Origin of the sequence: Streptomyces sp. NPDC096205 (genome assembly GCF_044763135.1) — a bacterium.
In the GTDB taxonomy this organism is placed as follows: Bacteria; Actinomycetota; Actinomycetes; order Streptomycetales; family Streptomycetaceae; genus Streptomyces.
On record NZ_JBIWFS010000011.1, the window covers coordinates 90,773 to 147,096 of the forward strand.

Genomic DNA, 56,324 nt, shown 5'->3' on the forward strand with positions numbered 1-56,324 from the left:
CGGCCCGCCCCTAACCCCCCACCCCCGCCGGGTCTCGCCCCCCCCCCGGGCGGGGGGGCGCCCCCCCCCCCCCCCCGGGGGGGGGCGGCGGGGGGGGGGGCCCCGGGGGCCCGGTGGGGTTTCGGCACGCTCAGCGTGCCGGGTCGCGCTCCCAGAGATAGAAGCGCTGTGCCATGGCGTCCTTCGGGGAGCGCCAGGTCTCGGGGTCGTACGCGCTGACGTACGCCGAGAGTTGCTCGCTGACGAGCCGGAACTCCGGATGCCCGGTCACCTTGGCGATGGCGGGGCCGGGGTCCTGCTCCGATTCGATGAGGTGGAGATACACATCACCGAACTGGAAGAGGCTGCGCCGGGAGACGCCCACGAGGTGCGGCAGCTCCCCGCGGTCGGACTCCGCGAAGATCTTCGCGATGTCGGGGGCGGAGCCCGGGGTCATCCGGGCCACGATCAGGGCTTGGTGCATGGGCACTGTCCTCCGTACGGCTCAGTCGGTCAGGCCCGGTGCGGTGCCCTGCTCGGCGGCCGCCTTCTCCACGCGGTCCCGGATGAGGGCCATCTGCACCTTGGAATTGCGGTTGATGTTGTCCGTCATCCAGTCGTCGTCGACCGGTGCCTCGGGCTTCATCTCGAAGTCCTGCGTCCACACCATCCGGGTGCCCTGCGGCGTCTCCTCGTAGGTCCACTGGATGTTCATGTAAGCGAAGGGACCGGTCTCGACCCGGTGCGCGTTGACCGTGAGGTTGTCGCGGTCGGTCTCCCTTTCCGAGACCCAGCTCCACACGGTGCCGTTCTCGTCCGGGTGCATGGTCAGCCGGAACCGGGTCCGGTTCCCCTCCCGGGACAGGATCTCCAGGGAGGCGTACTCGCTGAACAGCTGCGGCCAGCTCTCCAGGTCGTTGGTCATGTCCCACACCAGGTCGACGGGTGCGGCGATGGTGATCTCGTTCTGGGTGTGTCCCGCCATGTCAGGCTCCTGCCGGAAGTGCGCTGTTGACCTGGTCCAGGAACTGCCGGGGCGTCTTGGAGCGCTCCGCGTCCGGCGGCATGGGCGCCCCGTAGCGGTTCTCCAGCTCCCCTACGATGCCCAGCAGGCCGAGCGAGTCGACGCCGAAGGTGTCGAAGCCGGTGTCGAGGCTCTGCTGGAGCTCCTCGGAAGGCACGGTGACGCCGGCGGCCTTCTTCATCAGCTCGGCCAGCTCTTCGACGGTGATGCGGTCACTCATAGGTTTCCTCTCCTTTGCTGTGTCAGCGGCGCCGCAGCAGCAGCGCCGAGTTCGACCCCATGAGTCCGCGGCTGAGGACCAGCGCGGTGCCCAGCTCGGCGGGGCGCGCCCGGCCCGTCACGAGGTCGAGGTCGTGGCAGATGTCGAAGACATGGGGTGTGGGCGGGATCAGGCCCTCCTCCATGGCGAGGACCGCGGCCGCGGTGTCCAGTACGGGCGCGGCACCGTAGCCGCGGCCGATGCCCGTCTTGGGTGCGGTGACGGGCACGCGGGTGCCGTGCACGCCGAGGGCGTCGGCGATCGCCAGTGCCTCGGCCCGGTCCGCCTCGGGCACGCCCAGGGCGTCCGCGAAGACCACGTCGACCTCCTCGGGCGCGCAGTCCGCCTCCTCCAGAGCCACCCGGATGGCCTGGGCGAGCCCCTCGCGGGAGTCCGCCCAGCGGGAGGCGCCGGTGAAGGTGGCCGCGTGTCCGGCGACGACGGCCCGGACCGGGACACCTCGCTCGCGCGCGGTGGTCTCGTCCTCGACGACCAGCATGGCGCCGCCCTCCGCGGGCACGAACCCGCAGGCGGCAGAGGTGAAGGGACGGTAGGCCCGCTGCGGGTCCTCGACGGTGCTCAGCTCCTGGTAACCGAGCTGGCAGACCATCGAGTACGGGGCGAGCGGCGCCTCCGTCGAACCGGCCAGCACCACGTCCGTGCCGCGCCGCACCTCCCGCGCCGCGTGGGCGAGGGCGTCCAGGCCGCCGGCCTCGTCGGAGGCGACCACCCCGCACGGCCCCTTGAAGCCGCGGCGGATGGAGATCTGGCCGGTGCTGGCGGCGTAGAACCAGGCGATGGACTGGTACGGCCCGACGAAGCGGCTGCCCTTGCTCCACAGCTGCTGGAGCTCTCGCTGACCGAACTCGCCGCCGCCGGACGCGGCCGCGGTGACCACGCCCACCGAGTACGGCGCGGCCTCGCTGTCGCTGCGGCCGAGACGGGCGTCCTCGAGAGCGAGGTCCGCCGCGGCCATCGCGAAGTGCGTGAACCGGTCGGTCTGGACGAGGAACCGCTCCTCGATCGCCGCCGCCGCGTCGAAATCCGGGACCTGTCCGGCCACCCGCAGCGGCAGGTGCTCGCATCCCTCGCGGGTGACCGGGCCCAAGGCGTTGATGCCTTCCTTGGTGGCCTTCCAGAACGTCTCGGTGTCCGTTCCGTTGGGCGCGACGGCACCGATGCCGGTGACGACCGCGCGCCTGGGTTGCGGTGCGCTCATGGTGCTCCCTCCCTCCCCCGGGTCAGAACCACCGCGGACTGGAACCCGCCGAACCCGCTGCCCACGGAGAGCACGCTGCTCAGCTTCCGCTCGCGGGCGTCCCGCGGGACGTAGTCCAGGTCGCACTCGGGGTCCGGGGTCTCGTAGTTCGCGGTGGGGGGTACGACTTGGTGGGCCAGGGCCAGCACACAGGCCACCAGCTCGATCGACCCGATCGCGCCGAGGGAGTGGCCCACCATGGATTTGATGGAACTCATCGGCGTGGCGTAGGCGTGCTCGCCCAACGCCCGCTTCACGGCAGCGGTTTCGTGCCGGTCGTTCTGCTGGGTGCCCGAGCCGTGGGCGTTGACGTAGCCGATCGCGGTGGGGTCAAGCCGGGCGTGGTCCAGGGCGTACTCGATCGCCCGGGCCATCTCCAGGCCCTCCCGGGTCAGCCCCGTCATGTGGTAGGCGTTGCCGAACGTGGCGTACCCGGTGAGCTCGCAGTACACATGCGCCCCGCGGGCCCGTGCGTGTTCGAGTTCCTCCAGGACGAGCACCGCGCCGCCCTCGCCCATGACGAACCCGTCGCGGTCGGCGTCGAAGGGACGCGAGGCGTGGGCCGGGTCGTCGTTGTTCGGGGACGTGGCCTTGATCGCGTCGAAGCAGGCCATGGTGATCGGTGAGATCGGCGAGTCCGACGCTCCCGCTATGCAGACATCGGCCCGGCCCTCCTCGATCGTGTGGAAGGCGTATCCGACGGCGTCGAGCCCGGAGGTGCAGCCGGTGGAGACGGTCTGCACCGGCCCGCGTGCCTCGAAACGTTCGGCCACCGTGGCGGCGAGCGTGCTCGGGGTGAACGCCCGGTGCAGATGCGGCTCCGACCGCGCGGGGTCCACGTCCCAGCGCTCACCGCGGTGGCTGACCAGGACGTAGTCGTGCTCCAGCCGGGTGGTGCCGCCGACGGCGGTGCCCAGGCTGACCCCGATCCGCCAGGGGTTCTCCCGTGCGAGGTCGAGGCCGGAGTCACGGACCGCTTCCGCGCCGGCCACCAGCGCGAACTGGATGTACCGGTCGCAGCGTGCGATCAGCTCCGGTTCGAGCCCGTGGGCCTCCGGGTCGAAGTCGCATTCGGCGGCGATCCGCGACCGCAGGCCGGCCGGGTCGAAGAAGGTGATGCCCCGCGTCGCCGTACGCCCGTCCGAGAGAAGCTGCCAGAACGCCGGTGCACCGATGCCGCCCGGGGCGACGACGCCTATGCCGGTGACCGCGACGCGCCTGGTCATGGATGCACTTCTCGTCGGCCGGCAGCCAGGTCCGCGGCGACCACGACGGCGTCGTTGTCCTCGGTGTCGACGTGGCCGAGCGGCGGCTCGGGAGCCAGCGGGCCCAGATGGAAGACGATGCGGGCCTCGACGTTGCCGACGTTGCGGAAACGGTGCCGCACATAGGCGGGGATCATGAGCGCCTGCTCGGGCCGCAGCGGGTGGGGTTCGCCGTCCAGGTCCACCTCCAGCTGCCCGCACACGACGTAGATGAACTCCTCGGAGTACGGGTGGTAGTGCTCTCCGATGCGGTCGCCGGGCGCCACGGTGGCCACACCCATGAAGCCGCTGGTGGAGCCGACGGTGGCCGGGGTGAGCATGGCGCGCAGATCACCGCCGCGCCGGGTGTTGGGCTCGATGTCGCTGATGTCCACGAGCCTGACAGTGGGTTTGATCACGACGTTCCTCCGATCATGTGCGGGCGACTCGGGCCGGTCGCCGCGGCCCTGGCATCGGTGCATCAGGCCGCGGGCGCGCGGCGGTCGGTGATGAGGTCCATGCGGGTGAGGGTGAGAAGGCGGGCGAAGTCGCCTTCCTGGAGTGCGGCGCGCTTCTTGAGGGAGGAGGCGTCCGCGCCGAGCGCGTCGGTGTCGAGAAGTTCGAGCAGTTCGGCCGTCCGGGTGTGGTCCCCGAGACCGAGCATCCGGGCGGGGTCGGCGCCGAGTCCGGCACGCAGGTCGATCAGCCGGACCACGACGTCGTCGCGCTGGAAGATCGTGCTGCGCAGCACGGGGTTGTCCGGGCCGTCCGCCGCCGCGTCCTGCTGGGCGAGCAACTCGGCGAGCCGCATCCCGCGGCCCTCCAGGGCCGGGTAGTACAGCGCCACCCGTTCGGTGTCCGCGCCTTCCTGGCCGGCCGTCACATGATGGACGGCGGGCAGGGCCGCCCGGGTGAAGAAGACCCGCGCGGACTCCTGGTCGTCGAGGTCCCGGTCCTGCTCCAGATACGGGTTGATGGCCTCCTCGACGGCCCGTACCTCGGGCTGCCGGGCCACGTGGCGCAGCGCGGCGAGCAGGTCGCCCCGTACCTCGATGGCCCGCACGACCCGGTTGCCGTGCATGAACAGGGAGGTGCGGCACAGCCGGGTGGTGTCGTCGACCCGCGGCTCGGGCGAGGCGTAGTCGGCGAGGATCTTCGCGACGGTCTCCTCGCTGCCCGGCTTGACGGTGAAGGTGAGCGCGTGGCGGATCACGCCGTCACCGATACGGGGAGCCGTCTGGAGCCGGCGGGCCCCGGAGGCGGCCTCCGCCGCCGGTCCGCCGGTCTCGCGGACGACGTGGAAGCGAAGCGACCTGGTGTCGCGGACACAGCTGTGCAGGGGCTGCACCATCCGTACGTGCTCCTCGCTGTTGACCCAGGTGAGGAACGGCGGGGCACTCTCCCATTCGCTGGTGATGAGCCATTGGGAGGGGTTCTCGATGGACTGGCACAGCTGGTCGCTGACATGTCCGGGAACGGAGGCGACCTGGTTGCACAGCTGCTCGTACGCCTCCAGGAACTGCTGCTGAGCTCCTTCGTGGACGTCGACCAGCAGCACGACACGGAGTCGCGAGCCGTCGAACACGGACTGGGAGATCCGCTGCGACATCTGTCGCATCCGTGATGCGACAGCACGTTCGGACGTAGTGGTCATCCGGGTACATCTCCTTCGCGGGGGGCACAGGCGAACGCCGCCGCGGAATAGCGACGACAGCGTTTCTCGATCCTGTGCCCGGCCCCAGGAGAGCGCGACTTGGGGGCACTGCGCGGGTGAGGCGCAGGTACCTGACGGCGGCACAGTCACCTCAGGTGGGCGAAGACCACCAGGTTGTCCGTGTAGTCCCGGACGGCATGGTCGTAATCACCCGCACAGGTGATGAGCCGCACCTCCGCCTGGGCGCTGTCGCCGTAGACCCGCTCGTCGGGGAAGTCGTCCTTGTCGAAGGTCTCCACGTCGTCGACCTCGAAGGTCGCCCTGCGCCCGTCGGCCCGGTCCACGTGGAAGATGTCGCCCTTCTCGAGCTCTCCGAGGTTCACGAACACGGCCGCGGAGGTCGTGGTGTCGACATGCCCGGCGATGATCGCGGTGCCCGTTTCCCCGGGTGAGGCGCCCTCGGCGTGCCAGCCGACGAGGTTGGTGTCCCCGGCGGGCGGCGGTTCGAGCTGCCCCGAGGGGCCGATGGACAGCTCGGTGAAGGGGGCGTCGACCGAGATCTTCGGGATGAGCAGGCGCAGCGGCCTGGACCGGGGCAGATGCTTGGAGGCGGGCTGCCCCGCGGGGGGAGCCGACACGACCGACCGGGTGGCGGGCGGCGGGCCGGCGTTGTGGGACGGCTCGTCGTTGCCGCCCATCAGGCTCATGGCCAGCACCGTGCAGGCCACGGCCGACATCACCCAGGCGTTGGTACGCGCTCCCGGCTGCGCCGGAGGCGTGTCGCCGTCGGTGGGCGAAGAGGGAGGAACTGCCATCGGGATACCACCTCACCTGGGCACGGCAGCGGAGCTGAGGATCAGCGGGGGCGCCGGGCCGCCACGCGCGGCACACGCGCGGCGGCCGCAGCGACCTATCGCATCCGGCATGGTCAGGCCACGCTTCCGGCCGGCTTCCTCCGCCGCGCCGCGTACAGACCAGCGCCGGCGAGGGCGACCACGGCCAGGCCGCCCGCGGTCACCGTCGGGTCGGCCAGCGCGCCGCCTCCGGTGTGCATGCCGCCGCGGGGCTTCTCGTGGTCACCGCTCCAGGAGTTCTCGTCCTGCTTGCCGCTCCAGCTCTCCTCCTGGTTGGCGCTCCCGCTCTCCTCCTGCTTGCCGCTCCAGGAGCTGTCCTTCTCTCGGCCGTCCTGGGCGGGCTTCACCGCGGCCAGCGCGCCGCCACCGGTGTGCATGCCGCCGTGCGGCGAGTCCTCCCAGCTGTCCTTGCCGTGCTCCTTGCCCTGCTCCTCGCCGTACTCCTTGCCCTGCTCCTTGCTGTACGAGGTGTCGTCGTGGTCACTCCCGGCCGCGTAGGCACCGGGCGCGCCGAGTGCGAGGACGGCCGAGGCCGCCGCGGTGACCAGCAGGGTGCGTGCAGAACGCATCTGACTTCCTTTCCGCCGGAGGCGGGGGCAGCTGACACTGCATCAGCTGAGGTGGACCCCGCCTCGACGTGATCCACCGTCAGCCGGTATCGCTGTCCCCGCCAGTCGAGGCGATCACCTGGGTGACGCCCCGTCGGCTGCCCGGGTACGGGCGTCAGGTCCTGGCCAAGACCTTGGTCAGGGCGTCGCGCAGCGCGGAGGCGGCATCCGGGGCCGGCTCCGCGCAGCGCCAGGCGACGAACCCGTCGGGGCGGACGAGCACCGCGCCACCTGGCCCGATGCCGTGGCAGGCCGCCCAGTCCGCGTCGCCCTCGGGCGTCAGCTCGGCGTCGTCCCCGGTGCCGACCCGGTAGGAGATCAGCGGCAGGGACATCTCGTCGGCGAGGCGGACGGCGCTCGCGTGCCAGCCGCTCGGGTCGCCGGCGTCGCTGAGCAGGACGAGCGAGGTCTCGTAGAGGTCGAGCGTGGAGACCCGTTCCCCGCGGTGCCGCAGCCACAAGTGCGGGGCGCGGCTGCCGGGTTGGCCGGTCAGGTCGAGGCGCTCCGGGACGACGGGGGTCGCGGGATCGGCGTCCACGACGGCGCCCTGCGGGTAGCGGTAGCCGAGGGCCACGTTGAGGATGCCGCGCTGCGGTCCACCGCCACCGCCACCGCCACCTGCGCCGGGCGGCGGGGCGAAGCCCGGGTGGCTGTGCTCGACCGACCGGGTGGCGGCCCGGGCGCTGGTCGCCTCCGCGACCGGGCGGCGCTCGGTGTCGTAGCTGTCCAGCAGTTCCTCACCGGCCCAGCCGCCCAGCACCGCGGCCAGCTTCCAGGCGAGGTTGTGGGCGTCCTGGATACCGGTGTTGGAGCCGAAGGCGCCGGTCGGTGACATCTCGTGGGCCGAGTCGCCTGCCAGCAGGACGCGGCCCGACCGGTAGCTCTCGGCGACACGCTGCGCGGCGTGCCAGGACGCCCGGCCGGTGATCTGGACGTCCAGGTCCGGGTCCCCGACGGCGCGGCGGATGTGCGCGATGCACCGCTCGTCGGTGAACTCCTCCAGCGTTTCGCCGCGTTCGGGGTGCCAGGGGGCGTGGAAGACCCAGTTCTCGCGGTTGTCCACCGGCAGCAGCGCGCCGTCGGCGTCCTCGCCGGTCAGGTAGCAGACGATGAAGCGGCGCTCCCCCACCACGTCGGCGAGCCGGCGCGAGCGGAAGGTGATGCTGACGTTGTGGAACAGGTCGCCGGGGCCGCTCTGCCCGATGCCGAGCTGTTCGCGCACGGGGCTGCGGGGGCCGTCGGCCGCGACCAGGTAGTCGGCGCGGATGGTGGTGTGCTCGCCGGTCTCCCGGCTCTTGACCAACGCCGTGACACCGTCGGGGTCGCTGTCGAAGGACAGCAGTTCGGTGTTGTAGCGCAGGTCGCCGCCCAGCCGCGTCGCGTGGTCGAGGAGGACCGGTTCCAGGTCATTCTGGCTGCACAGGCACCAGGAGCTGGGGCTGAAGCGGGCCAGTCCGCCGCCGGGGTCGATCTCCCTGAACAGCCACTCCCCCGCGTCACCGACGAGGGTGGGGGTCTGCAGGATGCCGTGGTTGTCGGCGAGTGTGGCGGCGGCGTCGCGGATCGCCTGCTCGACGCCGGCCACCCGGAACAGTTCCATCGTACGGACGTTGTTGCCGCGGCCACGCGGGTGGATGGAGGTCGCGGCGTGGCGCTCCACCAGGGTGTGGCGTACTCCCAGGCGGCCCAGGAACAGTGAGGTCGACAGGCCGACCAAAGAGCCGCCCACGATGAGAACCGGGACCTGATGGGTCGTATGGTCGGTTGGATGGGCTCGTCGGGTCATCGCTCGCCTCCAGCGCGTCGAGTAGCGGATTCCGGCCGTTTACGGCCGAACCTCATCCATGCCCCCGCACCGTCCGCTCGGGCGGTGGCTTCACCCGCTTAACCCGTCTGATTCGCCGTGTCGGCCGCACGGCGGCACGGTCTCGCGGCTTGCCTTGCCGTCGTTCTTGCCGTCGCTCCAGCTCAGCCTTCGCCCCGTCGCAGCCACTCGTCGAGGAGGGCGGCTTCGGCCCTGCTGAGGGCGGGCAGTTCGGGCAGGAGGGTGCGGAAGGCCGCGACCACGGCCGCCGGGTCCCGGGTGGGGACAGCGGGCTCGTCCACGAGGATGGCGCGAGCGACCGCGTCGAAGGCGGCGTCGGCCAGGTGCGGGTCGCTCTGCTCGGGTGGCAGGGTCAGCAGGGTGTGGACGGTTCCGACCCCCGCCGAGCGGATGAGGTTGACGGCACGTTCCTCGCTGACCCGCAGCCGCCCGGCGGCGGCGATCCTGTGCACCCGCTCGGCGAGGATTCGCACGCCCTGGACCTGTGCCGGGGTGTCCCGTGCGCGGGCCGGGTCGAGCAACAGGCCATAGACGTACGGGTTGGCCAGGCCGAAGCTGATCTGCATGTTCCATCCGGCGCGCAGGTCCTCCACCGGGTCGCCCGAGGGGGCGGTGGTCTGCTTGCCTGCGACATGCTCGGCGAAGACGTGCTCCGCGGCGGCGTCCAGCAGGTCGTCCTTGTCCTGGAAGAGGCGGTAGAGGGCAGGGGGCTGCAGCCCGGCCTCGTGGGCCACGCGGCGTGTCGTCACCGCGGCCGGCCCCTGGTCGCGCAGCAGGTCGGCCGCGACCTTCACGATGCGGTCCCGGGTGCTGTCTCGCCGCTGCGTGTTCCGTGCCATGGAGACGATGGTATCGCCCTGCCGTGACAGCTGATGATATCGCTGTTATCGACGCTACATCGGCCGCGTGACCTGCCTGAACGTACTGGTCAGCCACGCCTGCCTCTTGAGCAAAGGCATCGTGCCGCATCCATCGGAAGTATCAGTGATAACGTGATTACCGTTCCACTGGAAACACACCGCCGATGGGGAGTCACCATGCTGATCGTCACGGGAGCCACCGGCCGCCTCGGTGCGCTGATCGTCGACCGCCTGTTGAAACGGATACCCGCCGAGAGGATCGGCGTCAGTGTGCGCGACGTGAGCAGTGCCGCCGGCCTCGCCGAACGGGGCGTCCGGGTCCGGGCGGGAGACTTCACCGAGCCCGGCAGTCTGAAGCACGCCTTCGAGGGTGCCGAGCGGGTTCTCGTCGTCTCCGCGGCCATCCGGGGCGGCGGCGCGTCGGCCGCCAACAACGCTGCCGTGGACGCGGCGCGGGAAGCGGGTGCCCAGCGCATCGTGTACACCAGCCACCAGGCCGCCTCTCCCACGTCACTCTTCCCGCCACAGCGGGTCCACGCGGCCACCGAGGAGCACCTTGAGCAGCAGGGCGTTCCCTACACCGCCCTGCGCAACGGCTTCTACGCCTCCACCTTGAGCCACTACATCGGCTCGGCGCTGGAGACGGGCATGCTCGCCGTGCCGCACGACGGCCCGGTGTCCTGGACGGCCCACGAGGACCTGGCGGAAGCGGCGGCCGTCGCTCTGACCGAAGAAGGGGCACTCGAGGGGGTCACACCACCGCTGACAGCCCGCCGCACGCTGGACTTCGCCGACGTCGCGGACATCGTCAGCCGCATCACCGGCCGGACCGTCACCCGAGTCGTCATGGACGACGACGAGTGGACTGCCGCAGCCGTCGCCGGCGGCATGCCGCGCCCGGCCGCGGAGTTCACCTTGACGATGTTCGCCGCCTCGCGCCGTGGCGAGTTCAACGTCACCGACCCCACGCTGGAGGCCGCCATCGGGCGCCCCGCGAAGACCGTCCACGAGGTGCTGGAGGCCGTCGTACGCTCCCGGTGAGCCGGCCCACTCTCAACGAGCCGCCGAGCTGACGTGGGTCAGGGGCTGGTGCGGGGGAGGCTCGCCGGCGGGGTCGCGCCGCTGGTCATGGTGAAGCCGAAGGTCGTGGAGGCGCCTGCGCCGAGGCTTTCGAACGCAGCCCAGTCGTGACCCGGCCCGGCGTGCACCTGCGGGCGGGCGCACGCCGGCGGGGGTCAGCCGGTGGGCAGGCCCAGTCCGTAGTAGGTGATGTCGTAACCGTCGACGTACGACGCCTCGCCGCCGACGATCAGGTCGGTCGGGTCGTTCACGCCCGCCGCCCTGGCTGTGGCCACGAGCAGCTCGGCGAGTTGGCTGCCCTTGGGGTCGCCGGGGCCGCCGGCGTCCACGCGCCACACCGGGTCGTCGTCGCTCCAGATCGACGCCGTCTGCGGGTGCTGGGCGACCGTGCCCCAGCCGAGGGCGGCGGGGTCGAAGTCGTCCGGGGCGAAGCAGCCGATCGACAGCCGGTCGCTGCAGGTCACGTCGAAGAGGAGCGGAGCGCCACGGTCGTTGCGGCCGTAGAACGGCATGCCGATCGATATCCCGAGGGCCGTGGTCTCGGCGGGCAGTGCGCCCAGGAAGTCCGCCAGCGACCGGGTGACGGTCTCCCAGCTGCGGGCGGTCCAGCGGCCGGGGAAGCCGAGTCCGGCATTGGCCCGGTCGCGATTACTGCCGAAGAAGCCGCTGATCGAGTTCTCTTCACCGACGCCCTGACGCCAGAACCAGTTCTCCGCCGGGTCGGTGGGCTGCAGCACCAGCTCCGGCCCCGCCTTTCCCGCGCGGAGTTCCAGGGTGTCCGGCCTGCCGCGCCAGCGCAGGAAGGGTGCTCCCCACAGCGGGCCGCTGTCGTAGAAGGGGCCCAGGTCGCCGTGGGAACCCATGACGGACGGTTTGCCCAGCGCGGCGGTGAGTTCGCGTCGGGCCTCGGCGAAGGCGGCGGCTTGCGCGGCGGCGTCCGGTGCGGCCGTCCCTACGGGGACCGCGAGTTCCACGTACGACTCGCCGCTCACGTAGCGCTCCTCGAACCGGCCGACCGGACGCAGGCGGGCGTTGCCCGTCGAGCGGCCGGTGACCAGTTCGGGATGGGTCGGTGTGCCCTCCCAGGCCCAACCGAGCTGTTCCGCAAGGGACTTCACGCCGTCCGGCGTCCAGCCTCCGCTGTCCGCGGCGACAAGTCGTCGGGCGAGATCCGCGACAGGTTCGACAGGTTCCATTTCGTTGCTTCCCCGTTGTTCGCTCACGCGATCATCGTGCCGCACGGCGTCCCAGCCGCTTCGGGCGGGGTACGTGGCCTGCGGCGGACCACGTCATCGCTCGGAGCGGGCCGGTGGAAAGCCGGGTTCCTCATGCGCCGGCGTCGTCGCCGTGGTGGCGGTGACGGCCCCGATGAGGACGGCCGTCACCGCGAACACCACGCGGGTGAGGGTACGTACGCGAAACTCGCCGGCGGCACGGACCGACCGGGGGTGGGCGAGCGTGGCGACGGACACGTCCTTGACGCGCATTCTGAGCGCATGACGAGCGGCGTCATTGCCGGTGTCGGTGTCGGTGTCGGTGTCGGTGTCGGCGGAAGCCTCCGGCAGGTACCGGACGATGCCGGCACGGGCGTGCCGCAGTCTGCTGTCCGTGGCGGCGACGGTGGCCTCCGTCTCCGCGGCGACCTCCTCCACGCTCAGTTCCAGACCGTCGCGCAGCAACGCCGCTCGGCGCTGCCAGGGCGGAAGTTCCAGGAACGCCCGCAGTACGGGGTCCGCGGGCTGCGGTGCGGGGCGCAGGCGCCGTAGCCGGTGCCAGGGCGAGAGCGCGTAGTCGTGGGTCTGTGCCCGTACCCATCCTTCGGGGTCGGGATCGCGTACGACGTCGGGCCAGCGTTCCCAGGCCCGGTGGAAGGCCTGCTCGGTGGACTCGAAGGCGAGCCGGCGGCATCCGGTCAGGACGTAGGCCTGCTGGACGAGGGCGGGTGCAGCGGAGGTGTACAGCGCGTCGAAGGCCGACTGTGCCGAGGTTTCGGCCGGTTGACTGAAGGAGTGGCGGTGCAGGATGCGGTGCTCCAGGTGTGAGTTCGGGCGGTGGGTGCCGCTGCTGAGCGGCGCCTGTCGCTTCGAGCGGTCGAGGCCCCGGCTCTCCCGGGTCAGAGGTCGGCGAGGAAGGCGGCGAACAGGGCGGCGCTGCGGGCCATGCGGTACTTCCAGACGGCCGGGTCGTTGTCGGCGACCTCGCCCCAGAGGCGGGCGTTGGCCGCTGCGAAAGCCGCCTTCGAGCCGGCGTCGGCGTGCTTCCACGAGGGGAAGGTGTCGGCGATCGCGTCGGCCTCGCGAGGGGTGTGGCCCGCGGACAGCAGGCGCAGGCTCAGGATCGCGGGATCGATCCACGCCGCGCCGCGCGTGGGCCAGGCCCAGTCCACCAGGTGGGCCCGGTCGCCGACGAGGACGTTGTCCGGCGCGAGGTCCGTGTGCAGCAGCGCGTCACCGGCGAAGAGGTGGGCCGCGCCGGGCGGTGCGTACGGGCCCCAGCGCTGCTGGGCCGGCAGGGCGCGGGCACTGTCGTCCACGGTGAGGCACTGGATCTCGTCCACGGCGGCCCGCACCAGGTGCAGGTCGGGGGAACCGGGACGGTAATCGGCATGACGGCCGGCGAGATACTGATAGCCGAGAAGCACCCAACCTCGTTCCTGAACCTGCCAGATGAGGCGCGGGCACGCCTGCGGCAGATACTGGTTGATCTCTGCCTCGCGCCGGAGACTTCCGGCTTGGGCGTGGCCTTCATGGAGGCCCTTGACGAAGACCATGCCGCGTTCGGTGTCCAGGCAGGCGGCGACGTTGCAGTTGCTGCCTCCCCTGACCGTACGGGCGGAGTGGATCAGCCCCGTACGGTCGCGCACCGCCTGCTGCACGGGCAGAGGGAGCGAGAGAAAGGGACGGCGGGCGAGAGGCATGTCGGACTTCTCCGTGTTCCTGATCTTGTAGTGACGGGACCGCGGTCGACCGAGGGGCACGGAGAAGCACACGGCGCCGTTACCGGCCATGCCCCGGAACGCCCAGGCGCGTCAGCGCCCCTGCGAAGTCCGTCATGCCTTGGAGCGCTGCGGCGCATGCGCCCCTTTGCGGGTGCGGTGCTTGGAGGAGACCTGCCCGACGAGTTCCCAGAAGCACACCAGAGCGGTGACCGGCGGGATGCCGAGGGTCACGTAGGCCAGCACCGAGCGGGTCGAGTGGCTGACGCACAGGGCCACCGCCATGGCGGACGTGACGAGCAGGACGCCCCAGGAGCGGGGGGCCGGCTGATGCTGGACGGTCGCCCGCAGAATCGACAGGGCTGCGACGAACCACGGCCCGTACACGGTCAGCGGCCACCATTGCGCCAGCTCCGCCGGCAGGACGAACTCGGCGATCGTGCTGAGCTGGCCGTAGGTGTAGGTGATGGACCAGCCCAGCAGGCACGCCGCGCAGACCGCGATGGCGGCGAACAGGACCGTCACCTGGTTGATGCGCTGACCGGCCACGAGGAACTGCCGTTTGGGCCGCATCCGCCTGCGCTCGCTGCGCGACAGCGGCCGGGTCGCACTCTCGACGGGCGGCCTGGAAACCGACGCCGCGGACAGCATCTCGGCCAGTTCCTCTTCGATCCCCCGCCGGTTCAGCGTGGCGTCGAGCCCGGCTTCGTCCCAGGCCTGCTGTGCGGGAATGGGGACGCTGTCGTACGGGTCCAGCGTGTCGTGGTCCAAGCTCTGGGGGTATCGCAGGACATAAGAACTTTCCCTGCTGCCGTACCAGTCCATCGGGGTTCCTTAGTAATATCGTGAATTGATCTGCCCGGAGCGCGGAACCCGGACGCCGGTACCGGTGCGGGTCGTCGACGACATGCCCCTCGCATGCCGGCCCGCCGATGTTCGGTTGTCATCGTCCTGATCTCGTTCGGAAAACCATCCGACGGCGCCGAGAAACCACCGCCACCCGTCAATCCCTCCGGATCGCCGAGAGTCGGGAGAATCCTTTCTCCGCGCCACCTGCCCCTTTCATCTGCGCATAACGAACGAGACCGGGGAAAGGAGTGTCCGACGATTGGGTGATCGAATCACGCGAACGTGTGACAGCGAGCGCCAGATCAAACGCTTGACCGACAAAACACTTCGAGGGGGTTGCGGATGAGGGCCGTCGGTCGTTCCGGGCGCGGGCTACGAGTCGTCGTGGCCCCGCAGGACGAGCAGGGAGTGGGACTCGACCTCCACGTCGGTGCCGCCCTTGATCAGTGATCGGTACTCGGTGTACGGGATGGCGGTGTCCACCTCGACCGCCCACCAGGGACCGAGCCCGTCGGGGACGGTGAAGGTGAGGGGCTGGTTGTGGGCGTTGAACAGGAGGAGGAAGGAGTCGTCGCGCACGGGCAGGCCCCGCACGTCGGGTTCCGTGATGGCGTCGCCGTTGAGGTGGACCATGAGGGAGCGGGCGAAACCGGTGTCCCAGTCGGTGTCGGTCATCTCCCGCCCGGCAGGGGTGAACCAGGCGATGTCGTGCGGCACGTCCGCCGAGGCGTGCTGGGCGCGGCCCTTGAAGAAGCGCCGTCGGCGGAAGACGGGGTGGGCGCGGCGCAGGGCGATCAGCTTGCGGGTGAAGTCGAGCAGTTCGCTGCCCTCGGTGACGCTGGACCAGTCGATCCAGGTCAGTTCGTTGTCCTGACAGTAGGCGTTGTTGTTGCCGTGCTGGGTGCGGCCGAGTTCGTCGCCGTGCAGCAGCATCGGCACGCCCTGGGAGAGCAGGAGTGTGGTCAGGAGGTTGCGCTGCTGGCGGGCGCGCAGCGCGAGGACGCCTCGGTCGCCGGTGGGGCCCTCCGTTCCGCAGTTCCACGCGCGGTTGTGGTCCTCTCCGTCCCGGTTGTCCTCCCCGTTGGCCTCGTTGTGCTTGTGGTCGTAGGAGACGAGGTCGCGCAGGGTGAAACCGTCGTGCGCGGTGACGAAGTTGACCGAGGCGTAGGGCCGGCGGCCGTCGTTCTGGTAGAGGTCGGAGGAGCCGGTGAGCCGGGAGGCGAACTCGCCCAGCGTGCCGCCCTCGCCCCGCCAGAAGTCCCGTACCGTGTCGCGGTACTTGCCGTTCCACTCGGTCCACAGCGGCGGGAAGTTGCCCACCTGGTAGCCGCCCTCGCCGATGTCCCACGGCTCGGCGATCAGTTTGACCTGGGAGATGACCGGGTCCTGCTGGACGAGGTCGAAGAACGACGACAACCGGTCCACCTCGTGGAACTGCCGGGCCAGCGTGGCCGCCAGGTCGAAGCGGAAGCCGTCGACGTGCATCTCGGTGACCCAGTACCGCAGCGAGTCCATGATCAGCTGCAGGGTGTGCGGGTGGTTCATCCGCAGGCTGTTCCCGGTGCCCGTGGTGTCCCAGTAGAAGCGCGGGTCCTCCTGGGACAGCCGGTAGTACGCCGCGTTGTCCAGCCCTCGCAGCGACAGCACCGGCCCGAGGTGGTTGCCCTCGGCGGTGTGGTTGTAGACCACGTCGAGGATGACCTCGATGCCCGCCTCGTGGAGGGCCTTGACCATCGAGCGGAACTCCTGGACCTGCTCGCCGCGTTGCCCGGACGCGCAGTAGGCGTTGTGCGGGGCGAAGAAGCCGAGGGTGTTGTAACCCCAGTAGTTCGCCAGCCCCTTCTGCGTCAGCGCGTGGTCGTGCACGAACTGGTGGACCGGCATCAGTTCCACCGCGGTGACCCCCAGCGTGACGAAGTAGTCGATCATCGCCGGGTGCGCCAGCGCGGCGTACGTGCCCCGCATCGCCTCCGGTATCGCCGGGTGCGTATGCGTCATGCCCTTCACATGGGCCTCGTAGACGACCGTCTCGTGATAGGGCGTCCGCAGGGGGCGGTCGTTGCCCCAGTCGAAGTAGGGATTGACCACCACGGACTTCGGTGTGTACGGCGCCGAGTCCAGGTCGTTGCGCCGGCCCGGGTCGTCGAAGTGGTACGGGAACAGGGCCTCGTCCCACGCGATGTCGCCCTCGATCGCCTTGGCGTACGGATCGAGCAGCAGCTTGGCCGGGTTGCAGCGCTCGCCGCGCTCGGGGCGGTACGGGCCGTGCACCCGGAACCCGTAGCGTCGGCCCGGGCCGACGTCCGGGAGGTAGATGTGGTGGACGAAGCCGTCCACCTCCTTCAGCGGGACGCGTTCCTCCGTGCCGTCCTCGTCGAAGAGGCACAGCTCCACCCGCTCCGCCACCTCGGAGAACACCGCGAAGTTCGTCCCGGCACCGTCGAAGGTGGCGCCCAGCGGTGACGTCCGGCCGGGCCGCGCCCCTACTTCCGTGTTCTCCTGCCAGATGTGCACGACTCCCACCTCTTTCCGGCACGGACGGTCCGACCGGTCCGCACCTGTCCGCTCCGTCCGCTCCCTTTTGCCCTGGTCGGGCCGGAGCATGCGGGGTTCGGGCGGCGAAGGCCGCTTTCCGACGGGTGGACGGCCGCACCTCAGGCAGGTGGATGACCATCAGGCCCGTTGAGCAGGGGTCCGGTTCCGGCCACCCTCGCGGGCGCTAGGCTTCGCCCGGCACGGACATGACGGGGGCGTGCACGGACATGACGGGGGGCGTGACTGCATGAAGTCCGAGGAGACACCGCGGTGGGCGTCGGCACTCGACGCGGTCGTGGTGTACGCGCAGGGCGCGATGTGCAGCCGTCTGGCACGCGGGACCGTGCCGCCGCGGGGACGGGTGCGGGTCACGGGACTGCCTCGCTCGATGGACCCCGGCTCGCTGCGCGCCCGCGTGGTCGGCGACGCCCGGGTGCGTGTCACCGAGGTCCGGGTGGAGGTGGACGCCGAGCCGTCCGCCGCCGGCTCCTTCGACGCACTGCGGCAGGAGGTCGAGCGCCTCCAGGACGAGCAGGCCGCGGTGCAGGGCCGCCGCGCCCGGCTGCTGGCCCGGATCAAGGAGGTCACGGAGCTGCGCCCGGTTCCGCCGTCGCGCAAGCGTGAGGACCCGCACCGGCGCACTCCTGTCGATGCCTGGCTGGCGCTCGCCGACTTCGTCGACGACCGGCTGACCACACTGCACGGCCGCCTCGCCGGACTGGAGGAGGAACTGCGCCGCGTCGAGCACGAGTTGACCATGGCGACCGACCGCTGGTCCCGGGCCTCCACCGACGCGCCGTCCGCCCATGTCGAGACCACGGTGTGTGCCGTCCTGACCCTCGACGGGACGGGCGAGGTGGAGGTCGAGCTGGAGTACGGGGTCCCCGGCGCCGTCTGGGCACCCGCCTACCGGCTGACGTACCGTCAAGGGGCCGACTCCGGCAGCCTGCTGTTCCGTGCCTCGGTCGCCCAGCGCACCGGCGAGGACTGGACCGGGGTGCGCATCGCCCTGGCTACCGCCGACCTGCGGCGCCGCACCGACCTGCCGAAGCTGCGCTCGCTGCGGATCGGCCGTCGTCAGCCCGCCCCCGGGCCGTCCGGCTGGCGCGAGCCCCCGGCGGGCCTGGCCGACCTGTTCACGGGGTACGACGCGGCGGGCCCGCGCCCGCGGTCGGCCGCCGCAACCGAGGCCGTCGACGCGACGCACGTGCCCTGGCCCCAGGCCGTCGGCGCAGCGCACGTGCCCATGCCTCAGGCCGTCGGCGCCGCTCCCGTGCCCCCGCCCGACGCCGTCGGCGCACCGCCCGCGCCCGGGGCCGTCGCGGGCGGCCCCGTCCCCGCTCCGGTGCCTCCGCCCCCTGCGGCGCCGCTGTACGGCGGACCGCCCGCGGGCCCCGCCGAGCCGGGCGGGGCCCCCGTAGCGCGGGCGCAGGCGGCCGACCGTGCGACGTCGGGCTTCGGGCAGGCGCGGAGCCGGCCGGCCTCCCGGCCCCGAGGAGCAGGCGCGCCCGCTGCCGTGCCACCGGTCGCCTCCGGCCCGATCGCGCCGGCGCCGGTGGCCGGGCCGCCGCGGCCCAGCGGTGACGAGCTCGACTACGCCGCTCTCGTCCTCAGCGGTCCCGAGGAGGCCGAGAGCCGCAGGGGCCGCCTGTTCCCGGGAGCGCCCTTCGACCCGGTGGCGGTCGAGTACCGCAGGCGTGCCGCGACGGTGGCGGCGCTGCCGCTGCCCGGGCATGCCGTACGGCCCCGGGAGTCGGCGGGTTCCTTCGACCACCGTTACGACGCCGTCGCCCCCGCGGACGTGCCCTCCGACGGCACCTGGCACACCGTCACCGTCAGCGAGATCCCGGTCGGCCTGCGCACCGAGTACCTGTGCGTGCCGTCCGTGGAGGAGCGGGTGTACGGGACGCTGGTCCTGTCCAACGCCACCGACCAGGCGCTGCTGGCCGGACCGGTGGAGGTCACCGTCGACGACGACTTCCTGCTGACCGCCGCGCTGCCCACGCTCGCGCCCGGCGGCGTCCGCCGAATGGGGCTCGGTCCCGCGGAGGGCGTCCAGGTCACCCGGCGCACCCACCTCAGCGAGTCGACGGCGGGCCTGCGCAACAACGTGACCGTGCTGGACCATCGCGTGCGGGTCGAGCTGGCCAACCGGCTCGCCCGGCCCGTGTCCGTCGAGGTCCGCGAGCAGGTGCCGGTCACCTCCGAGCCGGACGTCCGGCTCGAGGAACGGGCCGACTGGACCACTCCCGACGACTCCGCGGGCCCCGATCAGCACGCCCCGGGCACCCGCGTGTGGCAGGTCGACCTGCCCGCCGGGGGCACCGCCGCCCTGGACGGCGGCTACGAGATCCGTATCCCGGCCGCCAAAGCACTGGTCGGCGGAGACCGCAGGAGTTGACGCACAGCATGCCCACCGACGCCGGACCGATCCCCGCCCCCGTCACCGCCGTCACCTGCCTGGAGGACCGCGCCCAGGTCGAGCGCACCGTCGCCCTCGACCTGCGGGCCGGCGTCCAGCGGCTGCGCCTGGGGCCGATCAGCGCCCTCGCCGTCGACCGCACTTTGCACGCCGAGCTGACCGCCGGCCAGCAGGCGAGTGTCCTCGACGCCCGCATCGTCCGCACCTGGACCCCGCGCGGCCCGCAGCCCACCGCCGACGACCCGGCACTGCGCCGGCGCGCGCACGCCCTCCAGGAGGAGCGGCACACGCTGGAGCAGCGCGGTGACCGGCTGCGTACCCGCCTCGACCTGCTGGGCCGGCTCGCCGCCGACCTGCTGCGCGAGATCGGCGAGGGGGCCGGCTCCGGTCAGACGGACACGGCCCGCTGGGCCGCGGAACTCGACCGCGTGGACGAGGAACGCGAGGAGCACGGCGAGCGGTTGCGCGCCACACAGGCCCGGCTGACGGAGCTGGCCACCGAACTGCGCCGGACCGAGGAGGCTCTGCTGCTGTCCGAGCAGCAGCCCGCCGAGCTGCTCGGCCATGTCGAGCTGACCGTGCGCTCCGCGGCCGAGGGTCCGGCCCGGCTGCGGCTGCGCCACCTCGTGGCCTGTGCGCTGTGGCGGCCCGCCTATCGGGCCGTGCTCGACGGAGACACCCTGACGCTGGAGACCGACGCCGTGGTCTGGCAGCGCACCGGGGAGGACTGGCCGGACGTACGCCTGGCCCTGTCGACGGCCCGCTCGGCCGCGGCGACCGAGCCACCGCGCCTCGCGGAGGACCGGCTGACGCTGACCGACCGCTCCCCCGCCGAGCGTCGCTCGGTCGAAGTCGAGGTGCGCGAGCAGGAGTTCGCCGAGCTCGGGCCGGCCCCGGTGCTCGGTCTCCCCGGTGTGGACGACGGCGGCGAGACCCGGGTGCTGCACTCCCCCACGCCCGTCTCCGTCCCCGCCGACGGGCACGCCCACCGCGTGCCGCTGTCCTCGCTCACCACGACCGCGAGCAGCGAGTACGCCTGCTTCCCCGAACTGTCACCGCTGGTGACGCAGGTCGTACGGTTCGACAACACGTCCGGCCACGCGCTGCTGGCCGGTCCCGTGGACCTGGTCCGCGGCAGCGGGTTCGGCGGCCGCGGCACGCTGGACTTCACCGCTCCCGGAGCCCCCGTCGAGCTCGCCTTCGGCAGCCACGACGACTACCGGGTCCTGCGGCACACCGAGGAGTCCCGCGACACCACCGCCCTCACCCAACGGACCACCGTCACCCGCACGGTGCGCCTGCACGTGTCCCGCTTCTCCGCCCCCGGGGCACAGGGCGATCAGGTGGTCGCCCTGCGGGAACGCATCCCGGTCTCCGAGGTCTCGGCGGTTCAGGTACGGCTGCGCGAGGACGCCTGCTCGCCTGTGCCCGACGCCGTCGACGACGAAGGCATCGCCCGCTGGGACGTCGTACTGCCGCCCGGCGGCCGCCGTACGGTCACCCTCGTCTACGAGCTCTCCGCGAGCGGCAAGGTCACCGGTCTGTGACGACGACGGCCTGAACTCGGGCCGCGGGCCCGGCCGTCGGACGGTGCCCGCACCGCCGTCGGTCGGTCATGACAGCATGCCCCCATGCCCTTCCCGCACCCCGACGGCGACTACGCGATCACCACGATGTACTCGATACCCGACGACGCCTGGTACTTGGAGCTGGACCTCGTCGACGAACAGCGGGGTCTCGTGACCGCGATCGTGCCCGACGAGGACCCGACGCGAGAGCCGACGGTGTGTTTCAACCTGCATGCGCGGCACGTGGACGTCCCGTACGAGGTGATGCGCTGGTTCATGGACCAGGTCGACAAGGAGATCCTTACGTCCCGCGCCTGGATGCGGCTGCGACCCGAGCTGGTCGAGGTCATTCGCCGGCTGCGCGAGGAGCACCTGGGCGTCATCGGCGACGACCAGTTCCCTCAAGTCCTGGCGGAGGTACGTGCCGAGGTCCCCGAGGTGGACCTCCCCGCCGTACTCGAGGCGGCCTTCGGGCGGAGGCCCGACGGAACCACCGTGGACGGATGAGGGGGCGCCTCGATCACGATCGCGGTCGGGTCTGTGCGACCGGCCGGGTGCCGGAGGCCGATCGCAGGGTCTGGCTCTCGGCGAGGGTGCGGTAGACGTCGCTGGTGACGAGGAGTTCCTCGTGGCGCCCTTGGGCGATGACGCGGCCGGCGTCCAGGACGACGATGCGGTCGGCGTGCTGGACGGTGGAGAGCCGGTGGGCGATGACCAGCACGGCGCAGGTCCGGCTGATCTCCCTGAGGGCCGCGGTGAGGGCGGCCTCGTTGGCGGCGTCCAGGTGGGAGGTGGGTTCGTCGAGCAGGAGGATCCGCGGCCCGGTGAGCAGGGCGCGGGCGAGGGCGACGCGTTGACGTTCGCCGCCCGACAGGGCCGCCCCGTGCTCGCCGACCGCGCCGTGCAGGCCACCGGGCAGCCGCTCGGCCACGGCGTGCAGCCGGGTCAGCAGCAGGACGCGCTCGACGTCCGCGGCGGTGGCGTCCGGGACGCCGTAGGTGATGTTGTCGTGCAGGGTGCCGTGGACGACGTGGTTGTCCTGGTCGACCACGGCGATGCGGGCCCGGCAGGTGCGGCGGTCGAGCCGGGCGGCCGGGTGCCCGTCGAAGTACAGGGTGCCGGCGTCGGGTTCGTAGAAGCGGGCGATCAGCGCGAAGATCGTGGTCTTTCCCGCGCCGGACGGTCCGACGAGCGCGACCTGGCCACGGCGGGGCACGCTGAAGGTCACTCCGTCCAGGACGGGCTGCCCCGGCCGGTAGGCGAAGCGGACGCCGTCCAGCCGCAGGGCCGGTGCGTCGCCGGCCTCGCCGCGCGGGGTGTCGGGGACGGCACGGACGTCGACGGGCTCCTCCGGCAGGGCCATCACCTCGTCCACGCGCCGGTGTGCGCCCATGCCGCGCTGGATGAGGCCGGCGGCTCGGAAGACGGAGGACAGGGGCAGCACCAGGTAGGAGGCGTAGAGCAGGAAGGCCACGAGGTCGCCGAGGGACCGGTCCTGTCCGCTGCTCACGCGCAGTCCGCCGATGACCAGGACCAGCAGGAAGGAGCCCTGGACGGCGAGTTCGACGGCGGAGCTCATGACGGCGGCGTACCGGGCGGTGCGCACTCCGGCGTCGCGGGCCTCCTCGACGCGCGCGCCGATGCGGGCCGCCTCGCGGTCCTCCGCGCGGTGCACCCTGACCATCGGCAGAGCCCCGAGCGCGCGTTCCAGGTCGGCGGCGATGGCCCCGACGGCGCCCTGCATGGACTCGGAGGCGGTGCGAATCCGGCTCAGCAAGGAGGCGACCACGGTCGCCGCGGCCAGAACGGTCACGGTCACGACCAGCAGCAGCAACGGGTCGATCCAGGCCATCAGTGCCAGCGCCCCCGCCGCGGCGAGCGCACCGGTGACCAGGTCCACCAGCGCCTGCGAGACGACTTCCCTGAGCAGCGTGGTGTCGGCCGTCACCCGGGCGATCAGGTCACCCCCGCGGTGGCGGCCGTACTCCCGCATCTCCAGCCGCAGCAGCCGGTTCACCAGGCTGTGCCGCAGATGCCGTACGACGCCTTCGCCCGTGTACTCCAGCAGGAAGCGGCCCAGGGCTCCGGTGGCGGCCTCGGCGGCGAACAGCGCGCCCAGCAGCAGCAAGGAAGCCCCTACCGGGCCGGCACCGGTGCTCGCGTCCACGACCTGTTTGGCGACCAGCGGCTGGGCGAGCCCGAGGGCGGACGCGGCGAGGGTGAGCACGGTGGCCGCGGTGATGGTGGTGCGGTGTCCCGCGGTGAGGCGGTAGACGGCGGCGACCGAGGCCCGGGTGGTGCGGTCCCGTCCGGCGGCGGTTCCGTGGTGTGCCGTCACCGGCGCCCGGTCCGCGGCAGCGGCAACGGCTCTACGGTGATCAGGCGGGCGAAGTAGTCGTCGGGGACGTCCTCGTCGATGAGGTGGCCGGCCACCTCGATCCAGGCGTGGGCCGTGAAGGGAGGTACGACGCGCACGCCGGTGCTCCAGGTCGGCCAGGTGCCGCCGAGCCGGCACAGGAGTGCGGCGCCCAGGGAGCGGGGCAGGCAGCCCTTGGGGCCGGCGCAGCGCAGGCTCACCGCGCACATGGCGTCGCGGGCCCGCTTGGCGTGCGCCTCGTCGGCGGGCGCCGCGCCGCGGCGCAGCAGGTGCAGGACGGCGCGCAGGCGCCGGGGCGGCAGCAGGGACAGCAGCAGGGCGGGTACGAACACGGCCCTGGCCGCGACGCGGCGGCCGAAGGGGACGCCGTCCACGCGGGCGATGGCGCTGGGGGTGGTCATGCGGCCAGCCCGCCGGCGCGCAGTTCACCGATGAGGGCGGTGACGTCGTCGCGGGCCTGCGCCGGGGTCACGTCGAACTCGCGCACCAGCGCGTTCGTCGCGTCGTCCGCGTCCCCGCCCGCCATGAGCGTGCTGACGACCAGGGTGGCGGTGGGGTTCAGTTCCCAGTACTGGCCGGTGCGTTGGTCGAGCAGCACCGTGCCGTAGTCGGTGGTCGCCGTGCACACGTCGGTGCCGAACCGCAGAGTCATGGGGGGTTCCCTTTCACTTCGGGCCGGACGCCGGGCCGTGGGTCACTCCCGTGCGAGAGCGCAGCCAGACCTCGGCGGCGATGGTCGAGTACAGGACGGCGTCACGGAGTTGACGGGTGGCGGGTCTCTCGGCGAGGCGGCGCAGGGTGCGTGCGTCGACCAGGCCCATGCGCGCCAGGTGGGAGTCCTCCCACAGCGTCATGAGGTCGCCGCGGTGCCGGCGCAGCCCGTCGGCGGCGTCCATGGAGGCGGCGGCCTTGTTGCTGCGCCGCAGACAGGGCTCGGGCACGATGCCGTGCATGGCGGCGGTCAGCAGCGGTTTGTACTGCCAGGGCGTGACGCGCTCGGTAGGGCGCACGGCCAGGCAGGCCTCGATGACGCGGTCGTCCAGGAACGGTGAGGCCATGGGCACGCCGGTGCGGGCGGCCATGTGGTCCCACTGGCGGATGATGCGCGAGCAGGAGCGGATCTGCTCCAGGTCGCTGTGCAGGCCGCGGTCGGGGTGCAACGGCGCGGCCCGCTGGGCGCTTTCGCGCAGCGCGGTGCGGGCGAGTTCCTCGGCCTCGGGGGTCATCCAGGCGAACAGGCGCGGGGGCATTCCCCAGCCGAGTCCGGCGGCGACGGTGTCGGGCAGCGGGTCGCGCAGCCGGTTCCCGGCGTCCGCGAGCCAGGTGCCGTACGGCCTGTTGTCGGCGAGGGCGCGCAGTGTGCCGCCCAGCGGCCATTGCCACAGTGCCTTGAAGCCGCGCAGTTGCCGCAGGGCGAACAGCGGCCGGGTACGGGCCAGTCGGTGGTAGTACGCCTCGGAGCACCAGGCCACGTGGTCGCCGCCGATGCCCGTCAGGTGGAGCCGGCTGCCGCGTTCGGCGAGGGCGGGCAGATGGTGCAGGACCCTGGAGCGGTCCATGACACCGATGGTGGGCTCGTCCAGGAGGTCGTCGACGGCGAGCAGTTCGGTGTAGACGAGCGGGGACGCGTCGGCGTCCCAGACCACGTGCTCGACGTCGGGCAGCGACCGCGCGGCCTGCCGGGCCCAGTGCAGGTCGGTGTCGGCGGGGTCGCGGCCGGGCCAGGTGGAGGCGACGACGCGGGCCGGTGAGCGGTCGGCGAGGAAGCAGACCGAGGTGGAGTCCAGGCCGCCGGAGAGGTCGCAGCTGACCACGCCGCCGCGCCGGGTGCGGGCCGCGACGGCCTCGACGAGCGCCGCACGCACCTTCGGTGCTCCCGCGGCCAGGGACACGTCCGGTTGCGGAGGTGTCCACCAGCGGGTGTGGCGCGCCCGGCGGCCGTCCGCCGACACCTCCAGGGCGTCCTCCGGTGCGACGGCGGTGATGCCCCGCCACATCGGTTGCTGGTACAGCGGATGCGGCGCCGGCCACAGCAGTCGTACGGCGATCTGGGCGGGGTCGGGTTCGGAGCCGAGGGCCGTGGCCAGGATGTCGGCCCGGGTGGCGGCGATCTGCATGCCGTCGATCTCGGTGTGGAAGACCAGGCGCAGGCCGGAGGCGGTTCCCCGGACGTGCAGCCGGCCGTCCACGCAGGCCAGGAGATGGAAGCTGCCGGGCAGGGAGCGCGCCCAGGTGTCGAGGGCGGCCAGGTCGCGCAGTCGGTTCGCCGTGCGCCGCAGGGTCGCGGCGTCGACGTCGCCGCACCCGATCAGGGCGAGCGCGACCGATGTGCCGGCGCGTGCGTGGACGATCTCGTCGTCGCGCCAGCGGCCGACGAGCCAGGGGCGGCCCGAGGCGTGCTCCAGCGTGCGGGTGCCCGGGTGGGAGAACGAGCGGGCCACGGCCGCCGCGTCCGCACGGTCCGGGAAGACCGAGCAGTACGCGTCGCCGGGGCCCGCCGCCGCACTCTCGTGCAGTTCAGTCATGACGTCGGATCAGAGGCCGTCGGGTGTCAGTTCTTGCTGAGGATCAGTCGGTCGTTGCCGGCGCGTCCCAGGAGCCCCGTCTGCTTGCGGAACGACCCCAGCCGCACCAGCGTCGGGGCCTCGTATGCCTTCTTCAACGTGCATTCCTCCTCAAGGGGTGAATTCACGCCCGCCTCCGGCCAGAGACGGACTGTGCCGCACACCTGTAACTCCGGAAAAGACCCCGGCGGGCCTCGCCCCGGAGGCGGCACGACCATCACTATCCGGCAAGGAAAAAGCACCGACAAGGCCGCCTGAACTAGTGTGACTATCCTTGCGGGTTCACCCGAACAACACGGTCAGGGATTTCCCCAGCGGCACATATCGCGGCTGAATCCGGTGGCAGAGGTGTGCCGGTGCGCACAGCACACATCCCTACTTTTGCGGCATTCGAGGGATCGTGCGGAAACGCCGCAACCAAGTCCCGGCGGCCGAGCGACTTCTACGGGCAGACAGACACCCCAAGCAAGGGAGAACCGCGATGAACGCACCCAGCGACACGCTCGTCCCGACCGAGGACGTCTGGCCCGACTGCGACCCGTACTTCTGCTCACCCGCAGGCGCGGAGGACCGCTTTCCCGACCGTCTCGGCGGCAACGACTTCCTGCTGCCTCCCCCCGACCCGCGCCGGCGCCTCAGCATCGACGTCAGCCCCGCGGACCAGCGCCGGCTCGACCTGCACGCCGCGCTGACCGTGCGCGGGATCGCGCCGCTGCCCGGCGACCAGGACGCCATCGACGCAATCAGCCATCTCGGCACCGCGGTCACCGCCTCCGTCCTGCGCTGGGTGACGGGCGCGGGCGGCTGATGCCTCGCCCGCCGCACACCCGTTGCGCCTTCCGGCCGGCCTCCCGCCACATGGCCGGCCGGTAGGCAGGTCCCCGTTGCCGGAACCATTGACGCCGGACATCACCACTGGTTCAGTGGCTCATCCACTGAGCCACTGGAGGACGGTGTGGAGACACTGCCGCGCGAAAGCCTCGTCGACGTGCTGGAGAGCCGCCTGCGCGAGGACATCCTCAACGGGCGGCACCCGGCGGGGAGTTACCTTCCGCCGGAGCGTGCGCTCGCCGACGGCTACGGGGTCACGCGCACCACGCTCAAGCACGCCTTCGGCCGTCTGCTGCAAGCAGGGCTGCTGGAGACCCGGCACGGCGTGGGCACCAAGGTGCGGGACTATCTGCGCCTGGGCGGGGCCGATCTGCTGCCGATGCTGGTGCGGCACAGCCCCGACTGGATCGGCGAGATCTTCGAAGTGCGGCGCGGCGTCGGCGCGTTGATCGCCGAGCGCGCCGCGGAGCGAGTGACCGCCCGGCAGCGTGAGGAACTGCGCACCCTCCTGGCGGCGGTGCGCGAGGCGCCGGACGGCGACGCCGTGCAGCTCGCCGACGTGGAGGTGCACCGGGCGCTGGCCCGCGCCACCGGCAACCGGGTCTATGTGCTGCTGACCAACACCCTGTTCAACGCGTACCTGCCGGTGCGCGCCTCGCTGGTGGGGCCGTTCACCGACGCCGAGGCCGCGCACGAGCGCCTCGTTCCGGTCGTCGAGGCCGTCTGCGCCGGGGACAGGGCCGGGGCACGCAAGGCGGCCGGGGTCTACCTCATGGCGACCGAGCGGATCATGCTGGAGGGCCTTCGATGAGCACCGTGTCCACCCGCCCCCGCGGCACCGCCTTCTCCGAGACGATGCTCGGAACACTTCGGCTGGACGACGAGGCGGAGAGCACCGCCCGAAAGGTGCGGCTGGAGCTGGACGTCACCGCGGCGCGCGTGCTGCGGCCCGGCCGGACGACCGAGGCCCGGGCGGCCGGCCGCATCCGGATCGACGGCCTCGCCGACGAGGCGGCCGTGGAGGGCGAGTTGGAGATCTCGCCGCTGGCCCGGCGCCGTATCCGCTACCGCCTGCACTTCACCGCCCGAGGCCGCCGCCTCACCCTGGACGGCTGGAAGTCGGTGACACTGCGGCGCCCCGTCGCGTCGATGACGGTCCTGCCGTACACGCTGTACGAGGACGGCAGCCCGGTCGGCACCGGCGTACTGCGCTTTCCTCTCGCCACACAGGGGCCGGCGTTCCTGGCGAGCTGGCGCTTCCCCCGCTCCGAGAACGCCGAGACCCTGATGGCGCCGCGCTGGCGCGGTGAGGCGGGGCGCACCGAGGTCTGGTACACGACGCTCACCGATCCGCGGACCGGCACGGGGGTGTGGCTGCACCACGAACTCGTCGCGCCCACCGACGGATCCGAGCCGTACGCGCACGGGTGGGCGGCCGTGTTCCCCGAGGACGGCCCTGTGCGGCACGTACGCTTCGGCCCCGCCCCTTGGACGGGTGACGGGTCCGGTTTCCGTGCCGCCGGCACCGACGCGCGGCCCGGCCGTCTGACCGGCTCGGCGCACGACGGCGCCTGGGCCTGGGAGTTGGCCGAACAGCCCGTGGACACGCCGTTGTTCACCTTCCCGCGCTGGTCCTGGCGCCGCCCCTTGCTGCCCGCCGCGCACATGGTGCCCGCCGCGCGCGCCCGCTACGACGGCACGTTCACGTACGACGGCACGACCCTGGCGCTGACCGGCGCGCCCGGCGCCTCCGCCCGTATCCACGGCCACGGCAACGCGCGCCGCTGGGCCTGGCTGCACGCCGACCTCGGGGGCGGGGACGTGCTGGAGGTCGTCGCCGCCGTGTCCATGCGCCCTGGCCTGCGCAGGCTTCCCCCGCTGGTGTTCCTGCGCCTGCGCCGGGGCGGTCGCACCTGGCCTCGGCGGCCCGAGCGCAGTGCGGTCGGCTGGGCCGGCTGGGGCCGCTTTCGCGCACGTATCGGCCTGCCCACCTGGACGGTCACCGGCCGCAGCGGGCTGCGCCGCATCCGGGTGGAGGTCGCTCAGCCGCCGGAACGGACCCTGGCCCTGGACTACCGCGACCCGGACGGCTCCCCTGCTGTGTGCCGCAACAGTGAACGTGCCGACGCGCGTGTGCTGTTGGAGCGCTGGTGGTTCGGCGGCTGGCGCACGGAGGCGCGGTGGACGCTGGACGGCACGGCGCACGCGGAGGTGGGCAGCCGGTGAGCGGGGCACTGGGCTCTGGTCGGGCTGGTGGGCGCCCTGGTGAGCGCGTCTCCGGGCGGTCCGGCGGGCACTCTGGTGAGCGCGTCTCCGGGCGGTCCGGCGGGCGCCCGGTGAGCGCGGCCCTGGCCGGGCTGGTGGCCGCCCTCGTCGGCGACGACGGCACGTTGGAGTGGGCCAAGCGCGTGCCCGCGCGGCTGGAGACGGTGCTCGCCGGGATGCCGTCGGCCGCGCGGACGGCCTTCCGGGCGGGGGCTCACGGGGTCGACGCCTACGCGCGGGCCCGCACCGGACGCCGTCTGGCGGATCTCACAGCCGACGAACGGCAGACGGTGCTCGACTCGCTCGCCGGACGGCCGGCGCTGCTGCGGCTGCTGGAGGTACTCAAAGTGCCGGTCCTGCTGGCGGCCGGGACCGAGCGGACGGCCCGCACCGCTCCCCCGGCGCAGGCGGTTCCCCTGCGGTCCGACCCGCCGCTCGACTGCACTCCGGCCTCCGGGTGGCCCGCGCGCAGCACGGCCGACGCCGTCGTCGTCGGCTCCGGCGCGGGCGGCGCGATGGCCGCCAGGACGCTGGCCCGGGCAGGGCTCGACGTGGTCGTCCTCGAAGAAGGGCGGCACCACGGCACCGACAGCTTCCGCGGGCGCACCCCGCTGGAGCGGTTCACCGACCTCTACCGGGACGGCGGCGCGACCGTCGCCGTCGGCCGGGCGCCGGTGCTGCTGCCGACCGGCCGGGCCGTCGGCGGCACCACGCTGGTCAACTCCGGTACCTGCTACCGAACTCCCGAGCATGTCCTGGCCCGCTGGAGCAGCGCGTTCGGGTTCACGCTCGCCGACGGACTGGGCCCCTTCCTGGACGAGGTCGAACGCACGCTGGGCGTGGCCCGCCAGCCGGAGGACGTGCTCGGAAACAACGGCCGGATCGCCCTCGACGGCGCCCGCGCCCTCGGTTGGGCCGCCGCGCCGCTGCGCCGCAACGCGCCCGGCTGCCAGGGGTCCTGCCAGTGCGTGGTGGGCTGTCCCACCGGCGCCAAGCAGAGCGTGCAGTTGTCCGTGCTGCCCGACGCGTGCGCGGCAGGCGCCCGGATCGTCACCGGGGCGCGGGTGGAGCGCATCCTCGTCGACCCGGACCGCCCCGGCGGGCCCCGCGCCACGGGCGTACGCGTCCACCGCGACGGCATCCGGGACGGCGTGAGCAGCCACTTCGAGATCCTCGCCCCGCTGGTCGTCGTGGCCGCCGGGGCACTGCAGTCGCCGCCCCTGCTGCGCCGATCCGGCCTGGGCCGTCATCCCCGGCTCGGCCGCAATCTGAGCGTCCATCCCGCCACCACCCTCGCCGGGCGGTTCTCCGAGCCGGTCACCGCCTGGAAGGGAGTGCTGCAGAGCGTCGGGGTGGAGGAGCACCACCGCCGGCACGGCATCCTCATCGAGGCGACCGCCACCCCGCCCGGCATGGGCACCTTCGTCCTGCCCGGCCTCGGTGCCGGACTGCGGCGCGAACTGGACGACGCCCACCGCCTCGCCACCCTCGGCGCGATGATCGCCGACCTTCCCTCCGGCCGCGTCCTGGGCCGTAGTAGCACCCTGGTCCGCTACGACCTCCAGCGTCGTGACGCCAGGCGGCTCCTGCGCGCTGTACGGGCGATGGGCGAACTGCTCTTCGCCGCGGGTGCCGACGAGGTGCTCACCGGTGTCCCCGGCACACCCCGCGTGCACAGCCTGGAGGAACTCGACGACCTGCTCGCCCGCACCGATGCCCCCGAACTCCACCTGTCCGCCTACCATCCCACCGGCACGGTCGCCGCCGGCGCCGATCCGCAACGTTCTCCCGCCGACGCAGCCGGCCGACTGCGCGGCGTACACGGTGTCCTGATCGCCGACGCCTCCGTGCTGCCTTCCTGTCCGGAGGTGAACCCGCAGGTGAGCGTGATGGCGGCGGCCCTGGCCGTCACCGAGGCCGCCACAGGGTGAGGGGGGATCACGGGGATGAGGTCACGAGTTGTCCGGCCAGTCGGTGGGCCTGGGCCAGCAGCGTGCCGTAGACGGCGACTTCGTCGGGGTCGTCAGGCCGGGCACGGACCAGGTGCCGGCGCAGCGTGTCGAGCGTGCGGTGCAGTTCGTGTACGGCCTGGCGCAGCTCGCGGTCGCTCCGGTCGCCGAAGCGGCTGTGGCCGTAGAGGTGGAGGGCGTGAGCGGTCTGGCGGAGGAACTCGGCGTAGCGGCGGGAGAGATGAGGGTGGGGCCGCGCGCCGGAGCGGTCCTCCGCGGCGGCTTCCAGCACGGTGCGGGTGACCCCGGCGGTGTGCACGGCCGCGTAGTCCAGGACGACGACCGCGTCGTCGTACTCCTTGTCGGGTGCGGACGGTGCCCTGGTGCGGCGGCGGAGGTTGACGCGCAGGCTCTCCCGGCTGCGGCCGAGCGCGGTGCGTGAGTCGTCGACCAGGCGTTGGAGGCGCAGGGCGCGCTCGTGCCAGGTGCCGGCCTCGGCGGGGTCCCACCGGTCCTCGGCCAGCCCGTCGGCCACCGCCCGCAGAATGTCGTGGGCCTCCTCGGTGGCGTCCCGCAGGGCGGCTCGGCTGTCCCGTAGGTAGAGCGGGGGACGGATCAGCGCGTTGACGGCGATGCCGACGACCGCACCGAAGACGGCCTCGGAGATGCGTGCGGCGGCCGTGTCGACGCCGACGGGCCCGCCGGTGAGGACGAACAGGGCGCCCGTGGCCGCGTAGACGCCCTGGCTGCCCAGGCGCCGCCAGTGGCCCAGCAGCACCACAGTGGGCAGGACGAGCGCCATCGCCAGCATCGCCTCGTGCAGGACGAGCGCGACCGCGGTGGCCGTGATCGTGCCCGTCGCGATGGCCGCCAGCTGTTGCAGGCCGTGTGCGACGGACCGGTAGACGGTCTCCTCCACCAGCACGATCGCGACCCAGGGCGCGACGAACGCCATCGGCGCCTGGAGCCACCAGCCGGCCACCGCCCAGGCGAGCCAGGCCGCCAGCGCCGCCTTGCCCGCCTGGACGGCCAGATCCCGCTCGCGGCCCGGCCCCGCGCACGCCCGCCTCACCGTCTGTGCGGCGGCGTGCGCGTGGCGTCGTAGGGTCCGCGCGGCCGTGCGTGTCGGATGCATACGGGTGCGGGTGTCACCGATCGGCGGCAGGCATGCACCTCGGGCGGTCCTTGCTGCGACGGCCGGTCCAGCGGGCATGCGGGCGGCGCGCCGCCGCGGGCCGCTGCCGCTCAGGAGCCGCCGGCCCGCGCGGCCTCTTCCTCCGTGTGGGCCTTGCCCGTGGAAAGGGTGCCGCCCGAGCTCTCGAGGTGGGCGCGGACGAACCACTGGAACTGCTCCAGGTCGCGCAGCTGCTCGATGAGCAGGTCCTCCGTGGCGGGGTCGACCTCGCCGGCCTCCTTGATCGCGGCCCGGACCGACTCGATCACGCCCGTGTACACGAGGTCGAGCGCGCCGAGATGCGCGATGGCGTCGGCTCGGCCGATGGAGTAGTCGTCCCAGGTGCGTTCGCCGACCAGGGCGCCCGGTGTGCCCTGCGCCACGCCGCCGAGGGCCGCGATCCGCTCGGCCACGTCGTCGGCCATCTCCCGGACGCGGTCCACCTGCGGGTCGATCATCTCGTGCACGGCGATGAAGTGGGGTCCGACCACGTTCCAGTGCACGTGCTTGAGCGTGAGATGGAGATCGTTGAGTGCGTGCAGCCGCAGTTGCAGCAGGCCGATCAGGCGGCCGGCCGCCTCACGCTCGATGCCGGGCACGGTGTACTTCGGGGTCAGATCCTTCGTCATGGTTCACCTCGGTTTCTCATGGATTGCGTCGGGCTCATCACCCCTGCTGCCCCGTTTCGGCCACGACAGACATCTTTGAAGGGAAGGGAGGGAGGAGAGAGGGATCGGCCGCGGCGGGCTCAGGACGTCCCGGTGCTCACCGCCGGCCAGGGGGCCGGTCCGGTGCCGTCGCTCCACGCCTGCAGTGCCGCCCGGTCCAGGCACAGGATTCCGCACTGTTCGGCATACTCGACGGCCGGCGCCGTGAAGTCGCTGGTCGTCACCAGGGCGGCCACGTCGGCCTCGTGCACCGTGTAGCAGGTGCCGCCGAAGCGTTGCAGGTCCTGGGAGCCGACCCGGTGCTCGTCGCCGTACCGCTTGCACTGGACGACCAGCCGCCGCCCGTCGGGCGTCACGGCCAGGACGTCCGCCCCCAGATCGCCCGCACCGCCGACGACTTCGACCCCGGTGCACCCGTCCCGCGCACACAGCGCGGCCACCGCCTGCTCGAACTCATCGGCGTCCAGGGCGTCGTAGTCGATGACGCCCCATGCCTGGTCCTCGGGCCGGGCGGAGCCGAGGTGGTCGTCCCCGTCCCCGTCCCCGTCCCCGTCCCTGGGCGCATACTGCCGTGGCACAGCCGGGCCCGGTGGCTCCAGTGCCGCCAGCGCGGTGTCTCTGCCCGCCTCCAGTGCCGCGGCGGCCTGTTGTACGGCGCCGGCGGCCAAGTCCCGGCGACGCCGCCGACGCCGCCGTAGGGCCAGGGTGCAGGAGAGGGCCACGAGACCCAGGGCCGCAGCCCAGACGGGTTGTCCCTGAACGGCGTCGAGCACCATGCGAACGGCGAGTCCCGCCGCACAGAGGACCAGGGCGAGAATGCCGAAGTACACAGCGGTCGCGCGCAGATCGAATCGCCGGGCACCGGTGCGCCGTATTCGGCGTGCGGGTGTCGTCACGGTGGAACAGGCTCCTTCCGACGGACACGAAGATCACTCAACTCATGTGCCCCGGAAGTGGTGACCCACCCAGGATGTCGGTCGGCACCTGGCCTTCGGCCAGGGCGGTGTGGATCTGCTGCCGGTCCTCACGGGTGGCGGTCACACAGAGGTGGCACGGGTGGTGTCGGAGCGGTGGGTTCGGGGACCTCGCCGGTTCTGTGGAACTCCCGGACTGCCGCGAGCATGTGGGCGCGCTCGTCGCGTGGATACTCCCGCAGCGGCTTCAGCGACTCGCGCTGCTCGACGAACGTCCGTACGAACGCTCTGACCAGCCCTTCGACGAGCAGCAGCACGACAGCGCCGGCGACCAGGTAGAAGGAGTCCCTGGCCAGGTCCGGGTTCTCGGTGTGGTCGGCGGAGCCTGCCCACATCAGAATCCTGATCCGCTGGACGCCCAGAACGATGACCACCAGGCTCCACACGTTCGGTGGCGGGGACGATGTAAAAGGGTGGCGGCGGCTCGCTGTTCCACGCCTGCCACGCAGTTGTGGGCGACGAGGCGTTGGTCGTCGTCGGTCTCGGCGAGCATGGCGTCCATCCGCTCCAGCACGCGCGGGGCGACCGAGGAGGGCTGGCCCGGCCAGGTCGGAGAGGCGATGACCAGGATGGACCACGCGCCCGGTTCACTCCCCCGTATCAACCACCCGGTCCATGCCTCAGGGAAGCGCCGCCGCGCGGTGGATGGCGTCGAGCGTGCGAGCCACGTCGTCGTCGCTGGTGGACCAGTTGCTGACGGAGATGCGCATGACGCGGCGGCCCTGCCAAGCGGAACCGCTGATCCAGGTGGTGCCGTCGTCGAGGAGGCGGTGGATGATCCGGTCGGTGCGTGCGTCGGTGCCTGTGTGGTCGCGTGTTTGGTCCTGTGCGTCGTCGGGTGCGTCGTCGTCGAAGGCGGCGCAGACCTGGGTGAAGACGACGTCGTTGAGCACGGTCGCGCCCTCGATGGCGGCGATGCCCTCGGCGAAGGCGGTGGCGTGTCGGCAGAGTCGTTCGACCAGGTCGCAGACCCCCGAGCGGCCCAGGGAGCGCAGGGCCGCCCAGACGGGGAACGCCCGGCCACGGCGCGAGAGTTCGGGGACCGTGTCGATGGGGTCGCCGCGCGTGTCGTGGATCAGATAAGCGCCCTGGTGGCCCATCGCGGAGCGCAGTGCTGCCGCGTCGCGGACCATGGCCAGACCGCAGTCGTAGGGGACGTTGAGGGTCTTGTGGGCGTCGGTCGCCCAGGAGTCGGCATCGGGGCACCCCGCGGTCAGGGGTGCGTACCGTGGGCTCGCGGCGGCCCAGAGGCCGAAGGCGCCGTCGATGTGGACCCAGGCATCCGCCTCGCGGGCGGCGCCGATCGCCGCCCGGAAGGGGTCGAAGGCGCCGCTGTGGATGTTGCCTGCCTGCAGGACCACGATCGTGGGCCCCGGCGGACCGGCGGCCAGTGCCTGCCGCAGGGCGTCGGGCCGGATGCGCCCCTGGTCGTCGGCCGGCACGGACTCCGGCTCGCCGAGGCCGACGTAGCGCAGGGCCAGATCGACGCTGATGTGGCGCTCCGCGCCGACGAGGACCCGCACTCTCGGCCCGCCGGCGAGGCCGTCACGGACGGTGTTCCAGCCGGTACGGCTCAGTACGGCGTCCCGTGCGGCGGCGAGGCAGGTGAAGTTGGCCATGGTGGCACCGGTCGTGAAGCCGACCCCGCTGTCCGGGGGCAGCCGCAGCAGATCGAGCAGCCACGCGGCGGCGATGTCCTCCGCGGCCGCGTAGGCGGGGGACGCGGCACGCATGACGCAGTTCTGGTCCCAGGCGCTGACCAGCCAGTCGGCGGCGAGCGCGGCGGGGTGGGTGCCGCCGACGACGAAGCCGTAGAAGCGGCCGCTGGGGAAGCCGGTGAGCCCCGGCTCGCAGGCGGTGGCGAGCAGGTCGACGACTTCGTCGGGCGGGGTCGGACCAGCGGGCAGGTCCGGGCCGAGCGCGCGCACGATGTCCTCGACCGGTGCACGCGCGGGAACGGGCCGGTCCGGCAGGCCGGCCAGCCAGCGCAGGGCCTGGTTGTAGGCCTGGAAGAGCGCCTTCTCGCGCGCGTCCATACCTCGCACTATGTGACGGAGGTCGTGGGCGTGCAAACCGAGGGGGGTGCGCTGGTGCCGGTTGGGAGCTTCGGAGGCCTTTCATGCCTTGGGGCCCTCATTGTGTGGCGGGGCCTCATTGTGTGGCGCGGCCTCATTGTGTCGCTTCGGGCTCCAGCCGGTCCGTCACGGTCTCGGTCATCGACAGCAGATCTCCGCCGAGGGTGACTCCGCTCGTGCTCACGCTCGGTGTGAGGGAGATGGGACAGGCACCGGGCCGGTCGACGGTGAAGAGACCGAAGGTGGCGGTCCCGTCGGAGATCTCGTCGCTGTCGGCGTGGCCGTAGTAGGCCTGGACGCCGTCCGGCTGGCACAGCATGACGTGGAAGCCGCCCGTGCCGTCGGGCCAGGTGAGGACCAGGTAGCGCACGGAGTAGTCCGTGCCGAGCGGCGCGAGCGCGGTGACCACCCCGGCGAGCGACGGGCCCTGCAGGAACGTGTCCGGCATGCCCATCTGGATGTCCGAGTCGATGCAGAGCAGCAGCCGTTCGTCGCCGCACTCGATGGCGAGCATGCCCTCCCGTTCGGGCCGTACCAGGTACAGCTCACCGGCCGGCATCCGGCTGAGCAGCGCGAAGTCGTCCTCGGTGGGCGGGGAGGTGTCGATGAAGAACACCTCGTTCTCGTCGGCCGGGATGGCGACGATGCGGGTGTCGTCCGCGGGGGTCAGTTCGAAGCCGGAGAACCCCGCCCGATAGGCGATCACCGACAGCGCGAAGGCGGCCTGGTCACCGACCACGTCCCCGGCGGGGGGTGCCATCTGTGTCAGGACGTCCAGGAACTCGGAGGTGGCGACCTGCTCCAGGGTGCGCCAGGCGGCCAGCGCGACGATCGGTTCGCCGGAGGCCGCGGCTGCCTGGACCAGTGGGACGGCGTCCCGGCCGAGCGCCGAGGCCCGGTCGAGGGCCGCGGCGAGCGTGAAGGGGTCGGGCTCGGGCTCCGCCAGCACCTGCCCGACCGCCTGGGCCAGCGCCCCGAGGGGGCTCGGGTCGATCAGGGCGAGGATGCCCAGGGCGCGGACACGGTGTTCGTCGTCCGGGGCGAGCGCGCGGCCGAGGGCGTCGGCGAGGTCGTCGGCGTCGAGCGCGGCCAGGAGCGCGGGGTCCGCGCCGTCCTTGGACGCGAGCAGTTGGTCGATGCGATCGGTCATGGCCTGGTGCCTCTCCGGCAACCCTCCGGGTCGGACAGCGGGGCCGTCCGGCCTACAGGGTGACCTGGCAATGTGTGATCATCTTGACCGCCTGAGCGGGCGTGATCCCCGTGTTGGTCCCCGACTGGGCCCGCATGAAGTTCGCGGGGCCGCACAGCGATTCGTCCTTCTCGCAGTGCGGCAGGCCCAGGAAGTGACCGACCTCGTGGGCGAAGGTGTTGCCGCTGTCCGCCGCGCTGCCGTCCAGGGCCACCACCGGTGCCCTCAGCCGGCCCTTGGCCTTGTTCTTCCCGCACGCGCCGGGCGACGGAGAGTAGCCGACGTCCGTGGGGTGGAGAATGCGCTTCACGACGAACACGTCGAGCGCGTCGTTGCTGCGCACGGCGAACCGGTCCGCCAGCGCCATCGCGTCCGCCGCTCCCCTGATGACCGCGTTCGCCCCGGCGACCGCGAGGTCGATCTTGAAGCGGTTCACCGCGCCGACCACCGGACCGTGCGTGGCGAAGATCGTCTTCATGATGTCCACGGAGTCGTTGACCTGCTTCAGCTCCGCCGCTGTGAACGTCTCCTCCGCGACGACGATCAGATTGATGTCGAAGTGCACTGCCATGGCGCCTCCAGAGGCGGCGATGCGGGCGGTGGCGATGCGGGAGCTGGAGATGGCGCGGGAGGGGCGACTTCCGGAGATCTCTCCAGAAAAGGATGACGGCGCGTAGGGCGGCTCGCCACTCGACCCTCCCTGCTGCCGTCTCCCACCATGCCGAACCTGCTGCGCGATCTTTCCCTGATGCTCCCCCGTCCAACTCTCGGCGTTTCGGCCAATCCGCTCCCGGCGGTGCGCTCATGCGTGGCAAGGGTCGGTGTACTGCGCAGCTTCGGCGAGCCGCTCAGCTACGGGCCCCCGAGGCCGACCGAAAGACATGTGTTCGAAACGCGGGGTGGGTCGTTGAACCCGATGAACGAGCCGTGACCGTCAGACGGAGGGCCGACGTTGACATCAGCCGAAGCACATCAGGACGCGCCGCCGGACGCGCGGAAGACGGCGGCGGACGGGATCTCGAACGCGGAACGTGAGCTGTACGGCGGGCGGCTGCGCTACGACCAGTCGTACGTACGGCACGAAGGCCCGCTGACCCGGCTGGGGTTCGGGCACATGGCCGCCGAACTGCCGCGCATGGTGGGGATGGTGCTGCGCACCGGCTGGCGGACGGACCGGCGGGCACTGGCGGGCGTCGTGGCGGCCGAGCTCGGTCAGGGCGTGACGGCGGGCTGGGGGCTGGTGGCGGTCAACAGCGTCCTCACACAGCTGTTCTCCGACGGCCCGACCGCGGACAAGCTCCGTGACGCCCTGCCGTCTCTGGCGGTCCTGGCGGTTGCGGCGGTGGCGACGGCGCTGCTGTCGGCGTGGTCGACGGCCATGTCGGGGCGCCTGGAGCCTCAGGTGGAGCGGGCGGTGTCCGCGCGGTACTACACGGCGGTCACCCACGTCGAGGTGGAGGCGACCGAGCGGCCGGAGGTGCAAAGGGTCCTGGAGGCGGGGCGGTTCGGCACCGACTCCGCCCGCAGCATGCTCCGGCTGTCGGTGGGAGTGGGCAACGTGGTCATCGGCATGGCGGCGGCCGCCGTCGTCCTGGCGTCGCTGCACTGGGCGCTGCTGCCGATGCTGCTGGCCGTCGCCGTACCGAAGGGGTGGGGAGCGGTCCGCTCCGCGCGCCGCGAATACGTCTCCCGTCTGAACTGGGTCGACCACCGGCGGGCGATCGCCTCCCTGCTGGCCTACCTGATCCGCCCGCACGCCGCCGGAGAGATCCGTGTGCACGCGGCCGGGACCAAACTGCTGTCCAGCTACGAGGAGATGTCCCGGCAGACGGAGGCGGAACAGCGGCGGCTGGCGCGGGCACAGGCCGGGACGGATCTGGTCGCGGGCGCCTTCGCCGGTCTGGCGTCGCTGGGCTGTTACGGGATGCTGTGGTGGCTGCTGGCCGACGGCGGTCTGCCGCTGGCTGTCGGCGGGACCGCGGTGATCGCCATCCGTACGTCCACCGCACGGCTCACTTCTCTCGTGCAGCAGGTCAACCGGCTGTACGAGGAGCTCCTGTTCCTCACCGACACGGAAGACGCCATCGACATGGCGACTGAGCATGCGATCCCGCGCACCGGCACGCCGCTGCCCACGCCGGTACGGGAAGTCCGGGTGGAGGACGTGTCGTTCACCTACCCGGGCGCCGACTCCCCGTCTCTGAAGGGGGTCAGCGTGCGGGTTCCCCGAGGTGAGGTGACAGCCCTGGTGGGAGCGAACGGCTCGGGGAAGACCACGCTGACCAAGGTGCTGGCCGGTCTGCTGCTGCCCGCGGAGGGCAATGTGTGGTGGGTGGGCGAGTCCGGCGAGCCGGTGGAACTCCGCGCGGCGGAACGGGCCCAGGTGTTCGCCTCGGTCGGGGTGCTGGCGCAGGACTTCCCCCGCTGGGAGATGACCGCCGCCGCCAACGTCGCCATCGGCGCCGGCGACCGCCCCCGCGACATGGATCAGGTCCGCAAGGCGGCCCGGGACGCCGACGTGCTCGACCTGATCGAGGGCCTGCCGCACGGCTGGGACTCGATCGTCTTCAAAGGGTACGAGCGCGGCGTCCAGCTCTCGGGCGGACAGTGGCAGCGGCTGGGCACCGCGCGCACGCGGTATCGCAACGCGCCCGTCCTGCTCGTCGACGAGCCGACTTCGGCGCTCGATCCGCACGCCGAGATCGCCGCCTTCGAGAAGCTGTGGTCCCTGGCCCGGGAAGGGCACGCGGTCGTGCTCGTCACCCACCGGCTCGCCGCGACCATGAACGCCGACCACATCTACGTCCTCGACGACGGGTGCCTCGTCGAGGACGGCACCCACCCAGAGCTGATCGCCCGCGGCGGCCTCTACCAGAGCATGTTCACCGCCCAGGCCGCCCAGTACGGGCTCACCACCCCGACGTCAGACACGGTGCCACCCCCACGACCGTCCACTCCCGGCCCAGCCCGGAGTCCTCACTTCCCTTCAGACGCCGGCACGCCCCTCGAACACCGCACAGAGGAGTAGCACGTTGACGGACGTCTCGTCCGGCGGCCTGGGCAAAGCCCGTCAGGCTTCACGCCTGCTCGGGTGCTGCCCACTCGACGAACCCGCCAGACTGATATGACCGGCGTAACCTTGCTACGGTTATAAACTTAGACCCGGCAACCTTAGGGTGTCGACATAAAAGTAGGACGGAGGTAAGCTTGCACTCATGACCACAGAGACACCCACCCCTCCAGCCGGACTGCGCGAGGCGAAGAAGCAGGAGACCCGGCAGCTCATCTCCGACCACGCGACCCGGCTGTTCATCGCTCAGGGCTTCGAGCGGACGACCATCGCCGAGATCGCCGCGGCGGCACGTGTCGCCAAGAAGACCGTCACCAACTACTTCGCGCGCAAGGAGGACCTGGCCCTGGACCATCAGGAGGAGTTCGCCGCTTCTCTGGCCCGGACGGTCGCCGACCGCCTACCCGAGGAGTCCGCGCTGGCCGCACTGCGCCGCGCGTTCGCCCACGCCGTCGCCGCGCAGGACCCCGTCGCCGGGTTCTCCGGCCGGGAGTTCGCCGCGATGGTCGCCGAGAGCCCGACCCTGAGCACCTGCCTGCGGGGCCTGCACGACCAGCGCGAGCACCAGCTCGCCCAGGCGCTCGCCGAGGCCACCGGCACGTCGATCGACGACATCGGCACTCGGACCGCTGCCGGACTGCTGGGCGCCGTCCACCGTGTGCTGTTCCAGCGCATCCAGGAGCTCACCCTCGCCGGGCAGCCCAACGACCGGATCGCCCGGACCATCACCACCGAAGCCGGTCAGGCCTTCGACATCCTGGAACCCGCCCTGTCCGACTACGCCACCGCCTGACGGCCGCCTTTCCGCGGCGGCTTACCACCCTGGTCGCGAAGGGCTTGGGTGCACCGGAGGACACATTCGACGCACTTTGGTCAACATTTACTTTTCCGGAATACGTCTGCATAGTGACGCCTCGAAATATTGGCGGGTCGAGCCGAGAGGGCCTTTTCTTGTCCCAGATCAAGGATGTTGCCGCGCGCGAGGTGGAGCTCGAGCGAGCTCAGGTCTCCGTCATGGGCGAGCTGTTCGACGAGCGGCTGGCCGAAGCGCGGGAGCAGCTGGCGCGTGTGCTCGCGAGGCCGTCCGACGGCGCGGGTGAAACGTACGAGAGGGAAGTGGAGGCCGGGCGGCTGACGCGGGAGATCCGTCGGCTGGAGGGAGCCGAGGACGGGCTGGTGTTCGGCCGGATAGACCTGACGGACGGGACCGTCCTGCGGATCGGGCGGCTGGGGCTGCAGAGGGACTCGGACGAACTGCCCTTGCTGGTGGACTGGCGGGCCGAGGCCGCGCGGCCCTTCTACGAGGCGACGCCGGTGCATCCCATGAGGCTTCGGCGGCGCCGCCATCTGCGACTGACGGGCCGCACGGTGGTGGGAGTGAGCGATGAGCTGCTCGACGGCTCGGCGCCCACCGATCAAGACGTCGTCGGCGACGGCCCGTTGACGGCGGCGCTCCAGGCCAGGCGCACCGGGCGGATGGGTACGGCGGTCGCCACGCTCCAGGCCGAGCAGGACGCGATCGTGCGGTCGCCGCACCGTGGTGTGACGGTGGTGCAGGGCGGTCCGGGCACCGGAAAGACGGTCGTGGCGCTGCACCGCGCCGCCTATGTTCTGTACGCGTTTCCTAAGGCAGCCGAACGCGGCGTGCTGGTGCTGGGGCCGAACGCGCGGTTCCTCGACTACATCTGCCAGGTCCTGCCCTCCCTCGGCGAGAACGACGTCGTCCTGGCGACCTGCGAGGAACTGGCCGGCGTCGTACCGGGCGCCGCGGACTCCTTCGAGGTGGCACGTCTGAAGGGAAGTGTCCAACTGGCCGACGCACTGGCCTCGTTGGTCCGCTCATGGCAGGCCCCCGACGGCGACTTCGAGGTCCGGGTCGGGCAGGAGTGGACCCGTCTGCCGGACCGGGACGTCGTGCAGGCGCGGGAGTCGGCGCAGACCAGTGGTCTCGCGCACAACCGGGCACGCCGGCTGTTCAAGGAGCTGCTGGTCGACGCCCTCGTCCGCGAGCTCGCCCGCAGTGGCGCCGAGGCGCTGGAGCGTATCGACGCCGAGGTCGCGCAGCTGACCGGCCTCGACCTGGACCGGGTCGCGGCAGCGGACCTGCGCCGCCTCGGGGTGGACGACGCGCCCGCCACAGGGGCCGACGAGTTCGACGCCGACGCCATGCGGGCCGAACTCCTGGACGACGCCTCGCTGGACCGGGCCGTCGAGGACCTGTGGCCGCGGCTGACGCCGGACGAGGTGGTTCACGCCCTGCTGGCGGACGGCGACGCATCGGCCGCGTGTCTACGGCAGTTCACCGACGCCGAGCGGGCCCTGCTGCGGCGAGCACCCGGTGCGCCCTGGACGGACGCGGACGTGCCACTCCTCGACGAGGCGGCGAGCCTGGTCGACGGCCCGCCCGAGCAGGCCTTCGGGCACGTCGTCGTCGACGAGGCGCAGGAACTCACCGCCATGCAGTGGCGGATGATCGTACGTCGTTGTCCGGGCAGGTCGATGACGCTGGTCGGCGACTTCGCCCAGGCGGGCCCGGCGACGACGGCCCGGGACTGGACGGACGCACTCGGCCCGCACGTCGGCCGGCGCTTCGACCTGCGCACGCTGACCGTCAGCTACCGCACCACACAGGAAATCCTCGCCACCACTGAGGAGTTGCTCGCCCGGATCGCTCCGGACCGGCCGCCGATCCGCTCGATCCGGCGTGGCGAGGAGCCCCGGACCCTGACCGCCACCCCTGACACGCTCGTCACCGCCCTCCTGGGGGAGCTGCGCGAGCAAAGCGCCTCGTACGAGGGTGAGTTGATCGGGGTGATCTGCTCCGACGACAGGATGCGGCAGCTCGCGGACGCGGGGGTCGAGCAGCATGCCCGACTGGTGCCGGCCTCGCAGGCACGCGGCCTGGAGTTCGACGCGGCCGTCGTGGTCGACCCGGACGGGATCACCGCCGCCCGCCCCGGAGGGGAGCGCGATCTGTACGTCGCCCTCACCCGGGCCACCAAGCGCCTGTGCACCCTCACCCTTCCGCCCACCGGGAGGCCCACGAGCTGAGGACCCGTGCGGTGTCCACCGCCTCGAGCGGCCTCGGCGTCAGTCCGCCGGCGCCGGTGCCGTGCAGGCGTCGGCGATGGCCTGCGTGTCCCAGTAGAACGGCCGGACCTCGGCGATCCGCCCGTCCCTGACCGTGATCGCCTGCAGGACCGGAAAGCTGAGTTCTCGGCCGGTCGTGCGAGCGCGAGCACGGACCTGTGTGAGCACGACCGCGGTCTCCCCGGTGGCGAGGAATTCCTGCTCCACCATGTCGAACGACTCCCACACCTCCCCCATCACGACGAAGAACCGCCTCATGCCGTCGTGTCCGCGCCATGGGCCGCCGTAGGGCAGGCCGTCCGCCTGGTGCAGCACGACGTCCGGCGAGAAGAAGGGAGCGAGCAGATCGAACGAGGCCTCGTCGGGGCCTCCCGCCGCCAGGTACTCCGCCTCAGCGGCATACATGCCGGTGAGGACCGTCACCGAGTCCGTGGAAGATGCCATCGTCATGCCCGCCAGCCTGATCGTCACCGGCCGATCGTGCTGGCGGGCATCGGACATCGTCGTGCAATCCGTGCTGATGGAGGGCGACTTCGGCGTGTACGGCGGGTATGCAGCAAGGCATGGCGGGATTCGGGGGACGACGGGAACGGGAGAGGCGTCGAGCGGGGATCGCGTTCGCCGCGCTGCTGATGCTGGCCAGCGCCGCGTACGCGGTGGCCCAGTTGGTGCGCGGAGGGCTCGATCCGGCCGACACCGCCGGGCTGTTGGGGCTGCCGCTGGGGTCGGCCGGACTGGTGGCCGCGGTGGCGGCGCTGCGCCGCCCCTGGCAGGGCACGGACGCCGAGCTCGTACGGCAGTGGGCGGCGACGCTGGCCGTCCTGGTGCAGCAGAACGAGCAGGAGCTGCGGCTTCAGCTGCTCGGCCGGGACACCCGGCGCATCGACCTGCGGTACACGCTGCGCACGGTGCCGGGGCGCGCGGCCGAGGCCCCGGTGGCGGGGCGCACCTTCCGGAACGCCGGCGCCGCTGGTGCGGACCCTGACCCGGCCCCCGACATCGCCGGGTTCTTCCGGACCACCCGGCCCGGGCGCCTGGTCATCGCCGGAGCACCCGGCTCCGGCAAGACGGTGCTGGCCTCGGAGCTGGTCCTCGCTCTGGTTTCCGAACGGGCCGACGGCGACCCGGTGCCCGTGCGCATTCCCATGGCTCAGTGGGACACCGCCCACACGCTGCCCGAACTGCTGGTGGATCACCTTACGGAGAGCCTCGACTGGCCCCGGGAGATGGCGCAGGCGCTGGTGGCCCACGGCATGGTGCTGCCGGTCCTCGACGGCCTGGACGAGATGGACCCGCTGCGGGCCGACGGCTCACCGGACCCGGAAGCCCGCCGGGCACGGGCCGCCGTACGGCATCTCAACGCCCACCAGCGCGGCCTGCACGCGGGTCCGCTCGTCCTCACCAGCCGGATCGCGCACTACGAGGCGCTCCTCGCGCACGAGCCGCTGCTCGACTCCGCGCTGGTGGTGATCTCCCCCGTGGCGTCCGCGCCCGCGCTGACGTATCTGCGCGACCGCTGCCACGACCCCGCCCGCTGGCGGCCCCTGCTCGACCATCTCGCCGCCCACGCCTCGGGCGTGCTCGCCCACGCCCTGTCGACCCCCTGGCGGCTCGGACTGACCGCCACCGTCTACCGCTACCGCGGCGACCCGGCGGACCTGCTCGCGCTGCACGACACCGCCGCCCTCGACCGGCACCTGCTGGCCCGCTACATCCCGGCCGTCGTGGCACCGGCCGCCGGCGACCCGGACCCGCCCCGCTACAGCCCGGATCAGGTCCACCGGTGGCTGCACCGCCTCGCTCGGCACCTGGCGGGGAGCGGCGGCACCGGGTACCCGACGACCGATATCACCGTGCACGGGCTGTGGCCGCTGGCCGGGCCCCGCCGGGTGCGGGTGGCGGACGCGCTGCTGACGTTCTGCCTGATCAGCGCCGTCCTGCCGGGCGCCTGGCTGACCCCTCGGCCCGGCGCCGTGGCGTCCGGTGTGGTGGCGCTGGCCGGGGCGTGCAGCCTGGCGGCCGCGCTCGCGCTCAGTCCGAGCAGGCTGGACTGGCAGAAGCGGCACGTGCCCGGCCTGCGGGGCCGCTTCGTGGTGGGCCTCGTCGTCAATCCCGTCCTCGCCACCGTCGTCGGCATCGCCACCGGGCTGGCGCTCGGCGCGGCCCTCGCGGCGGCGGGCCACACCTCGGCCGGGCTCGTCGCCGGTACGGTGGTCAGCTGGGTGTCCGGACTCGGCGCCGGCTTCCGCTTCAGCATGGCGGCCGGGCTGCGCGGGGCGCCCACGACCGCCGTCAGCCCTCCCGTCGCCCTGCGCGACGACACCGTGTACGGGCTCGTCTACGCCGTCTCCACCGGCCTGTTCGGCGGCCTCGCCGTCGGCAGCACGGTCGCCCTGCTGCTGGACCCCGCCACCGGCCTCGTCATCGGCACGGCCACCGCGATCGCCTCCGGCCAGGCCTCGGGCCTCAGCGCCGCCCGCCGCTACCTGGTCTTCCTCCTCTGCTCCCGCCGCCGACTGCCCTTCCGGCTCGGCCGCTTCCTGGACTGGTCCTACTCAGCCGGCCTCATGCGCTACTCCGGCCCGGCGTACCAGTTCCGGCACGCCGAACTACAGCACTGGCTCGCGGCGCATCCGGGTGCGGGGGGCGTGCCGTGAGGGAGTACCGCCCCCTTACCGAGGGCCGGAAGGCGCGGGCTGTCGAGTGAGGTCCAGGTCCGTGTAGAGCATGTGGTGGTCCGAGTACTCGCTGGGTTGTACGCGATGTCTGAGTGCGGCGATGTCTCGCAAGAAGACGTAGTCGAACTTGCTGTACCAGTCGGTGGTCACGTCGCAGTCGCCGCCGGCCGAGGGACGACACTGGGCGTCGGTGTCCGTGGCCAGTGCCCACATGGGGGTGAGTTCCGGGGCGGTCGGCACGGCGTTGAAGTCGCCGAGGACGATGGCGCGGTCGTGCTGGGCGACCTCGGTGGCGAGTACGGCGACCTGTTCCGCTCGGACTGTCCCTTGGTCTCGTTGGGCGAGATGGGTGTTGAAGACCCGGACGGACCGGCCGTCCACCCTGGTGGTGACGGCCATGTACCCGCGGTCTTCGGAGCCTCCGTCGGGGTATTCCACATTGACGTGGTCCGTCATCGGTGCGGCCGAGAGGATCGCCTGACCGTAGGCACCGGGCTTCCACGGCGCTCCCCCGCACCGGCTCCATTTGCGGAGAACGGACCCGTACTCCACGTGGTAGACCAGTCCGTAGAGGTTCTCCAGGTACTCCCGGATCCAGTCGACGTCACGTACGCACGCTTCCTGCATGCCGATGACCTGCGGCGCGAATCTGGCGATCTCCGCCGCCCGGTCGACGTTGCTCTCGTCGCACGGGTTGCAGATGTTCCACGTCATGACCCGGTTCTGGACGACGTCCCTGGCGGCGTCGGCAGGCTGGTGCCCGGCGAAGAGGGGACTGCCTGGTGCACTGGGGCCGACGAGTACCACGCAAGCCACGATCGCGGCGCTCGCGAGCAACCGCGTGCTCCTTCCGAGCACCATCGCCTCCTCGGTCAGGGGACGCACAGGGCATCCGACGTCTCTGTGCACGAGGTTATGGGACGGACATCGGCACCACTTGCCTCCGGCCCGTTGCCGGGCTCACTACTTGAACTCCGGCCCGCAAGGGTGGCCGTTGTGGCCTCTGTGACCAATGCGCTGCCTGTGACCGCTGCGACCGTTGTGACCGCTGCGACCGCTGCGAAAATCGGCGGCGGTCGTTCCCGCGTGATGCTAGACATCCAGCGTGGCAAAGACACTTGAGTTCCCCGACCTGCTGCGGCTGATCGACGAGCGGTCGACCGCGTTCCGGGCCGCGGTCGCCTCCGCGCCCGGCCTCGACGTGCAGGTGCCGACCTGCCCCGACTGGACGCTGTTCGATCTGGTGCAGCACCTGGGCCAGGTGCACCGCCGCTGGGCCGCGAACGTGGCCGCGGGCCCGGCCGACGCTCCCGCGGCCGCGCCCTCTTCGCAGGACGCCCTCGCCACGCCCCGGGAGCGCGAGGCCCTGCTCGCCTGGTCGGCCGAGTCGACGGGCCTGCTGCTGAGCGCACTGCGCGAGGCCGGCCCGGACCGCGGTTGCTGGACGTGGTGGGGTGCATCGCAGTCCCCGCAGACCTCGGGTGCCGTCGCCCGGCACCAGGTCCAGGAGGCCACGGTGCACACCTACGACGCCCAGGTCACCGTGGGCGCCCCGCAGCCGCTGCAGGGCGAGGCGGCGCTCGACGGTGTCGACGAGTTCCTGACCACGTGCTGCGCGACCCCGAGCGCCTGGCCGCATCAGCCCACCGCCCTCGAGTTCCACGCCGACGAGGGCTCCGCCTGGCGCCTCACGCTCGACGCCGACGGCGCACGGTCCACCCGTCTCACGACACCCTCCGCCTACGGGGACGAGGCCGGTGCCTCCGTTCACGGCACGGCCGCTGAGCTGGTCCTCTTCCTGTACGACCGGATCCCGGCAGACTCCCTGAAGTTCGACGGCGACCCGCACCTCTTCGACCTGCTCCGCGCCTGGGAGCCGGAGGAGTAGGACGGGGCGACGCGGAACCGGCTTATTGGTTTGCCGAGGATCGGCCCGTTCGGATAGGAAGCTCGCATGCTAAAGGGCAGCAAGGTCGGGCTGAGGGCTCGGCACGAGGACGACATCCCGGTCCTGCAGGCCGAACTTCACGACGACGTGGTCAACGCCTCGCGGGCCACCGGCCGGCCGTGGCGGCCGCTCACGCCCGGCTCCAAGGAATCGCCGTTCTTCGAGGACGACATCGAGCAGGGCCGCGTCGCCTTCTCCGTGGTGGAGCTGGACGGCGGCACCCTGGTCGGCACCGCGACGGTGTGGGACATCGACAACCACAACCGGGCCGCGCACATCGGGCTCGGGCTGCTGCCCTCCGCCCGCGGCAAGGGCTACGGCACGGACGTGGTCGCAGTCCTGTGCCACTACGGTTTCGTCGTGCGCGGGCTCCAGCGGCTGCAGATCGAGACCCTCGCGGACAACGCCGCGATGCTCCGCTCCGCCGAGCGCAACGGCTTCGTCCGCGAAGGTGTCCTGCGCTCCTCGGCCTGGGTCATGGGCGAGTTCCTCGACGAGGTGCTGCTCGGGCTGCTCGTCCAGGACTGGAAGCCGGACGCGAACGGCTAGGGCCTGTCGTTTGGATCAGGCCGGCTATGAGGGCTTTCGCTTCTTGGCCGGGTCGAGCGGGGTCTGGTGCGTGCAGCTGCAAGGCGGAGGAGGGCGTCGACGCGGAGCGTCGGCAACCGACGACAACGCGGCAGATGTGCGTGCCAGGCCCCGCGACGCCGGCATGATCCAAACGACAGGTCCTAGGCCTCCGTCCGGGCCCGGACAGGACGAGCTGAACGGGGTCGGTCCCACGGGTGGACCCGGCGGCCCCTCCCTCGATCTGGGTGGGGCCGCCGGGCCTTGGGACGCCGGCCGTGATCAGCTGATGTACGAGTAGTCGGTGCAGGCGCTCGGTGTGACCCACTGGTGGGCCGAGATGCGGTTGTCGACGCTGAGGTCGCGCCGGTTCTCGAAGTTGTTGCGGGCGAGACCGTCGACGTAGAGCTCGCTGCCCTTCAGGCAGACGTATCCGTCGTCCCAGGTGCCGGCGGGGTCTCCGGCCAGCCGGTAGAAGGCGACGATGGAGCTGGAGGAGGCCGTGTTCATGACGGACTCGGCGTTGTTGTCGTCGCCCCCCGTGAAGTCGCCCGTGGAGTCGCCCCAGTTCCAGTCGGCGGTGCCCTGCGCGGCGTCGCCGAGCCAGGTGCCGCCGCAGTTGGGCTCGGACCAGGCGTGGACGTGGTTGCCCCGAGCGTTGTAGTAGTCGTACATGTTGTCGCAGACGGTCGCCGCCTGGGCGGTCGTCGTCGGCAGGCTCAGGCCCAGGAAGGCGAGGCCCACGGTGAGGGCCATCGTGGCGGGCTTGCGCAGACGCATGGTGTCTCCTTCGGTCGGTGCCTCCGAGTGCGGAGGCGAGGTGATCCGCGGCTGTTGTGCCGCGGAAGCTCTGGGGTGAGGCAGCGGGGTCTGCGGGAGCGCCCCGGCTGTGTCAGTCGTCCGCTTCGCCCGTGACGCCGGCCGCGCGCTCCAGGGCAGCCCGCCGCAGGCGCTGGTGGGTGTCGAGGTCGTCGCCGTACCGGCCGCGCAGCCGGTCGACGTACGACGCCTCCACCCTTCGGCCCACGGCCTTCAGCCCGACGTCGCGCGCACAGGTGGCGTCGGCGACGGCAACCTCCCGTTCCAGGGCGAACGCCCGCTGCTCAGGCAGTTGCCGGGCCCGTCGGTTCACGGCGTCCCGGGCCTCGGCCGGGTTCGCGTACGTACGGCCCGCCGCGCGCATGCAGGACGACCATCGGCGCAGCGCCCCGGCGAACCGGGGGTCGGCCACCAGGTCGCCGGCGTACAGGCGGCTGAGGTGGGTGGCGGTCTTGTCGACGCGGAACCAGGTGGCGTGGTCGCCGTAGAGCCGTTCCCTGGCCTGTAGTTCGCAGCCGCCCAGCCTGCTGGTCACGGTGCCTCCGCCGGGCACGTCGGCGGAGACGGACGGGGCTTCGGAGCCGCCGGACAGAGCGGTGTCGTACGCGGTGAGGCGCCGGCCGGTCAGCCGCGCGCGGTAGGCGTTGTTGCGGTCGTGGCGTTCGGCGGCGGCGAGCTTCTGCCGGATCGGTCCGCCGTAGCCGTAGCGCTGGGCCCAGCCGATGTCGTCGAGGACGTAGCCGAGCGGGCGGCTCTCCCGCGCCGTGAGCGGCAGCCGGAGCCAGTAGGGGAAGCCGTGCTGTGTCATGCAGCGCTGGATCAGGAGCTGTTCGGCCCGTGCGAGGCGGAAGCGCTCCGCGTCGGTGAGGGTGTGGCCCGGTGCCGCCCGGCCCCGGTCCGCCGGCTGCCCGTCGTGCCCCTCGCATCCGGCCGCGGCGCCGACGACGAGGGCTGCGGCCGCCAGCCATGCGGCGATGGAACGTCGCACACCGCACTCCTTTGCGTCCATGGTCGGGCCCGCACCCTGCGGGCACCGCTGTCCGGCCGGCCCGGACGCCGCCGGACCTGCCGTGACCTTCAGCTTTGGCCGGCCGGGGTTTGTCCGGCAGGCCCCTGCCATCACTCCGGACAATCACCGGAGCCCTTGCGCCATGCCCGTCGCGCCGCCTTGCTCCGCCGTCGGCGCCGTTCGTAGCGTCGAAGGCGAGGTCCGCCAGGACCGACGGGGGATGTGGGCATGGGGCGTCGTGAACGACCGCTGGATCCGGCCGAGGGCCCGATCGCGCAATTCGCCTACGAGTTACGGAAGTTACGGAGGGAGGCCGGGGGCCTCACCTACCGGGCGATGGCCCGCGCGGCGCACTACTCCAGCACGACCCTCGCCGAGGCGGCGGCCGGCGACCGGCTCCCGTCGCTGGCCGTCGCGCTCGCCTACGCGCGGGCGTGCGGCGCGGACGACGACGCGCTCGCCGACTGGGAGCGGCGCTGGCACCGGGCCGAGCGGGAGGCCGCCCGCCAGGTGCGTGAGAACGATGAGGTCGAGGCCCCGTACCTGGGCCTCGCGCGGTTCGACACCACCGACCGTGACCGCTTCTTCGGCCGTGACCTGCTGGCGGAGCGCCTGGCCTCGCTGGTGCGGGAGCACGACGTCGTGGTCCTGGCGGGGCCCTCCGGCAGCGGCAAGTCCTCGCTGCTGCGGGCCGGTCTGATCCCTCGGCTGGTGGAACCCTCCGAGCCGGGGCGGGCCCGGCCGTCCGCGATCCGCATCCTCGTGCCCGGGGCGCATCCGGCGCGCGCCCACACCGCCGTACTGGACCCCGACCGCACCGCCGACGGCACGCTGGTGATCGTGGACCAGTTCGAGGAGGTGTTCACGCTCTGCTCCGACGACCGCGAGCGTGCCGCGTTCCTGAGCCTGCTGTTCGCGCTGGCGGAAGTCGGTCGGAGCACCTCACTCGTCCTCGCGGTCCGGGCCGACTTCTACGGCCACTGCACCCTGTATCCCGCGCTCGCGGCAGCCGCCCAGGCCGCGACCCTGCTGGTGCCGCCGATGACACCGGAGGAACTGCGCGAGGCGGTCGTCCGGCCCGCCGCGCTGGCCGGTCTCACCGTGGAGCGCTCGCTCACCGCCCGAGTCGTCGACGAGGTCAAGGACGAGCCGGGCGGCCTGCCGCTGCTTTCGCACGCCCTGCTGGAGACCTGGCACCGCCGCCACGGCCGAGCCCTGTCGGAATCCGCGTACGAGGCGGCCGGGGGCATCCGCGGCGCGATCGCCCGCACCGCCGAGGAGCTGTACGGCGCCCTCACTCCCCAGCAGGCGGAGGTGGCACGGCTGTTGCTGCTCCGGCTGGTCACCCCCGGCCAGGGCACGCCGGACACCCGCCGGCCCACCGACCGGGCCGAGCTGATGGCGCTCGCCGCTCGGACTCCCGCGCACGACGACCACGCCGATGCGGCCCTCGTTCTGGAACGGCTCTCCCGAGCACGGCTGATCACGCTCGACGGGGACACCGTGGACCTCGCCCACGAGGCGGTGCTCACCGCCTGGCCCCGGCTGCGCGCGTGGATCGACGAGGACCGGGAACGGCTGCGCGCCCAGCGGCATCTCACCGAGGCGGCCCGCGCCTGGCACGACCTGGGCCGCGACCCCGGCGCCCTGTACCGGGGGCTGCGACTGGCCACCGCCGAGGAGCACTTCGCGTGCGCCGGGGCCGAACAAGCCGCGAGCAGCCGTTACTTGTCTCTTGCACGACGGGCGACGGGCGACCCTGACCTGCCGGGACCTGACCTCGAACTCACTCCGCTGGAAAGGGACTTCCTGGACGCCGGGCTCGCCGCGCGGCACAGTGAGCGACGGCACCGCAAGGTCCGTACGACCGCCCTGTCGGTGCTGGTGGTGCTCAGCCTCGTCGCCGCCGTGGTCGCCTGGCAGCAGAACCGGGCAGGCGAGCGCCGCCGGGCCGAGACCGAGGCCCGCAGGCTCGCGGCCGTGGCGGAGAGCCTGCGCACGTCCGACCCCGTCACGGCGATGCGGCTCAGCGTCGCCGCCTGGCGCGTGGCCGACCTGCCCGAGACCCGTTCGGCACTCGTCGGCGCGATGGCCCAGAAGGAGCGGGACGTGTTCACCGACCCGGACGGCGACCCCGCCACCCTGCGGCACCTCAGCGCCGACGGGCGCACCCTCATCAGCGTCGGCGCGCGGCATGTGACCCGCTGGGACGTCACCACCCACCGGCCGACGGCCACGCTGCCCGGTCTGGGCTCGAGGATGCTCGACGCCGGGTTCGTGCGCGGCGACGGGGGGTGGCTTCCGGTGTTCGACCACAATCATGGCGTGCGGGTACGGGACCTGGCCACGGGGCGGCAGTCGACGGCACCGCTCGCCAAGGCGGACGCCGGTGCCGAGATGGGGCCGAGCGGGCGCAGCCTCGTCACGTACGAGATCGTGACCGGGGGAGGTCTGCGTGACGCGTACTACCGCATACGGATGTGGGACGTCGCCTCCCGACGGCCCCTGCTGGAATTCCGCCGAGACTACCGGTCACCGCCGTACGCCATGAACCAACTGAACTGGGCGCGGCTCACCGCATTGTCCAAACAGCTGTCGGTGGAGCGCCGTTATGTGACCACTGTCTTTCCCGACGTGGTCGTCGCGCCCGGAGACAGGCACCTCGCCCTGTGCGTGCCGTCCGAACGGATCGAGCTGTGGAGCGTTCCGGCGCGGCGCAGGCTCCCTGCCCCCTGGCTGCCGCGGGCCACCCTGCAGAGTTGTGCGCAAGAACGGCTTCTGTTCTCCGCCGACGGTGCCTACCTGGGGCTCATCGGTCCCGAGAGCTTCCGCGCCTGGCACATTGCCACGGGTCGGCGGCTTGCCCCGGTCACGCATGAACGCACTCTCAAGACGGCGGAGTTGAGCGCCGACGGCACGCTCCTCGCCGCGTCCGACGGTTCGGAGATCCTGGTCTGGCGGTTGGCGCAGCCCGACTTCCCCGTCTTCCGGCACCGGTTGTCCGGTGAGACGGTCAGGGACATCCGCATCGACACCTCCACGCGCACACTGAGGTACCTGGGAGGACCGGAAGGGTCGTGGGGGCCGTCGGTCCACACGCTCGACCTCGGCAGAGCTGTCGACGCGCCTCCGGAGCGACGAAGGGCGGACGCCGTCGCGTCCACACCCGACGGCTCGCTGCTGGCCACGGCCCACGTCGACGTCGAACAGTCCCGCGTGCGTTTCACGATCCTCGACGGCCGCACCGGCGCACGCCTGGCCGAGCCGCCTCCCATGGCCTGCCCCGTGATGGAAGGTTCGCGTTTCGTCGTCAGCTGCGATCCGCACATGGCCTTCGACGCCGCCGGCCGACGTCTCGCTCACGGAGTCTCCTGGTCGTACGAGGAGCCCGGTGGTTCGGGCCGGCTGAGCGTGTACGACATCCCGCGTCGACAGGTGGTCTCCACGGCCGGGCCGCGCGACCTGCGTGGGCAGTCGTTCGACGGGCTCTCCTTCGGGCCGGGCGGCCGTTCCCTGCTCCTCGGAGGAGACCTTCGGCTGCTGGTCCCCGACCTGCCGGACACACCGGATCGACCGGTCGCCACACGCTGGTGGGACCTGACCCGGCGCAGAGTCGTCCGCACGCTCCCCCTGGGCGCGGGCCGGCCCGTCCTGCACCCCGACGGCAAGCTGCTGGTGACGCTGGGCGGGCAGGCGTACCGGATGCCCTCCGGGACTCCGCTGCCCGACTCCAGGAGCCCCGGCAGGGCCGTCGCGCTGGCGTTCAGTCCCGACGGGAGGCTGCTGGCCGTGGGCGACGGTTCCGGTCGGGTCGTGCTGTGGGACGGCCGCCTCCTCCGCCGCCTCGGCGTCCTCGTCGGCGCGGACACCCCGACGTACGAGCATGTGTCGGCGCTGGCCTTCTCCCAGGACAGCGGCACGCTCGCCGTGGCGGGCGACGAGGGCACGCTGCAACTGTGGGACACCGCGTCCCAGCAGCGGATCGGATCGCCCTTGCCCGCACCGGGCGACACCGTGCGGGCCCTCGCGTTCGACCGTGACGGCAGCACCTTGTACGCGGCGGGCGTTCATGCCTCGCTCCGGCGGTACGACGTCGCCCCGGAAGGCGTGGCCCGCGCGGTGTGCGAGCGCGTCGGCGAGGGCCTGTCCCGGCGGCAGTGGGAGGCCCACGCTCCGGGCCTCCCCTACCGTCCCACCTGCGGGTGAAGCGTCAGCTTCGCGCCGGGCGTCTTCTGGTGCGGGTCATCAGCAGGCCTCCTGCGATCAGGAGGGCCGAGCCGATTGCTGCCGGCCACAGCGTGGTGCCGGTCTCGGCCAGCCCGCCGCGGTCGCCCTGGGGGGCGGCCACCTGCTGGGCGGATCGGTTGCCGCCGGAACCGGTGTCGTCGTCGGCTTCGGCGACGGGTGCCTGGGATGGGGCGGCCGCTGCGGTCGCAGTGGGGGTGTCGGCCGACTTCGGCTCGATGGAAGGCGCCGCGGTGGATGGTGACGCGCTCACCGGTGCAGCCGAGGGGTCGGTCGGCTGCTCGGTGGCGCCGTTGTTGTTGTCGCTGTCATTGCCGCTGTCGTCGTTGTTGTTGTCGCCGCCCTGAGGGTCCTCGGGCACGGCGGTCGGCTCCTCCACCCCCGGCTCCTCCTCCCCCGCATCGTCGCCGCCTCCGGCGCCCGCTCCAGCACCGCACCGGCGCCCGGAGTTGATGCAGTCGACCATCTCCCCCATCAGGTCCTCGTCGAAGACGTTGATGAAGTCGCCGTGGTCGGTCACCGGCTTGTGGAGCTGCTCGGGGAAGGAGTCGACCGCGAACAACGGCGTCGTACGGCCGCCGTCGTCCAGGCTCGGGGCGTCGACGTCGTAGACGATGCGCTGCACCAGTTGCGGGATGGCGCGGAACCCGGCGGGGCAGGTGCCGGAGGCGTCCGCGAAGGCCACATGGGTGCGGTGGTTGGCGCTGTCGATGTTGCGGCCGTCCCAGCAGCTCTGGAACCGGAAGGAACGCACCACGTCGCTGCCGGACGGGCAGACCGGGTACTTGTCCTTCAGCTGCCGGTCCTCGAAGCCGGTGCAGCTCCAGGAGGCGTTGGCATTGCCGGGGCCGTTGACGAAGGCCTTGGCGTCGCCCGTGATGATGCGCAGCAGCCGGGGCATGGCGGTGACCTCGCCCACCGGGCTGCCGACGAAGGTCAGCGTGACCTCCTTCGGCGTGACGATCTCACCGGCGTTGCCCTCGATGCCGCCGCCGGGCGCCTGGGCGTCCCGCTCCTGCGCACCGTTCCGGAGGCGCAGCACCGGCCAGTAGTACGAGGATCTGTCGCCCTGGTCGACGCAGCTGGTCTCGGCGGCGGCGAGGTTCTCGTCGCTCGCGAAGGCGTTGTTGGACTGGTTGCCGACGTAGTCGTGGAAGTGGTGGGCGCCGTTGGTGACGCCGGGGGCGACGATGACGTTGTCCGAGTTGAAGAGGCCGCCCTCGTTGACGCCGCAGCTGGTCGTGAACGCACCGCGCGAGGCGTTGCCGGTCGGGGGTGGTCCGGCGGCGGCCGGCTGTACGGCGGTGATGTCGGCGTAGTCCTCGGCGACAGGGCCGTTGTCCGCCTGACCGCCCGTCCCGTCCTGGCCGTTGTCCGCCTGACCGCCCGTCCCGTCCTGGCCGTTGTCCTCTGCCTGGCCGTCTTCCTCTGCCTGCCCCTCCGTCTGTCGCAAGGCGCACGCGGCCAGCGTCTCCAGGCCCTCCGGACGCTCACCCGCGTAGCCCACGGCGACGGCGATGCGCTCGATCGTCGCGGCCCGCTGCTCTGTCAGGGGCGTCAGAATCGCGTCGTCGGGCGACCCGGACTGGGCGTCAGAAGCCTGGAGTTGGAGATAGGCGTCGGCGATCTGCTGGTCCAGCAGGGCGAGTTCCCTGTCGACGTCCGCGCGGGCCGGGTCCGGCACCGAGACGAGGTGTTCGCCCACGTCCGGGCAGTCGATCGTGAGGGCGTCGGCCCAGGCGCCCGTGGTCTCCCCGGTGTCGGCGCCGGCCCCGTCGTCGGTGGCCGAGGCGTACACGTTCACCGCCACCAGGCCTCCCCCGCCCAGCATGAGAGCGACGGCTGCGAAGGTCGCGCGTCTTGCTCCGGTCGGGCGTC

The 56,324-nt window shown here is 72.2% G+C and carries 48 protein-coding genes and 1 pseudogene; 15 read left to right on the plus strand and 34 right to left on the minus strand.

The annotated features are described in order from the left end of the window. Positions 1–130: 130 nt before the first annotated feature. From ACIQ6Y_RS34420 to ACIQ6Y_RS34470, 11 genes are all read right to left on the minus strand, one after another. Positions 131–463, minus strand: a complete 333-nt coding sequence (locus ACIQ6Y_RS34420) for a TcmI family type II polyketide cyclase (RefSeq protein WP_404045318.1) — start codon at positions 461–463, stop codon at positions 131–133. Positions 464–484: 21 nt separating this feature from the next. Further along, positions 485–964 (minus strand): SRPBCC family protein, encoded by a 480-nt coding sequence (locus tag ACIQ6Y_RS34425; protein WP_404045320.1) that lies wholly within the window; start codon positions 962–964, stop codon positions 485–487. A gap of 1 nt (position 965) precedes the next feature. Then, complete coding sequence (locus ACIQ6Y_RS34430; RefSeq protein WP_404045322.1) at positions 966–1,223, minus strand: acyl carrier protein; 258 nt, start codon at positions 1,221–1,223, stop codon at positions 966–968. Positions 1,224–1,245: 22 nt separating this feature from the next. Then, complete coding sequence (locus tag ACIQ6Y_RS34435) at positions 1,246–2,481, minus strand: ketosynthase chain-length factor (RefSeq protein ID WP_404045324.1); 1,236 nt, start codon at positions 2,479–2,481, stop codon at positions 1,246–1,248. Then, a complete protein-coding gene (locus ACIQ6Y_RS34440) occupies positions 2,478–3,746 on the minus strand; it encodes a beta-ketoacyl-[acyl-carrier-protein] synthase family protein (protein WP_404045326.1) in 1,269 nt (422 codons plus the stop codon). The genes ACIQ6Y_RS34435 and ACIQ6Y_RS34440 overlap by 4 nt, the downstream gene beginning before the upstream one ends. After that, a complete protein-coding gene (locus tag ACIQ6Y_RS34445) occupies positions 3,743–4,105 on the minus strand; it encodes a cupin domain-containing protein (protein ID WP_404045960.1) in 363 nt (120 codons plus the stop codon). The genes ACIQ6Y_RS34440 and ACIQ6Y_RS34445 overlap by 4 nt, the downstream gene beginning before the upstream one ends. 140 nt (positions 4,106–4,245) lie before the next feature. Beyond that, on the minus strand, positions 4,246–5,418 hold the full coding sequence (locus ACIQ6Y_RS34450) for a SchA/CurD-like domain-containing protein (protein WP_404045329.1): 1,173 nt from the start codon (positions 5,416–5,418) through the stop codon (positions 4,246–4,248). Between the two features lie 146 nt (positions 5,419–5,564). Then, complete coding sequence (locus tag ACIQ6Y_RS34455) at positions 5,565–6,233, minus strand: class F sortase (RefSeq protein ID WP_404045332.1); 669 nt, start codon at positions 6,231–6,233, stop codon at positions 5,565–5,567. Between the two features lie 113 nt (positions 6,234–6,346). Next, positions 6,347–6,841: a hypothetical protein gene (locus ACIQ6Y_RS34460; RefSeq protein WP_404045335.1), complete on the minus strand. Its 495-nt coding sequence runs from the start codon at positions 6,839–6,841 to the stop codon at positions 6,347–6,349. 154 nt (positions 6,842–6,995) lie between these two features. Further along, positions 6,996–8,666 carry an FAD-dependent oxidoreductase gene (locus ACIQ6Y_RS34465; protein ID WP_404045338.1) on the minus strand — a complete coding sequence of 557 codons (1,671 nt, stop codon included), beginning with the start codon at positions 8,664–8,666 and terminating at the stop codon, positions 6,996–6,998. 182 nt (positions 8,667–8,848) lie between these two features. Further along, complete coding sequence (locus ACIQ6Y_RS34470) at positions 8,849–9,544, minus strand: TetR/AcrR family transcriptional regulator (protein WP_404045340.1); 696 nt, start codon at positions 9,542–9,544, stop codon at positions 8,849–8,851. 198 nt (positions 9,545–9,742) lie between these two features. Between ACIQ6Y_RS34470 and ACIQ6Y_RS34475 the strand changes: the two genes are divergently transcribed. Then, positions 9,743–10,606: an NmrA family NAD(P)-binding protein gene (locus ACIQ6Y_RS34475; protein WP_404045343.1), complete on the plus strand. Its 864-nt coding sequence runs from the start codon at positions 9,743–9,745 to the stop codon at positions 10,604–10,606. Between the two features lie 194 nt (positions 10,607–10,800). Here the strand turns inward: ACIQ6Y_RS34475 and ACIQ6Y_RS34480 are convergent, their stop codons facing one another. The 5 genes from ACIQ6Y_RS34480 to glgX all read right to left on the minus strand — a co-directional run bounded on the left by ACIQ6Y_RS34480 (position 10,801) and on the right by glgX (position 16,943). Continuing rightward, positions 10,801–11,841, minus strand: coding sequence for a hypothetical protein (locus ACIQ6Y_RS34480; protein ID WP_404045346.1), 1,041 nt, complete (start codon positions 11,839–11,841; stop codon positions 10,801–10,803). Between the two features lie 93 nt (positions 11,842–11,934). Then, entirely contained in the window at positions 11,935–12,852 is a 918-nt protein-coding gene (locus ACIQ6Y_RS34485; RefSeq protein ID WP_404045963.1) for a sigma factor-like helix-turn-helix DNA-binding protein, read from the minus strand. After that, complete coding sequence (locus ACIQ6Y_RS34490; protein ID WP_404045349.1) at positions 12,759–13,562, minus strand: aminoglycoside phosphotransferase; 804 nt, start codon at positions 13,560–13,562, stop codon at positions 12,759–12,761. The genes ACIQ6Y_RS34485 and ACIQ6Y_RS34490 overlap by 94 nt, the downstream gene beginning before the upstream one ends. Before the next feature lie 132 nt (positions 13,563–13,694). After that, a complete protein-coding gene (locus ACIQ6Y_RS34495; RefSeq protein ID WP_404045352.1) occupies positions 13,695–14,351 on the minus strand; it encodes a DUF2637 domain-containing protein in 657 nt (218 codons plus the stop codon). Positions 14,352–14,801: 450 nt separating this feature from the next. Continuing rightward, positions 14,802–16,943 carry a glycogen debranching protein GlgX gene (gene glgX, locus ACIQ6Y_RS34500; RefSeq protein WP_404045355.1) on the minus strand — a complete coding sequence of 714 codons (2,142 nt, stop codon included), beginning with the start codon at positions 16,941–16,943 and terminating at the stop codon, positions 14,802–14,804. Between the two features lie 268 nt (positions 16,944–17,211). Between glgX and ACIQ6Y_RS34505 the strand changes: the two genes are divergently transcribed. The 3 genes from ACIQ6Y_RS34505 to ACIQ6Y_RS34515 all read left to right on the plus strand — a co-directional run bounded on the left by ACIQ6Y_RS34505 (position 17,212) and on the right by ACIQ6Y_RS34515 (position 21,461). After that, a complete protein-coding gene (locus ACIQ6Y_RS34505; protein WP_404045357.1) occupies positions 17,212–19,365 on the plus strand; it encodes a DUF4139 domain-containing protein in 2,154 nt (717 codons plus the stop codon). An 8-nt stretch (positions 19,366–19,373) separates the two neighbouring features. Next, positions 19,374–20,933, plus strand: a complete 1,560-nt coding sequence (locus ACIQ6Y_RS34510) for a mucoidy inhibitor MuiA family protein (protein ID WP_404045360.1) — start codon at positions 19,374–19,376, stop codon at positions 20,931–20,933. Between the two features lie 84 nt (positions 20,934–21,017). Continuing rightward, positions 21,018–21,461, plus strand: coding sequence for a hypothetical protein (locus ACIQ6Y_RS34515; protein ID WP_404045362.1), 444 nt, complete (start codon positions 21,018–21,020; stop codon positions 21,459–21,461). Positions 21,462–21,474: 13 nt separating this feature from the next. On the opposite strand, the gene ACIQ6Y_RS34520 is transcribed toward ACIQ6Y_RS34515, so the two are convergent. The 5 genes from ACIQ6Y_RS34520 to ACIQ6Y_RS34540 are packed head-to-tail and all read right to left on the minus strand — an operon-like array spanning position 21,475 to position 25,993. Then, entirely contained in the window at positions 21,475–23,292 is a 1,818-nt protein-coding gene (locus tag ACIQ6Y_RS34520; protein WP_404045364.1) for an ABC transporter ATP-binding protein, read from the minus strand. After that, positions 23,289–23,732 (minus strand): lasso peptide biosynthesis B2 protein, encoded by a 444-nt coding sequence (locus tag ACIQ6Y_RS34525; protein WP_404045365.1) that lies wholly within the window; start codon positions 23,730–23,732, stop codon positions 23,289–23,291. The genes ACIQ6Y_RS34520 and ACIQ6Y_RS34525 overlap by 4 nt, the downstream gene beginning before the upstream one ends. Next, a complete protein-coding gene (locus ACIQ6Y_RS34530; protein ID WP_404045367.1) occupies positions 23,729–23,983 on the minus strand; it encodes a lasso peptide biosynthesis PqqD family chaperone in 255 nt (84 codons plus the stop codon). Before ACIQ6Y_RS34530 ends, ACIQ6Y_RS34525 begins: the two co-directional genes overlap by 4 nt. Positions 23,984–23,996: 13 nt before the next feature. After that, positions 23,997–25,856 carry a lasso peptide isopeptide bond-forming cyclase gene (locus ACIQ6Y_RS34535; RefSeq protein ID WP_404045370.1) on the minus strand — a complete coding sequence of 620 codons (1,860 nt, stop codon included), beginning with the start codon at positions 25,854–25,856 and terminating at the stop codon, positions 23,997–23,999. A gap of 26 nt (positions 25,857–25,882) precedes the next feature. Next, positions 25,883–25,993, minus strand: a complete 111-nt coding sequence (locus ACIQ6Y_RS34540) for a keywimysin-related RiPP (RefSeq protein ID WP_359653708.1) — start codon at positions 25,991–25,993, stop codon at positions 25,883–25,885. A 383-nt stretch (positions 25,994–26,376) separates the two neighbouring features. On the opposite strand from ACIQ6Y_RS34540, the gene ACIQ6Y_RS34545 reads away from it, so the two are divergent. The 4 genes from ACIQ6Y_RS34545 (at position 26,377) to ACIQ6Y_RS34560 (ending at position 30,922) form a co-directional block, all read left to right on the plus strand. Further along, on the plus strand, positions 26,377–26,703 hold the full coding sequence (locus tag ACIQ6Y_RS34545; protein WP_404045373.1) for a hypothetical protein: 327 nt from the start codon (positions 26,377–26,379) through the stop codon (positions 26,701–26,703). 147 nt (positions 26,704–26,850) lie between these two features. Then, positions 26,851–27,537 (plus strand): FadR/GntR family transcriptional regulator, encoded by a 687-nt coding sequence (locus ACIQ6Y_RS34550; protein ID WP_404045375.1) that lies wholly within the window; start codon positions 26,851–26,853, stop codon positions 27,535–27,537. After that, positions 27,534–28,952: a hypothetical protein gene (locus ACIQ6Y_RS34555; RefSeq protein WP_404045378.1), complete on the plus strand. Its 1,419-nt coding sequence runs from the start codon at positions 27,534–27,536 to the stop codon at positions 28,950–28,952. The genes ACIQ6Y_RS34550 and ACIQ6Y_RS34555 overlap by 4 nt, the downstream gene beginning before the upstream one ends. 110 nt (positions 28,953–29,062) lie before the next feature. After that, a complete protein-coding gene (locus ACIQ6Y_RS34560) occupies positions 29,063–30,922 on the plus strand; it encodes a GMC family oxidoreductase N-terminal domain-containing protein (RefSeq protein ID WP_404045380.1) in 1,860 nt (619 codons plus the stop codon). 7 nt (positions 30,923–30,929) lie between these two features. On the opposite strand, the gene ACIQ6Y_RS34565 is transcribed toward ACIQ6Y_RS34560, so the two are convergent. From ACIQ6Y_RS34565 to ACIQ6Y_RS34600, 8 genes and pseudogenes are all read right to left on the minus strand, one after another. Continuing rightward, entirely contained in the window at positions 30,930–32,075 is a 1,146-nt protein-coding gene (locus ACIQ6Y_RS34565) for an aromatic acid exporter family protein (RefSeq protein ID WP_404045382.1), read from the minus strand. 110 nt (positions 32,076–32,185) lie between these two features. Continuing rightward, positions 32,186–32,743 (minus strand): Dps family protein, encoded by a 558-nt coding sequence (locus ACIQ6Y_RS34570; protein WP_404045384.1) that lies wholly within the window; start codon positions 32,741–32,743, stop codon positions 32,186–32,188. A gap of 119 nt (positions 32,744–32,862) precedes the next feature. Continuing rightward, on the minus strand, positions 32,863–33,678 hold the full coding sequence (locus ACIQ6Y_RS34575; RefSeq protein ID WP_404045387.1) for a restriction endonuclease: 816 nt from the start codon (positions 33,676–33,678) through the stop codon (positions 32,863–32,865). Positions 33,679–33,806: 128 nt separating this feature from the next. Then, positions 33,807–34,130, minus strand: a complete 324-nt coding sequence (locus ACIQ6Y_RS34580; RefSeq protein ID WP_404045388.1) for a hypothetical protein — start codon at positions 34,128–34,130, stop codon at positions 33,807–33,809. Between the two features lie 59 nt (positions 34,131–34,189). Next, positions 34,190–34,327, minus strand: a pseudogene (locus ACIQ6Y_RS34585) (flavodoxin family protein); the annotation flags it as partial. A 49-nt stretch (positions 34,328–34,376) separates the two neighbouring features. Beyond that, on the minus strand, positions 34,377–35,792 hold the full coding sequence (locus ACIQ6Y_RS34590) for a pyridoxal phosphate-dependent decarboxylase family protein (RefSeq protein WP_404045391.1): 1,416 nt from the start codon (positions 35,790–35,792) through the stop codon (positions 34,377–34,379). A 133-nt stretch (positions 35,793–35,925) separates the two neighbouring features. After that, positions 35,926–36,981: a hypothetical protein gene (locus ACIQ6Y_RS34595; RefSeq protein WP_404045393.1), complete on the minus strand. Its 1,056-nt coding sequence runs from the start codon at positions 36,979–36,981 to the stop codon at positions 35,926–35,928. A 52-nt stretch (positions 36,982–37,033) separates the two neighbouring features. Then, a complete protein-coding gene (locus tag ACIQ6Y_RS34600) occupies positions 37,034–37,591 on the minus strand; it encodes a hypothetical protein (protein WP_404045396.1) in 558 nt (185 codons plus the stop codon). A gap of 381 nt (positions 37,592–37,972) precedes the next feature. On the opposite strand from ACIQ6Y_RS34600, the gene ACIQ6Y_RS34605 reads away from it, so the two are divergent. From ACIQ6Y_RS34605 to ACIQ6Y_RS34615, 3 genes are all read left to right on the plus strand, one after another. After that, entirely contained in the window at positions 37,973–40,048 is a 2,076-nt protein-coding gene (locus ACIQ6Y_RS34605; RefSeq protein WP_404045399.1) for an ABC transporter ATP-binding protein, read from the plus strand. Between the two features lie 187 nt (positions 40,049–40,235). Next, complete coding sequence (locus tag ACIQ6Y_RS34610) at positions 40,236–40,883, plus strand: TetR/AcrR family transcriptional regulator (protein WP_404045402.1); 648 nt, start codon at positions 40,236–40,238, stop codon at positions 40,881–40,883. 158 nt (positions 40,884–41,041) lie between these two features. Then, complete coding sequence (locus tag ACIQ6Y_RS34615; RefSeq protein WP_404045405.1) at positions 41,042–43,141, plus strand: HelD family protein; 2,100 nt, start codon at positions 41,042–41,044, stop codon at positions 43,139–43,141. A 39-nt stretch (positions 43,142–43,180) separates the two neighbouring features. On the opposite strand, the gene ACIQ6Y_RS34620 is transcribed toward ACIQ6Y_RS34615, so the two are convergent. Next, complete coding sequence (locus ACIQ6Y_RS34620) at positions 43,181–43,630, minus strand: nuclear transport factor 2 family protein (protein ID WP_404045408.1); 450 nt, start codon at positions 43,628–43,630, stop codon at positions 43,181–43,183. A gap of 113 nt (positions 43,631–43,743) precedes the next feature. Here ACIQ6Y_RS34620 and ACIQ6Y_RS34625 point away from each other — a divergent pair, with 113 nt between their 5' ends. Then, on the plus strand, positions 43,744–45,837 hold the full coding sequence (locus tag ACIQ6Y_RS34625; RefSeq protein WP_404045410.1) for an NACHT domain-containing protein: 2,094 nt from the start codon (positions 43,744–43,746) through the stop codon (positions 45,835–45,837). A 15-nt stretch (positions 45,838–45,852) separates the two neighbouring features. Here the strand turns inward: ACIQ6Y_RS34625 and ACIQ6Y_RS34630 are convergent, their stop codons facing one another. Beyond that, positions 45,853–46,719, minus strand: a complete 867-nt coding sequence (locus ACIQ6Y_RS34630; RefSeq protein WP_404045413.1) for an endonuclease/exonuclease/phosphatase family protein — start codon at positions 46,717–46,719, stop codon at positions 45,853–45,855. A 244-nt stretch (positions 46,720–46,963) separates the two neighbouring features. On the opposite strand from ACIQ6Y_RS34630, the gene ACIQ6Y_RS34635 reads away from it, so the two are divergent. Both ACIQ6Y_RS34635 and ACIQ6Y_RS34640 read left to right on the plus strand, forming a co-directional pair. Beyond that, entirely contained in the window at positions 46,964–47,746 is a 783-nt protein-coding gene (locus ACIQ6Y_RS34635) for a maleylpyruvate isomerase family mycothiol-dependent enzyme (RefSeq protein WP_404045416.1), read from the plus strand. A 66-nt stretch (positions 47,747–47,812) separates the two neighbouring features. Continuing rightward, the gene (locus ACIQ6Y_RS34640) at positions 47,813–48,355 is read left to right on the plus strand and encodes a GNAT family N-acetyltransferase (RefSeq protein WP_404045419.1); all 543 of its coding nucleotides are present in this window, start codon (positions 47,813–47,815) and stop codon (positions 48,353–48,355) included. Between the two features lie 300 nt (positions 48,356–48,655). Here ACIQ6Y_RS34640 and ACIQ6Y_RS34645 read toward each other — a convergent pair whose 3' ends face one another. After that, a complete protein-coding gene (locus ACIQ6Y_RS34645; RefSeq protein ID WP_404045421.1) occupies positions 48,656–49,153 on the minus strand; it encodes a hypothetical protein in 498 nt (165 codons plus the stop codon). Between the two features lie 112 nt (positions 49,154–49,265). Beyond that, positions 49,266–50,180 carry a hypothetical protein gene (locus tag ACIQ6Y_RS34650; RefSeq protein ID WP_404045424.1) on the minus strand — a complete coding sequence of 305 codons (915 nt, stop codon included), beginning with the start codon at positions 50,178–50,180 and terminating at the stop codon, positions 49,266–49,268. A gap of 249 nt (positions 50,181–50,429) precedes the next feature. Between ACIQ6Y_RS34650 and ACIQ6Y_RS34655 the strand changes: the two genes are divergently transcribed. Continuing rightward, entirely contained in the window at positions 50,430–54,407 is a 3,978-nt protein-coding gene (locus ACIQ6Y_RS34655; RefSeq protein WP_404045426.1) for a helix-turn-helix domain-containing protein, read from the plus strand. Positions 54,408–54,411: 4 nt separating this feature from the next. Here the strand turns inward: ACIQ6Y_RS34655 and ACIQ6Y_RS34660 are convergent, their stop codons facing one another. Beyond that, the gene (locus ACIQ6Y_RS34660) at positions 54,412–56,277 is read right to left on the minus strand and encodes a DUF1996 domain-containing protein (RefSeq protein WP_404045964.1); all 1,866 of its coding nucleotides are present in this window, start codon (positions 56,275–56,277) and stop codon (positions 54,412–54,414) included. Between the last annotated feature and the right edge of the window lie 47 nt (positions 56,278–56,324).

Excerpts from the sequence above, each read along its gene's own strand:
- ACIQ6Y_RS34420 (WP_404045318.1), bottom strand. The coding sequence starts at position 463 with ATGCACCAAGCCCTGATCGTGGCCCGGATGACCCCGGGCTCCGCCCCC.
- ACIQ6Y_RS34425 (WP_404045320.1), bottom strand. The coding sequence starts at position 964 with ATGGCGGGACACACCCAGAACGAGATCACCATCGCCGCACCCGTCGAC.
- ACIQ6Y_RS34430 (WP_404045322.1), bottom strand. The coding sequence starts at position 1,223 with ATGAGTGACCGCATCACCGTCGAAGAGCTGGCCGAGCTGATGAAGAAG.
- ACIQ6Y_RS34435 (WP_404045324.1), bottom strand. The coding sequence starts at position 2,481 with ATGAGCGCACCGCAACCCAGGCGCGCGGTCGTCACCGGCATCGGTGCC.
- ACIQ6Y_RS34440 (WP_404045326.1), bottom strand. The coding sequence starts at position 3,746 with ATGACCAGGCGCGTCGCGGTCACCGGCATAGGCGTCGTCGCCCCGGGC.
- ACIQ6Y_RS34445 (WP_404045960.1), bottom strand. The coding sequence starts at position 4,105 with ATGCTCACCCCGGCCACCGTCGGCTCCACCAGCGGCTTCATGGGTGTG.
- ACIQ6Y_RS34450 (WP_404045329.1), bottom strand. The coding sequence starts at position 5,418 with ATGACCACTACGTCCGAACGTGCTGTCGCATCACGGATGCGACAGATG.
- ACIQ6Y_RS34455 (WP_404045332.1), bottom strand. The coding sequence starts at position 6,233 with ATGGCAGTTCCTCCCTCTTCGCCCACCGACGGCGACACGCCTCCGGCG.
- ACIQ6Y_RS34460 (WP_404045335.1), bottom strand. The coding sequence starts at position 6,841 with ATGCGTTCTGCACGCACCCTGCTGGTCACCGCGGCGGCCTCGGCCGTC.
- ACIQ6Y_RS34465 (WP_404045338.1), bottom strand. The coding sequence starts at position 8,666 with ATGACCCGACGAGCCCATCCAACCGACCATACGACCCATCAGGTCCCG.
- ACIQ6Y_RS34470 (WP_404045340.1), bottom strand. The coding sequence starts at position 9,544 with ATGGCACGGAACACGCAGCGGCGAGACAGCACCCGGGACCGCATCGTG.
- ACIQ6Y_RS34475 (WP_404045343.1), top strand. The coding sequence starts at position 9,743 with ATGCTGATCGTCACGGGAGCCACCGGCCGCCTCGGTGCGCTGATCGTC.
- ACIQ6Y_RS34480 (WP_404045346.1), bottom strand. The coding sequence starts at position 11,841 with ATGGAACCTGTCGAACCTGTCGCGGATCTCGCCCGACGACTTGTCGCC.
- ACIQ6Y_RS34490 (WP_404045349.1), bottom strand. The coding sequence starts at position 13,562 with ATGCCTCTCGCCCGCCGTCCCTTTCTCTCGCTCCCTCTGCCCGTGCAG.
- ACIQ6Y_RS34505 (WP_404045357.1), top strand. The coding sequence starts at position 17,212 with ATGAAGTCCGAGGAGACACCGCGGTGGGCGTCGGCACTCGACGCGGTC.
- ACIQ6Y_RS34510 (WP_404045360.1), top strand. The coding sequence starts at position 19,374 with ATGCCCACCGACGCCGGACCGATCCCCGCCCCCGTCACCGCCGTCACC.
- ACIQ6Y_RS34515 (WP_404045362.1), top strand. The coding sequence starts at position 21,018 with ATGCCCTTCCCGCACCCCGACGGCGACTACGCGATCACCACGATGTAC.
- ACIQ6Y_RS34525 (WP_404045365.1), bottom strand. The coding sequence starts at position 23,732 with ATGACCACCCCCAGCGCCATCGCCCGCGTGGACGGCGTCCCCTTCGGC.
- ACIQ6Y_RS34530 (WP_404045367.1), bottom strand. The coding sequence starts at position 23,983 with ATGACTCTGCGGTTCGGCACCGACGTGTGCACGGCGACCACCGACTAC.
- ACIQ6Y_RS34535 (WP_404045370.1), bottom strand. The coding sequence starts at position 25,856 with ATGACTGAACTGCACGAGAGTGCGGCGGCGGGCCCCGGCGACGCGTAC.
- ACIQ6Y_RS34545 (WP_404045373.1), top strand. The coding sequence starts at position 26,377 with ATGAACGCACCCAGCGACACGCTCGTCCCGACCGAGGACGTCTGGCCC.
- ACIQ6Y_RS34555 (WP_404045378.1), top strand. The coding sequence starts at position 27,534 with ATGAGCACCGTGTCCACCCGCCCCCGCGGCACCGCCTTCTCCGAGACG.
- ACIQ6Y_RS34565 (WP_404045382.1), bottom strand. The coding sequence starts at position 32,075 with ATGCATCCGACACGCACGGCCGCGCGGACCCTACGACGCCACGCGCAC.
- ACIQ6Y_RS34570 (WP_404045384.1), bottom strand. The coding sequence starts at position 32,743 with ATGACGAAGGATCTGACCCCGAAGTACACCGTGCCCGGCATCGAGCGT.
- ACIQ6Y_RS34590 (WP_404045391.1), bottom strand. The coding sequence starts at position 35,792 with ATGGACGCGCGCGAGAAGGCGCTCTTCCAGGCCTACAACCAGGCCCTG.
- ACIQ6Y_RS34595 (WP_404045393.1), bottom strand. The coding sequence starts at position 36,981 with ATGACCGATCGCATCGACCAACTGCTCGCGTCCAAGGACGGCGCGGAC.
- ACIQ6Y_RS34600 (WP_404045396.1), bottom strand. The coding sequence starts at position 37,591 with ATGGCAGTGCACTTCGACATCAATCTGATCGTCGTCGCGGAGGAGACG.
- ACIQ6Y_RS34610 (WP_404045402.1), top strand. The coding sequence starts at position 40,236 with ATGACCACAGAGACACCCACCCCTCCAGCCGGACTGCGCGAGGCGAAG.
- ACIQ6Y_RS34620 (WP_404045408.1), bottom strand. The coding sequence starts at position 43,630 with ATGACGATGGCATCTTCCACGGACTCGGTGACGGTCCTCACCGGCATG.
- ACIQ6Y_RS34625 (WP_404045410.1), top strand. The coding sequence starts at position 43,744 with ATGGCGGGATTCGGGGGACGACGGGAACGGGAGAGGCGTCGAGCGGGG.
- ACIQ6Y_RS34630 (WP_404045413.1), bottom strand. The coding sequence starts at position 46,719 with ATGGTGCTCGGAAGGAGCACGCGGTTGCTCGCGAGCGCCGCGATCGTG.
- ACIQ6Y_RS34640 (WP_404045419.1), top strand. The coding sequence starts at position 47,813 with ATGCTAAAGGGCAGCAAGGTCGGGCTGAGGGCTCGGCACGAGGACGAC.
- ACIQ6Y_RS34645 (WP_404045421.1), bottom strand. The coding sequence starts at position 49,153 with ATGCGTCTGCGCAAGCCCGCCACGATGGCCCTCACCGTGGGCCTCGCC.
- ACIQ6Y_RS34655 (WP_404045426.1), top strand. The coding sequence starts at position 50,430 with ATGGGGCGTCGTGAACGACCGCTGGATCCGGCCGAGGGCCCGATCGCG.
- ACIQ6Y_RS34660 (WP_404045964.1), bottom strand. The coding sequence starts at position 56,277 with ATGCTGGGCGGGGGAGGCCTGGTGGCGGTGAACGTGTACGCCTCGGCC.